Here is a 56,692-nt window from a genome sequence, read left to right as displayed (position 1 = left end):
ATGTCTGGCTCGGTGGTCGGGCGGTCATTAACCCTGGCGTCACGATAGGGGATAATGTGGTGGTGGCCTCCGGTGCCGTCGTGACGAAAGACGTTCCGGCTAACGTCGTCGTGGGCGGTAACCCGGCAAAAATCATCAAAACGCTGTGAGGGTCTGGGGAGCCAACTGTTATGGTCTTTTAGCGCCAGACTGTTACTTTTTTCAGCCTGATGGCTCCCCTAAAATTGGCGGTCACCCTGTATTGTCAACTCTCATGAAGGCAAAAAATGACCGAGATACAGCGCCTGCTCATCGCCACCATCGACGATCTTAACGTCCGCGAAAAGCGCGATAATCGCCCGCGCTTTAGCATTAGCTTTATCCGCAAACATCCTGGCCTGTTTGTCGCCATGTATGCCGCCTGGCTGGCGACGCTTATTGTGATGCTCAAGTCCGAAACGCTGGTGGACTCCGTCTGGCTGCTGGTGGTGCTGTTTGTCGTCTTTAATGCCTTTTTCTTTTTTGACGTGAACCCGCGCTACCGTTACGAAGATATCGATGTCCTCGATTTCCGGGTCTGCTACAACGGCGAATGGTACAACACGCGTTTCGTACCAGGGGAGCTTATCGACAGCATCATGCACTCTCCGGCAGTGGAAACCGTGCAAAAAGAGAAGCTGCAGAAAATGGTCTCGACTAAAGGCCAGCTCTCTTTCTACGATGTTTTTACCCTTTCCCGCCCTGCTGCTGCGTAATGAGCGCCTGAAGACGTCGGATCCCCGACGCAAACTGCGAAGCAGAGGTATTGCCGTAACCTAACACCAGACCGGTTTTCCCCTGCTTCGCCTCCAGGTAATACCCGCTCAACGCAGCGGGTGCCAGCTGAAACGCCCTCGCCTGCGCCACCAGCTTCTGGTCGTCAATCCCGTCTATCGCCAGCGTCAGATGCATGCCGCCTTCACCCGCCAGAATGCGGTGCGGGGTATGAAGCTCTGTGACCAGCACTTCCCGCAGCTGGCGGTAGCGTTTGCGATAGAGCCGACGCATGGCGGCGAGATGGCGGGCATAATGACCCTCTTCAATAAACAGCGCCAGGGTACGTTGCTCCGCGCGATGCCCTCCGCGCAATAGCGAGCCAATGGCCGGACGAGCCGCTGTCGCCAGCGCTGGCGGCAACACCATGAATCCCATTCTGAGCGACGGAAACAGCGTCTTACTGAACGTTCCCAGATAGACCACGGGAGCATTCGCCACCATTCCCAGCATCGCCGGTACGGGCTCACCGGCATAACGGAATTCGCTGTCGTAGTCGTCCTCAATAATCCAGGCGTTATGCTCTCTGGCCAGCGCCAGCAGGGCCAGACGCCGCCGGGCACTGAGCACGCTCCCGTAAGGAAACTGATGTGAGGGTGAGGTAAAAATTAACGCGGGAGAAGGCGCATTCAGTCCCTCCCAGCACATTCCCTCGTCATCCACCGGGATCCCCCTCATCGTCAGGCCGGATTTAACAAACGCGCTTTTTGCCCCACTGTAGCCGGGGTTTTCTACCCAGGCGATATCCCCCGGCTCGCTCAACAGCATCGTGCACAGGTTGACGCCCTCAAGCGCGCCTTCAGTGATCACTATCTGGCTGGCGTCACAGTCAATGCCGCGGGACAAGGCAAGGTGCCGGGCAATCGCTGCCCGCAGCGACGGCTCGCCGGCGGGGTCGCCGTAGCCTAACAGGGCGCTTCCCTCCTCCCGCATCACGCGGTCATACAACCGCCGCCATAGCGGCAGAGGGAAATAGTTAATGGCGGGTGTCCCCGGCGTAAAGGCAAGAACCGGGGTATCCCGCGGCACCGGTGCAGGCAGCAGGCTGACCCGTCTGGCAAGCGTGATGGCAGGGTCCGGCAATGACCTCGGGACAGCACGCTGAGCAAACAGTGTTACCCGCGTTCCCTGGCGATTACGCTGCAGATACCCTTCGAGGGTGAGCTGGTCCAGCGCCGCATTGACGGTATTGCGGGAAAGGGAGAGCTGCCGGGCCAGCGTGCGCGAACCGGAAAGCTGGCAGCCGGAGAGGAGCCTTCCGCTCAGAATGGCCTCCCGCAAAGCCAGATAGAGCGTACGCTGGAGCGTCTCCTCGCCACGTTTTTTCAGCGCTGCATTGAGCAAGGTATACAGTTCATCACCCGGAATATTCATCTCACCTCCTCGTGGCACTATCAAAACATAACCTGGTGGTTCTTTTTAAGGAACCAGCAATTCATTAGTCTGAAACTCTTTTCAACGTCACGGAGATGAAGATGAATACAATCAATCAGTTTGGGCAGCCTGTGGGCGAACCGCTTATCGACTGGCAACCCCGTCCACATCCGTCCCGGGTGGTACTTCAGGGTCGTTACTGCCGGCTTGAGCCGCTGCGGGTGGAGCATGCTAACGCGCTGTTCTGCGCGTATGCGCAGGCCGAAGATACCCGCAGCTGGACGTGGCTGCTGCGTGAGCCCGATGCCACCGCAGAGGCGTTCGCCGGATGGGTCGCGAGCGTGAGTGAGTTATCCGATCCCATGCACTTTACCGTCATCGATAACCAGACCCAATCTCCGGTCGGCACGCTGGCCCTGATGCGGATCGATCCTAAAAACGGCGTTGTGGAAGTGGGGCACGTTCACTTCTCTCCCCTGTTAAGCCGCACGCCTATGTCAACAGAAGCGCAATATCTGCTGATGCAGTATGTTTTCGATACCCTTGGTTACCGGCGTTATGAATGGAAATGCAATAGTCTGAACGAACCGTCCCGCAAAGCGGCCCTGCGTCTGGGTTTTCAGTTTGAGGGGCGTTTTCGCCAGGCGCTGGTGACAAAAGGACATAACCGGGACACCGACTGGTTTTCAATCCTCGACAAAGAGTGGCCGGCGCTGGCAAGCGCCTTTGAAGGCTGGCTTGCCACCGACAATTTTACTGCCGATGGCAAACAGAAAAGATCCCTGGAAAGCTGGCGAGAAACACGCGTCTAGCGTCTTTTTTTACGTCCCTGAACCGCCTTAAAACGCGGATTAGATTTGCAAATCACATATAAGCGTCCCTTGCGTTTGACTATCTGGCAATCCGGGTGACGCTGTTTTGCGCTACGTAATGAGTTAAGTACCTGCATGATTAGCCCCGCTTCGCATTGATAAAACCGCCATAACGCTTACGGAAGCGCGCTGCGCTGCCATCCGTGGAGAACGTTTTCTGCTTGCCGGTATAAAACGGGTGCGATTTTGACGAGACATCAAGGGTGACGTACGGATACGTTTCACCATCGAGCTCAATTTCGCGGTCGGTGCTAATGGTTGAGCCAATTTTAAAATATTCATTGGCGCTGGTGTCGTGGAAGACCACGGTACGATAAGCGGGATGGATATCTGGTTTCATCATAAACCTCTTATGTTTTGTTATAACATAACAAAATAATATCCAGGCCAGGCTGTAAAAACAACCCCTCTATCAGGGTGATATTTTCGGGTTTCCCTGACATAAAATGAAAACCATGCCATCCACGTGCTATAACTATATCATTTCGCGGTAAAAACTTTCTCTTCAGGCAGGGAACTCAGTGCTCAGGAGCGGGCATACGAGGAAGGAAACGACAGCATGAAAACCCGACATCTGGTCAGTCTGGTGACCGGCATACTTATCTTTTCTGTGCTGGTCCCCATTTGCCTGAGCATCTGGCTGGCTCATCGCCAGGCAGAAGATAAATTTGTCGATGCCCTGGATAACTATGCCTCACGCGTGCTGATACGCACCGACAGGGTCGTGGATCAGGCGAAAGAAGCGCTCGATCACCTGCAGGCCTTTGAGGGCGTGCCGTGTAGCCCGTTGCAGTTAAGGGAGATGCGACGGGTCGCTTTCTCGTGGCGATATATCCAGGAAGTGATTTATATCGACAGCCTCAAACCGCTCTGCTCCTCCCTGGAGCAAACCAGTCATGCGTCCCCTTTCCCGCCGCCGATGCGCATTACCGAAGATGGTTACAGTGCATGGCTGACCACCCAAAACGATCTTGGGTTTAATCACTACATGGCTGTGCTGGGTAAAGGACATTATCTGGTCATGGTCGATCCGGCTTCGCTGGTGGATGTGATCCCTTTCGGTGAGATAGCGATTGATGCCGCCCTGGTTGGAAGTGCAACACGCCGCATCTTCGCCAGCAGCAATACGCTCGATCCGCACATCCGGGACATGATCAAGGGTCAGGAGATGACCAGCGTACAGTACGACGGTTCGATGTATGTGATGAAGCCCGTCCCCGAACTGGGGTTTACCGTTGTCGCATGGGCGACGCTCAAACCGCTGGCTGAAACCTGGCACCGGCAGCTGCTGTTCTGGCTGCCCTTCGGCATCCTGATAAGCCTGCTTGCCGCGCTTTTTGTCCTGCGGATACTGCGTCGCATCCAGTCGCCACGCAATCGCCTGCTTGACGCCATTAACAGCCGCGATTTTGTGGTTCACTATCAGCCCATCGTGGCGCTGTGTAGCGGGAAAATTGTTGGCGCAGAAGCGCTGACGCGCTGGCCCCAGCCAGACGGAAGCAGTCTTTCTCCTGATATCTTTGTGCCGCTGGCCGAGCAAACGGGGCTCATTTCGCAGCTGACGCAGTTGGTCATCGAAAAAGTATTTGAAGACATGGGCCACTGGCTGCATCTGCACGGCGACCAGCACATCTCCATCAACCTCGCCCCCGCCGATTTAACCTCCGGCACGCTGCCGCCGCTGCTGAGCCACTTGCTGAATAAGTGGCAAGTCCATCCCAGACAGATCGCCCTTGAGTTAACCGAGCGTGGCTTTGCCGATCCTCAAATTAGCGCGCCGGCTATCGCCGCATTCCGCCGGGCGGGCCATCCTGTCTATATTGATGATTTTGGAACGGGCTACTCCAGCCTGAGCTATCTGCAGGACCTTGATGTCGACACGCTCAAGATTGATAAATCATTCGTGGATGCGCTGGAGTATAAAAACGTGACGCCGCACATTATTGAAATGGCGAAATCGCTGAAGCTGGCGATGGTCGCGGAGGGAGTCGAAACCGCAGGGCAACTCGCCTGGCTGCACCGACACGGCGTGCAGTATGGACAGGGGTGGTACTACAGCAAAGCGCTGCCCAAAACGGAATTTATTCTCTGGGCAGAACACAACCTCGAAACGCACGCTACTTAAGATAAGATTTGATCACCTGCAACACCACGCCAAGATCGGCTTCACGCTGCGCTTCTTCGGGCTCTTTTACCACGTGATCGGTTAAATGCCCTTCGATCACCTGCATCATCATGCCGTTAACCGCGCCACGGATCGCCGCCAGCTGCTGTAGCACCTCGGCGCATTCGTGATCGCTGTTCAGCATTTTCTCCAGAGCGTTACTCTGCCCCTGAATTTTCTTCAGGCGGGTCAATAACATTTTCTTGTCGCGAACGGTATGTGACATCGGACGATCCCTTCTCTTCTTTGGCATTCAAAGCATATCACGCTCTACTCCCCCTGAGTATTTTTCTACTGGGGGGTAGTATTAATCTACTGGGGGGGAGTACTATCTGAGCACGCTTTCCTCTCCGGAATTTCCCATGAACGAATTTGCTTCACTTCTGCAGCAGGGCAATGCCTGGCTGTTTGTTCCCAGCGCTATTCTGCTCGGCGCGCTACACGGCCTGGAGCCGGGCCACTCAAAAACGATGATGGCGGCCTTTATTGTGGCCATCCGCGGCACGCTGAAGCAGGCGGTGCTGCTCGGTCTGGCAGCCACACTTTCCCATACGGCAGTAGTCTGGGTTATTGCCATGGCCGGATTATGGTTTGGTCGGGGCTGGGATGCGCATACTTCAGAGCCGTGGTTTCAGTTGATCTCGGGAGTCTTGATCGTCCTGATCGCCCTGTGGATGGCGTGGCGGACCTGGAAAGAGAGCCAGCCGCACGATCATCATCATCACCACCATGACCATGACCATGACCATGACCACCAGCATGATCACCACCACGAACTTCCGCTGGTTGATGAGGAGTGGCAGGACGCTCACCAGCGCGCCCACGCGCAGGATATTAACCGGCGCTTCAGCGGCCAAAACGTCACCACCGGACAGATCGTGGTGTTTGGCCTGACCGGCGGGCTCATCCCCTGCCCGGCATCCATCACCGTTCTTCTCATCTGCCTGCAGCTCAAGCATTTTGCCCTTGGCGCGACGCTGGTGTTCAGCTTCAGTATTGGTCTGGCGATCACCCTGGTCGCTTCCGGCGCGATTGCCGCCTTAAGCCTCAAACATGCGACAAAACGCTGGCCCGGGTTTAGCGAACTTTCCCGAAAAGCGCCGTGGATCTCCGCTGCGCTGATTACTGTTGTAGGGATTTACATGAGCCTGCACGGCCTGAGCGGGATTCTGGGGTAAGCAGGCGGCCACGCCCTGTGGCCGCCTCTCACGGGTTAGTTAAGCGTCTGCCGCCAGTTGAAGGTATAACGCAGCTGGCGTTGCTGGAGGATAAATTCCGGCGAGACGCTGGGGCTCCAGGAGTCGTCGCCGCCCACGCCCATATGGAATGCATCAAGATTGAGCCAGCATCCGGGCTCTGCACGCAGCAGATGCTGATGGGTTGTCTCTCGCAGCTGCTGCTGGCTGTAGCGGCTCACCGAGAAATGGAAGCGGCCATCCAGCTGATGCGTTCCCAGCACCAGCTCGCGGGTATCACAGCGCAAGCCATTTTCCGTCGGGAAGATATACGGCGTATGCATGGCCTCCAGGGGCAATATCCAGCGCCCCTGCTGTGCCGCCAGCTTTCGGTCCGGATAGTTTTCATGCGGGCCCAGACCCAGCCAGCGAACGTTGTCCGGCGTTTCGGCGAGATGCACGCACAGGCCAACGCGCGCGGGTTCCGGGATATCGGACGCAATATCCACCTGAATATCGCCGTGCAACCTCCCCTGGCTGTCCACGCGCCACACCTTACGGCTCAGGAACAGCGCTTTTCCGCGATATTCCCAGGCATGCAGCGTCGTCACTACAGCCTCATTGGCACGCTGCTCGCCTTCACAATGCAACACCCGCGGGGTTAAATCGTACATTCCCGCCGCCTTCCAGCGCTCAACCCATGCATCAGGATCAATTCGCGTGGCCTCGCTTACGCCGATATCATTATCCAGCGGCGCGCGGGTAAAGTTATCCCTCAGCGGTGAACGCAGCGTTTCAACGCCATTGTTCAGCCACTGCGTCAGGTTTCCTGAAGCACGATCGAAAAGCCATCGCTGCTGCCGGTGCGTCAGGATCAGCATGGCGTCGCTTTGCGTCAGCACCGGCGGCTCACCCACCGGGTCAGACTGTGCGATAAACAGCGGCGTCGGGAGCTGCCACTGCGCCCAGGCACAGCGATGGTTGGCAGGTGACCACAGCATCGCCCGCGGCTGATAAACCTCAACGTTCAGCCAGACTTCACCCGGTTCAGCCTTTATCTCTGGCAGGGCGATCTCCAGACGCTGAGCGCCTTCAGGCGCCATCGCGAGCGTCACCTCGCCCGAAGCCAGCACCTCCCCGTCCCGGGCAACCGTCCATCTCAGCACCTCGTTATCGGTGTGACGGAACAGGTAGCCGCTTTGCACCTCTATCACCAGCGGAGAGGTGCTGACCCGCGTAAAGGTGAAGAATTGCTGTGCGCGTTGCGCCTCATACAGTGCCGGATGCGGTGTGCGATCGGGGAACACCAGCCCGTTCAGGCAGAACTGCCGGTCATTCGGTTTATCGCCAAAATCACCGCCGTAGGCCCAGAAGGCGTTGCCCTTTTCATCTTTCTTCGTCAAAGCCTGATCGACCCAGTCCCAGACAAACCCACCCTGCAGGCGAGGATGGCTGCGAAACGCCTGCCAGTATTTCGCGAACCCGCCGAAGCTGTTACCCATCGCATGTGCGTATTCGCAAAGGATCAGCGGCCGCGTTTCATCCGGCATGCCGATCCATTTCTTGATCGACCATTTCGGCACCGCCGGGAAAGGCTGATCCTGATCGACACGGGCGTACATCGGACAGACGATATCCGTCGCCGCTGTATTCGCCCCACCGCCTTCGTATTGTACCGGGCGCGTCGGGTCCGTGGATTTCACCCAGCGATACAGTGCGTCGTGGTTTGCGCCGTGCCCGGACTCATTGCCCAGCGACCAGATGATAATGGAGGGGTGATTACGATCGCGCTGCACCATGCGGGTCACACGCTCGCTCATGGCGGGCAGCCAGCGCGGATCGTCAGCAAGACGGCTCATCGGCACCATGCCGTGGGTTTCTATATTGGCTTCATCAACAACGTACAGGCCATAGCGATCGCACAGCCGGTACCACAAGGGGTGGTTCGGGTAGTGCGAGCAGCGCACGGCGTTGAAGTTGTGCTGTTTCATCAGTTCGATATCGCGACGCATCGTCGCTTCGTCCATCACCTGGCCGTTTTCCGGATGATGCTCGTGCCGGTTAACCCCGCGGATCAGCAGGGGTTTACCGTTGAGTTTCAACAGGCCGTTGCTGATTTCAACCCGGCGGAAGCCAACGTCGCAGGCTTCACTCTCCAGCACGTTGCCCTGCGCATCGCGAAGCGCGATCGTCAGGCGATAGAGTTCCGGCGTTTCCGCACTCCATAACGCGGGGGACACCACGGGGATTGCCGCCGTTAACCGCTCGGCCCAGTTTCCGCGTTCATCCACAATGGCAGAGCCAGGCTGTTGGGTGACACTTGCACAGCGCTCACCGTTGCGCCACAAGCTAATCGCCACGTCGCACGCCGCGAAGTCAGCGCCCGCCAGCGCGACCTCCACGTTCAGCACCGCGCGGTCCAGATCCGCGTTCAGGTCGGTAACAACATGGTAATCCGCAATGTGCGTCTCAGGCTTATGCAGCAAGGACACATCGCGGAAAATACCGCTCATGCGCCACATGTCCTGATCTTCCAGATAACTGCCGTCGCACCAGCGCAATACCATGACCGCGAGGCGGTTCTGCCCGGGGCGTAATGCCGTTGTCAGGTCAAATTCAGCGGGCAGTCGACTGTCCTGCGAATACCCTATCCACTGCCCGTTGCACCACAAATGAAACGCCGCGTTCACGCCGTCAAAAATAATGCGGGTTTGCCCGGCCTGTAAGACGTCCATGTCAAATGTGAGCGAGTAACAACCGGTAGGATTTTCTTGCGGAACAAAAGGCGGGTTAACCGGTATCGGATAAGTCACATTGGTGTAGACGGGCGTGTCAAACCCCTGCATCTGCCAGTTAGACGGCACGGGCATGGCCACAGCATCTGCGCAATCTTCGGTGACCCATGCCTGAGGAACCTGCTCGGGGGCAGCAAAGTAGCTGAACCGCCACATCCCGTTGAGGCAGCGCCTGCTGACAGATCCGGCGTCATCCCGGGCGGATTGTTCATCACGCCAGCTGTATAACGGAGTGTGTGCCGCCAGACGGTTCCACTGGGTAACTCCGGGGTTTTCCCAGTCACGTCGGGCGAGAATGGCACTGAGGGTCAGCGATGGAGTATGGGACATAGTAACCTCTTTGCGAAGCGCTCACAATTTTAGTTAACATGCCCTGGCATCCGATAACGGTAAAGCGATCGTTTGCGGGGTAGCGAGTCAGATCACAAAAGTCTTACTTGCGGGCCAGCTGCTCCGCCAGTAGTGCCAGGCTTCTGAGCTGTTGCGCCAGCGTCTCGTGCTCCGCTTGCAGGGGGGTGTGGCGCGCGCTGGAGTGGCGGGTCACCAGCGTCACCGGCAGCTGAACCTGCCAGCACGCTTCGTCCCCGGTGGGCGCCAGCAACCACTCCACGCTGCGTTCGCCTGCCTCGCGAAACGCCTGGCGAATGGTCGTCAACGGTGGGGAAAACCAGGCGCTGTCCGCCGTATCGTCGAACCCGACCACGGATATCTGACCCGGGATCGCGATCCCTTTTTCCGCGCAGGCGCGCATCACCCCGAGGGCCATTTGATCGTTGGCCACCAGAATCGCATCCGGTAATGCCGGCGCAGATAACAGCAAATGCCCCTTCTCATATCCGCTGGCCGCGCTCCAGTCACCGTAGGCCACGGCGGCGGCGTTAAGACCCGCCCTTGCCAGGGCCGCTTTCCAGCCCGCCAGACGTGCCCGTGCGGAGACCGAACTTTCCGGCCCGCTCAGCAGGGCAATGCGCTGATGCCCCAGCGAAAGCAGATGCTCAACGCCCAGACGTGCGCCCTCCGCGGCATTAAAGACGAGACTATTGACCTGCGCTGAAGGGGAGACATCGAGAAACAGCACCGGGACAGGCAATGCCAGCGCCCTGAGCTGTTCGGCATGCGGATCGTCAAGCGGAACATTCACCAGCAGCGCTTCCACGCGCTGCGCCAGCAACGCCTGAATCGCGGCCTGACACTGGTGCGGCTGTTCCACCATCGAAATGAGGACGCTCGCCCCCTGTTCTGCCGCCCGGGATTTCACCGCCGAGACAATTTGCGAAGGGGCGTGCAGGGCCAGATCGGTGGTGATGAGCCCCAGCGTGCGGGTGCGTTTCCCCGCCAGTTGCTGTGCCCGAAGGTTAGGCACGTAGTGCAGCTCCGCCATCGCCTGCTGCACCTTTTCCCGGGTGCGGGCAGACACATGTTCCGCGTCGTTAATGACGCGGGAAACGGTCTGATAAGAAACCCCCGCAAGGAGGGCGACATCATAGAGTGTGATTGCTTTCATGCATGCTGGCATCGCGTGTTTCGGAGGTCCTATTCTGGCACAGCGACGCCCTGAAAAACATGTGAGCGCTTCGCAAATTAAACAACCCGCTCCGGCTGGGGGATGTCCTCAATCCGCGGCTTCTGACGGAACCAGGGCAGACAGAGCTGGATAAGCGGGCCAATCGTCAGGGCATACAATACGGTTCCCACTCCAAACGTGCCGCCAAGCACGCAACCAATCAGCAGGACAGACACCTCAATGGAGGTACGCACGCTGCGAATAGACCATCCCATCCGGGCATGAATGCCGGTCATCAGGCCATCGCGCGGGCCCGGGCCGAAACCGGCTCCGATATACATGCTGGTCGCAATCGCGTTCATCACAATCCCGCCCACCAGCAGCGTGAGTCGAATGGGCAACGAAATCACCTCCGGGATGAATGCCATGCTGGCATCCGCCGCCAGACCAATACAAATCACATTACTGATTGTGCCGAGCCCCGGCATCTGACGCAGGGGGATCCACAGCAGCAGCACCGCGGCACCGGTTAAAATGATCACCGTCCCGATACTCATCCCCAGCTGCATCCCTACCCCAAGGTGAAAAACATCCCAGGGATCGACCCCTAAATCGGAACGAATAAACATCGCGGTGGAAAGACCATACAGCCCCAGACCGACATACAGTTGTAGCAGACGACGTACCATTTTTCGCTTCTCCAGTGAACCAGGCTTTCATCCTGACCTAAAATGGCACTATGATTAATGTCCAGTTTTCAAATAGTGGACTGCATATGTCATCACGCCGCTTCGGAAGCCAGTCTCTGATACGCCTGTTAGGCCACTGGCAGCAAACCTCTTCCCGCACCCCGCTCTGGCGTCAGCTGGCCGATGCATTGCGTCTGTTAATCCTTGATGGCCGGCTGGCACTGAATACGCGGCTGCCGGGCGAGCGCGAACTGGCCTCTGCGCTGGACGTAAGCCGAACGACCATCAGCAGCGCCCTCGCCCATCTGCGTGAAGAAGGTTACCTGGAAAGCCGTCACGGCAGCGGGTCACGCGTGATCCTCCCGGATACACGCGCCGTTCCCACCCTCTCAGCGGCGAGCGCCGCACAGGATCTCTCCACCGCCGCCCTCAGCGCCGGACCAGAGATCCACCAGGCGTATACCCATGCGCTCACGGCCATTACGCAGCACCTCGCGCTGACGGGCTACGACCAACTGGGGCTGCCGGCACTGCGGGAAGCCATTGCTGCGCGCTATACCGCGCGGGGTCTTCCCACCCGTGCGGATGAAGTGATGGTGGTGAATGGCGCCGTCAGCGGCTTTGCGCTGGTGCTGCGGATGATGACCGGACCGGGGGATCGCGTCGTGGTTGATCATCCCACCTATCCACTGGCGATTGCCGCCATCCAGGGGGCACAGTGTCGGCCCGTGGGGGTGTCGCTGCCGGAAACGGGCTGGGATACGGACGGCTTCGCGGCAACGCTTGCCCAGACAGCGCCGCGGCTGGCGTATCTGATGCCAGACTTTCATAACCCGACCGGGCGATGTATGGATAGCGCCACTCGTCAGGCCATCACCGATATTGCCGCACAAACCCGTACGGCACTGGTAGTGGATGAGACGATGGTGGATCTCTGGTTTGATTCGCCTCCCCCACCGCCGCTGGCCGCCTTTAACCCGCAGGCCACCGTCATCACGCTGGGCTCTGCCGGAAAAAGTTTCTGGGGCGGGCTGCGTCTCGGCTGGATCCGCGCCTCCTCGCGTACTATCGCCACGCTTGCCCAGACGCGGGACACGCTGGATTTAGGATCGCCGCTGCTGGAGCAGCTGGCGACGCTGTGGCTCATGAACAACAGCGAGACGTTTCTGCCCGCACGCCGGAAGATGCTGGCAGAGCGACGCGATCGCTGCGGTGACCTTTTGCGTGAACATTTCCCGGAGTGGGCATTTCATGAAGCGGAAGGCGGGCTTTCTTACTGGATAGAACTCCCGGGCATGCTGGCAACGCAGCTTGCTGCGCGAGCCGAGATTCTGGGGATTAACCTGGGGACCGGAACGCGATTTGGTTTATCGGGCGCGTTTGACCGCTACTTACGCATGCCCTTCTCGCTCGAACCGACAGAACTTGAGCAAGCATTGCTGCGGATCAAACCGCTATGGCTTGCTCTGAATAAAAACGTGCCGCCGGTGAAACGCAGCGTCATTTAATATTTAAAAGTTTGAAGCAGATCATAAAATAAAAACTGCTGACTGTAACAGATGCAGTCAGCAGTTTTCACCGTTTAGTCGTTAATGCTGAGCAGGAATAGGAAAACCTTTCAGTGAAATAACGAAGCTTTCACCGTCTTTCTTTATTTTTGCGCCCGTATCACACCAGTCAGACGCAATACGAAAGAACTCATCACTTCCGACATTCCAGCCAAGACGTACATGCTTCACGTAGCCTGAACGCAACAGATCGCAGGCCTCTTTGTAGTCACTGGCAGTTGACAGTTGTTGTTTCATTTTCTCTTCTTCAGCAGTTTACGTAGAGCTTTGATTTCTTTAGGAGTAAAAGGAGAAACACTCTCTTCTTCCGTATGCTGATTATCAATATCCTCTTCCGATACTCCCGCCTCTTCTACTGCTTCAAACGCCAGCAGCAGCAGTTTCTCTGTCGTCACGCTTAAATTCTCGTTATTGTGTTCCGCATAGTGGCGAAGTCTTTCTTTTAGCGCGTCATCGATCTTCACATTTAATACTGCAGTAGCCATGTTTGTCACTTCCCTTCGGAATAAGTACTTTATTTAATACACGAAGTTAACAACGTTATCCAGATATATATTTTTTTGAATTATGTTAGAAAAAAGACATACGATTCTAAAATGCCAGTCTATTATTACAGGTTTATGACAATAATATTTCAGCGCGATGAAATATATATTACATGCTATAAGCTTAGTCTTAATGGGGATTAACGTCTCAGAAAGAGACAAAAAACAGGGGAAGAACGCCGGGAGCCACAAATGGGTGGGCCCCTGACGGCTAACTATAACTCTTGTTTTCAGTGTTATAGGGTGCGGTCATGCGGGGAAAATAGCGTTACGGATTAGCTTAATGAGATTGCCGATGCGAAAGCATCGCCCGGCAATATTGAATTCAGGGGAGAAATAAACCGATCAGGATGCAGGAGGCGTTAACGGCTGAACGTCATTGCTATTCACCCAGCCGTGTGTCGTTTTTCCGCTACGGGCGACAAACTCTACCTCTGCCCAGCCAGCCTGGGTTTGTATTACCCCTACTACGTCTCCTTTAACGATCCAGGCTTTACGCCGGGTCGCGGCATCAGGCGTGGAGCTCAGATAAGCCCGCGGGCTGCTTACCTTCATCAGCGTTTGCCACTGTGCCTGCCGCGTCCTCTCCAGTTCCAGACCTGTCGCAATTTCAGGCATCAGCACATTCATACACCCTGCATGGTTTTGCCCATCAGGAATGGCTAATGTGACACCCGCGGTATTCGCGGCAATATGGCCCGCGAGCACAGATGAAGACCATGAAGTGATGGTGTCTGGCTGTTGCGCTGAAACATGGCCTGTCAGAAAGAAAGTGCAGGTACGTTTTACGCTGTCTTCAGCCGATTCAGAGTAATACCCGGTGATATTGCCCGTCGGTGAGACGGCGAGTAACAAACCTTCATATACGCCAGACTGTAGCGTCGTGGCATACGAAGAAAACGCGGCCATTAAGGCTGAAAAACCGCAAACTATGCGCATCATTTTAATTTTCATCTCCGCCCCTTCTCCAGACTTTCATAAGTTCTGCGAATTTTAACGTCATAATCACCGAAATCGCTTCCGTTATAGTTGAATGCCATATTATAAAAGTCCTTATTTACCATTGCCGACAGTAGTGAGCTGTTCTTATTGCACAAATGTAAAAAAGCATTTAATTGCTTACCGGCATTAGACTTCATATCTTTTAAAAATGTGCCGAGATCTTTATAACCGCACGACTCGTAATTAAACCCCATAATCTGGAACATCCCCCATGAACACGATTTTATCGCAGCTTCGGCATCAAGTGCATAAGCCTTCGCCAGGGTATTCCATGCAGAAAGCTGGTCGATATTGTTTTTTTGTCATTCCGGACCCGCTTTCTTTACATATTTATAAGACAAAAAAGGGTGGGTTTGATCGTACTTCCTTTTGGTATATTTACGGAAAATATGCCCTTCATACGCAATAATTGTTAGATTTAAAGCATTAAACCCAGATCGTCCGCCCGACTCCACAATAGAAAAAGCTTTGATGATATTCAGTTCTACCCGACGATTAAGATTTTCCCAGGCTTCAGTAAAGTCCTGCTCCGTCAGCGATACAGCCCCATCAATTCCAGGTGCCATCAGCTTGCTTCGCTCAAGGGTTTCATCTGCTACGTTGTAGCGCTCTTTTCTCAGATAATCGTTAACCAGCTGACGGACGCTATTTTCATTGGCAGAAGGTTGCCTAAAAAATGAAGACGTGAAAGACGATTGTTGGGACGCAAGGGGATATTTCATCGCAGCAGCAACTCATCCACGGAAAGTCTTCCCTTCTGGCTCAATAACCCCATCGGGATGCTGGAAACGCTAATGAATGGACTGAAACTGGCTGATGGTTCTGATCAATGTCGGGGAAATAATCCCATCTTCTGGGATGTCATACTGGATGATAGGCTTAATGAGATTAAACAGGTATTGCACGATAATCACGTCGCGCTGAAAGTTTCCTGCTTTACCTGGCGTCCCTACGGCACTTTTCAATAAAGGTGGCAAACGTCTGAGAGAATTATCCATTTCTGAGTACGCATAAATGAAAAAATATACGGTTAGTGGGAAACCGCACCTCATAATCGACAGCATAAAGCTGCTCACATCCAGCAGGCATTGAGACGCCACTTGCGCAGCACCAGGTAAACACTGAAAACAAGAATTATTGGGAGCACAAATGGGTGGGGGCCCTGCCAGCTACATCCCGGCACACACGTCGTCTGCCCTGGCTGCTTCCTTCCGGACCTGACCTGGTGAACAGAGTAGCGTTGCGGGAGAACCAACAGAGCCCCCATTGAGAGCGTTGATAACCAACGCGCTGGCGCATTATCCCTGTGCTAACGTCCAATTGCAAGCCGCCAGAAACCGGATGCTGGTTTCTTGCGCAAACAGGCGCAGCAATCATGACCATCTTCGTTTACCATGGTTGCCCAGAACATCCCCACAGGTGAAGGTATGGACGAACACGACTCCTTTCCACAGCGTGTATGGCAAATAGTGGCCTCTGTTCCGGAAGGCTATGTCACTACTTATGGTGATGTGGCGCGTCTGGCGGGTTCCCCTCGTGCGGCGCGACAGGTTGGCGGCGTCCTCAAACGGTTACCGGAAGGCAGTACGTTGCCCTGGCATCGGGTGGTGAATCGACACGGCGCCATCTCGCTCACCGGGCCAGATCTTCAGCGCCAGCGTCAGGCGTTACTGTCAGAGGGTGTGCAGGTTTCCGGGTCGGGGCAGATCGATTTGCAGAAATACCGCTGGGTGTACTGACCCCTCTCCCGCAGGAGAGGGGAAATACACTCATTACATCTGAGTGGGTGGGGTTGGCAGGGACGGCTGACCGGTCGCCGGGGCGACAGGCACTTCAGTCTGCTGCACAGGAACCAGGTTCAGGTCGATTTTTGTCCCACCGTTGTTGATCGCTTCCTGGACCGTATCGGTGATAAAGACCAGCTTACCGTTAATTGTTACCGCGGCACTCAGCAGAATACGGGCATTCGGCTGCACGTCCGATGGGTTATACGGTAACACGAAGCTAAACGGCGCCTGTTTGCCCTCAGTTCGGACGGCACGCTGAGCCACAACCTTCGATGGTGCGTCGGCCAGGGAAGCATCCGACAGGGTCACCGTTAACACCGCATCCGGCGGTAACGCCACTTTCTGTTTAATCCAGATAGTACCGGAAACGTTAGGCTGCTGAATGGATTGCTGCGAAAGGGTATTGATCCCGTTCGGATCTGCCGCTGGCACTGGCACCTGGGCGCTCTTACCGGCACAGGCGGACAACGCCACCGCAATAGCTACACCACTTAGCATGGGCACGAGTTTCATTGAAGTCTCCTTATCATCAATGCACCAGCGGGATCGATCCCATCCGATGTCGTTTCAATCACATAACGCATATAAGTGTGGCACAAATCACTGATTAATGCCTGAAATCGTCCCGATATTCAGATTAATCTACCCATCGGACCACTTTCATTTCTGCGTTATACTCAGCCTATCTTTCGCTACGGCGTTTATTGAGGACAACTATGAGTCAGGCACTGAACAATCTGCTGACATTACTGAACCTGGAAAAAATTGAGGAAGGACTCTTTCGCGGACAGAGCGAAGATCTAGGCTTACGCCAGGTCTTCGGTGGGCAAGTCGTAGGACAAGCGCTGTACGCTGCAAAGGAGACAGTCCCGGCAGACCGTCTGGTGCATTCATTCCACAGCTACTTCTTACGTCCTGGCGATAGCGCGAAACCGATTGTGTATGATGTTGAAGTCCTGAGAGATGGCAACAGTTTCAGCGCACGACGCGTCGCGGCCATCCAGAACGGAAAGCCCATCTTTTACATGACCGCCTCTTTCCAGGCACCGGAGCCTGGCTACGAACATCAGAAAGAGATGCCTCCGGCCCCGTCCCCCGACTCGCTGCAATCAGAGACCGATATCGCCCGTGCGCTGGCGCATCTGCTTCCGCCACAGGTTAAAGAGAAGTTTCTCTGCGATAAGCCGCTTGAGATCCGCCCCGTCGAGTTCCACAACCCGATGAAAGGTCACACCGCGGAACCGAAGCGCCAGGTCTGGATCCGCGCTAACGGTACCGTACCAGAGGACTTCCGCGTTCATCAGTATCTGCTGGGTTATGCGTCAGATTTCAACTTCCTGCCGGTGGCGCTGCAGCCACACGGCGTCGGCTTCCTCGAAAAAGGGATGCAGGTTGCGACGATTGATCACTCCATGTGGTTCCACCGTCCGTTCAATATGAACGAGTGGTTGCTCTACAGCGTGGAGAGCACGTCGGCATCAAGCGCGCGTGGGTTTGTGCGTGGAGAGTTTTATACGCAGGATGGCGTGCTGGTGGCTTCAACGGTGCAGGAAGGGGTAATGCGTAACAGAGGGTGATTTGGCCCTCTCCCACAGGGAGAGGGAACAAACACTAAAAACGGCAACCGAAGTTGCCGTTTTGCTTTTACCTTAGGCGTTATACGCATTCTCGCCGTGACTGTTGACGTCCAGACCTTCGCGTTCCTGCTCTTCCGGTACGCGCAGGCCGACCGTCATATCCGCCAGTTTGTAGCCAATGAAAGCGACAACGGCAGACCATACAACGGTGATCGCAATACTTTCCAGCTGTACCAGCACCTGATGAACCATGGTCACGCCTTCCGCATAGCCCACACCACCCAGTGATTTCGCCGCGAAGATACCGGTCATGATACAACCGATAATGCCGCACACGCCGTGCACACCAAACACATCGCAAGGGTCATCCACGCGCAGCAGACGTTTCAGCGCCGTCACGCCCCACAGACCCGCCAGACCCGACACCAGGCCGACCAGCAGCGCGCCGCCGACACCGACATACCCACACGCAGGGGTGATACCGACCAGACCGGCAATCGCACCCGAGCAGGCACCCAGCAGGGAAGGTTTACCGCGCACCGCCCACTCGCCGAAGACCCAGGAGAGGATCGCACCCGCCGTGGCCACAACGGTGTTCACAAAGGCCAGCGCAGCAATTTCGTTCGCGGCACTTGCTGAGCCTGCGTTAAAACCAAACCAGCCAAAGTAGAGGATCGCTGTACCGGTAAAGACCATCGGCAGGTTGTGCGGTTTGAACGCTTCTTTACCGAAGCCCACGCGTTTGCCAATCAGATAGGCACCCACCAGACCCGCTACCGCGGCGTTAATGTGCACAACGGTACCGCCAGCGAAGTCCAGCGCACCGTGCGTCGCCAGCAGACCGCCACCCCAGACCATGTGCGCAATCGGCACATAGGAGAGCGTCAGCCAGACCACCACAAAGATCAGGACGGCAGAGAAGCGAATACGCTCGGCGAGTGCGCCCACAATCAGCCCGACGGTAATGCAGGCGAACGAGCCCTGGAACGCCACGTGAATATACTGGTAGAAGCTGCCCATCAGCGCGGTCAGTTCAATATTTTTCAGCATCACCCAGTCGAAGTTACCGAAGAATGCGTTGCCGGTGCCGAAAGCGAGGGAGTACCCGTAAACCACCCACAGTACGCAGACCAGTGCGAAGGTCACGGCAACCTGCGTCAGCATGGAGAGAACGTTTTTGCCACGGATCAGGCCGCCGTAGAACAGCGCAATGCCCGGAATGGACATGAACAGCACCAGCGCGGTGCTGATCATCATAAAGGCGTTATCGGCTTTGTCTGCCACCGCAGGCGCAGCCAGCGCCAGGCCCGGCAGCAGCGCCAGCGAACCCAGACCCGTTTTAAGTGTTGCTATCTTCATTTTCTCGATCCCTATCACTGTGTGCCAGGCGTTAATTACAGTGCCGCTTCGTCAGATTCGCCGGTACGGATGCGAATGACGCGCTGCAGTTCGGCAACGAAAATTTTGCCGTCGCCAATTTTGCCGGTGTAGGCCGCTTTGCTAATGACATCAATGACTTCATCAAGCTGATCGTCAGCAATCGCGACATCAATTTTTACTTTTGGCAGAAAGTTAACGCTGTATTCCGCCCCGCGATAAAGCTCGGCATGACCCTTCTGACGACCAAAGCCTTTCACTTCGGTGACAGTCAGTCCCTGAATACCCATTGAAGACAGCGCTTCACGCACGTCTTCGAGTTTGAATGGTTTGATTACAACCGTAACCAGCTTCATAGATCCCCTCCAGTCAGAATTCGGTAATGGCCGCAGCTTACGCAGAAGCTATTGCAAGGGGTGTGCCAGAAATGAAAACCGGAGGGAACAGCGGTGTGATGAGCATTACACGGTCCTGATTAACGAACCGGCGAAAAAAAAACGCACCATGCCGGTGCAGGGTGCGTTTCAGTTTTGCACCAACAGGAATGACTGTTAGCGCATCGCCTCATTTTAGTGCATCAGGCGCTAAGCGACTCTTCATCGCGCACGCTGGCTGCCAGCTCTTCGCCCGCCAGCTGCAGCTGGTACATCTGCCAGTAACGCCCTTTGGCCTCCAGAAGTTCGCGGTGCGTACCGCGCTCAACGGCGTGTCCGCGATGCAGCACCAGGATCGTGTCCGCATCGACGATGGTGGACAGGCGGTGGGCAATCACCACCAGCGTGGTATGGTCGCGTACGGCAGCCAGTGCCTGCTGGATGGCCTGCTCGGTGCCGGAGTCAATGCTGGCCGTCGCTTCATCCAGAATCAGGATCTGCGGCGTTTCAATCAGCACGCGCGCCAGCGCCAGAAGCTGTTTTTGTCCAACAGAAAGATTGTTTCCCTGCTCGCCCAGTTTCGTCCTGATGCCGTCGCTAAACCCGCGTGCCAGCGCTGCCAGCTGCACTTTTTCCAGCACGTCCCAGACCTGCTCCTCAGTGTAGTCTCGCCCCAGGGTTACGTTGGCGTAGAAGGTATCGGCCAGGACGACCGGATCCTGCTGCACCATCGCAACGCCTTTGCGTAACACGGTGTGGCTGAGAGACGCCAGCGGGCGTCCGTCGAGGCGAATTTCACCGCGGCTGACCGGGTAATACCCCATTAACAGGCTGGCTAGCGTGCTCTTGCCGCTGCCGGTATGCCCCACCAGCGCCACGAACCCGCGTGACGGAACGGCAAGCGAGATATCCTGCAGCACCAGCTGGTCGTCGCGGTAGGCAAAGGAGACGTTATCAAAGGCAATCGCCCCGCTTTGCAGAGGACGATCATCGTTACCGTAAGTCTGACGCGGCCTGTCCATCAGCTCGAAGACACGCTCCCCTGCCACCACCGCCTGCTGGAGCATAGACTGCTGCGTCGTCAACTCGATCAAGGGTTCGTTCAGGCGGCCAAGGTAGCTGATAAAGGCGTATAACACGCCCACCTCAATGGTCCCTTGTGTGCTCAGGCCAAAAAGCATCAGCAGCCCGCAAAGCACCAGCGCGGAGAAAAGGCTCAGCAGCGGGCGCAACAGGAACCCATCAAGCCGCAGCGTCTGCATGCGCGCCATATAGTGCGAACGGCTGGCTTCCCCCATCCGCTCACCAAAACGTGCCTGCTGGCGGAACTGCTGGATGACGCTCATGCCGTTGATCACTTCGTTGAAGCCATCATTGATGTCGGCCAGGTAGGTGCGCACCCGACGCACAATCGGCGTGCTGTAGCGTTGATAGATAATCATCACGATCAGCACTGCCGGGAAGATAGTGATGGCCACCAGCGCCATACGCCAGTCGAGACTGAACATCGCCACCAGCATCGCACCAATCAGCGCTGCGCTTCGCAACACGGTTGCTACCACGGTCACGTACAGATCGCGGATCACCTCGGTGTCGTTGGTCACCCGCGAAATCACCTGCCCGACGGGCTGGATATCAAACTCGCTGAGCGGCTGGCGAAGCGCGGCGTCCATGACGTCCGTGCGCAACTGCTGTACGACGCCCACGGCGGCCCGGTTAAACAGCAGCGACTGGGCATAGTGGAGACCGGCGGCCGCCAGCTGCAAACCTACGTAGGCTACGCCCAGGCCCGCCACCAGCCCCAGTGGCAGGTAGCTTTTGGCAACCATATTGTCGATGAAGTAGCTGATGAGCAGCGGGCCGCTCACTTCAGCCACTGCAGCAATCCACAGTAAAAGCACGGCCACGGACAGCGGTTTACGCCACGGCGAGCCATAGGCCAGCAGACGTTTCAGCGTCGGCCACATTGTTCCGAGCTTACGCATTGTCGGCCTCCTCAGCGTGTTCTGGCGCATCGTCCAGCGCCGCTTCAAGCTGTTGATAGCGATACATATCTCGATACCAGCCTGGTTGCTCCGCGAGCGTTTCGTGCTGCCCGCGCTGGGCAATATGCCCATGTTGTAATACCAGAATTTCGCTGGCTTCCGTCAGCGCCGACAAACGGTGGGCGCTGATAATCACCGTGCGCCCGTCACCCCACTGGCGCAGGTTATGCAGGATCTGATGTTCGGTACGGCCATCCACGGCGGAAAGGGCATCATCCAGGATCAGGATTTCCGCATTCAGCAACAGCGCACGCGCAATCGAGATACGCTGTTTTTGTCCCCCGGACAGCATGACGCCCCGTTCCCCGACTTCCGTTTCGTAGCCCTGCGGCAGGCGCAGAATGTCATCATGTACGCTGGCTAACCTCGCCACATGCTCAATCTCTTCCTGCGTCGCCCTTGGGCGTCCAAGGGCAATGTTGTTTGCCACGGTGTCTGAAAACAGGAACGGCGTCTGGCTGACGACCGCCAGTCGGCCTCGCCACTCATCCAGCACCAGCCTGGTCAGGGGAATATCATGGAAGCGAATATCGCCCTGCGTAACGTCAAAATGGCGCTGGAGCAGTGAGAGCACGGTACTTTTGCCGGATCCTGTCGGGCCACAGATGCCCAGCATCTGGCCGGGCTGAAGGGTAAAGCTGACGTTCTCCAGTACCGGATGTTCCGTTTGCGGATAGACAAACTGGCGGATGTCGACTTTCATGACGCCGCGCCCTTCTGGTACCACTTCGCTACCGTCATTGACCACCGGCGCTTCGGCCAGCATGGCGCGAATGCGGCTATAGGCAGCGCTGCCGCGCTCCACGATGTTAAACATCCAGGCCAGCGCCAGCATCGGCCAGATCATCAGCCCCAGATACATGGCAAAGCTGGTCAGTTGTCCCAGGGTTAACGTCCCCTGAACCACTATCCAGCTTCCGCCGCCAATCGCCAGCAGGTTGGCCATGCCAATCGCGATATAGATGGTCGGGTCAAACCGGGCGTCAATACGCGCCACGCGCATGTTCTTCGCCCCCGTGTCGGCGGCATCGGCCGCGAACAGCGCCGATTGTCTGTCTTCCAGGCCAAACGCTTTGATCATCCGGATGCTGGTCATGCTCTCCTGGGTGCGGTCGTTTAGCGACGAAAACGCCGCCTGCGCCAGCTTGAAACGCTCGTGCAGTTGTTCGCCGTAGCGGTTGATCGCCAACGCCATGAGCGGCATCGGCAACAGGGCAAGCAGGGTTAACTGCCAGCTGATCTGTGTGGACATGACGATCAGCACCGCACAGCCCATCACCAGCGAGTCCACCAGCGTCAGCACCCCTTCCCCGGCGGCAAAGACCACGCGATCGACATCGTTAGTGGCGCGCGCGATAAGATCCCCGGTACGATGGCGCAGATAAAATTCGGGATGCTGCCGGCTCAGCTGGTGGTAAAAATCCTCACGCAGCTCTACGGCCAGCTGGTAGGACGCGCCAAACAGCAGCACGCGCCAGACGTAGCGCAGCAGATAAACAATGACGGCCGTCAGCACCAGCGTGCCAACCCACATCAGCACCCGTGCGGTGGTGTAATGCTGTTCGGTGACGCCATCCACGACGTATCCCACCACTTTCGGCGGGATCAACTGCAAAATGGCAATGATAATAAGCAGGCATACGGCGCCGAGGTAGCGTTGCCACTCCCGACGAAAGTACCAGCTTAGTTGGGCAAATAATCGCACGCGGTTTGTTCCTGAAGGTATTTTACGAAGTTATTCAATAGGTAACGCTGTGGTGTATTTAATCTGTTCCATGGCGAAGCTCGAGGTGACGTCCGATAATCCCGGTACGCTGTTCACCAGCCGTTTGTAGAAGTCATCATAGCGCTTCATGTCGGCCACCTGAACGCGCATCAGGTAATCGTACTCGCCGGCCATTCGCCAGAAACCGAGCACCTCCGGCATTTCCGAGACCTGCGTGACAAAGCGGCAATACCATTCGCTGCTGTGATGCTGCGTTTTTATCAGGACAAAAGCCGTCAACCCAAGCCCCAGTTTTTCGGGATCTAATAACGCGACGCGTCCCAGAAGAATACCGTCATCCTCAAGCTTCTTCAGGCGCTTCCAGCACGGCGTGGTGGTCAGATTAACGGCATCGGCCAGCGCCTGCAAAGAGAGGGTACAGTCACTCTGCAGTAACGACAGGAGCTTACGGTCAATTTTATCTAGCATACCCACCTCACAGAGAAAATTTTTCTCCCTTGATTCTATTTTAAAGGCCAGATAGCAACAATTTTTTCTGTGCTTTTCGCTATCCTAGGCACAAAATGACAAACGGATAACTACGATGAATAGCACCTGGGTTAAACATGCGATCAGCGAAATCAATGCCGACTATCAGCGCTCGGCGGATACGCACCTGATTCGCCTTTCCCTGCCGGGATTTGACGGCATACAGCTCTATCTGAAAGATGAAAGCACTCATCCTACCGGTAGCCTGAAGCATCGCCTGGCGCGCTCGCTGTTTTTATACGGTTTATGTAACGGCTGGATTAAAGAAGGCACCACCATTATTGAATCCTCATCCGGTTCAACGGCGGTGTCCGAAGCCTATTTTGCCCGCCTGTTGGGCCTGCCGTTTATCGCGGTAATGCCGTCCTGCACCGCAAAACGCAAAATCGAACAGATCGAATTTTACGGCGGTCGCTGCCACTTTGTGGAAAGCGCCTGCGAAATCTACGCCGCCTCTGAAATGCTGGCCCGTGAGCTCAACGGCCACTATATGGACCAGTTCACCTTCGCCGAGCGCGCGACGGACTGGCGCGGCAATAACAACATTGCCGACAGTATTTTCCGCCAGATGACCCACGAACCGCATCCGGTTCCCTCCTATATCGTCATGAGCGCCGGTACCGGCGGCACGTCAGCCACGATCGGACGCTACATTCGCTGTCAGGGCTACGATACCCAACTGATGGTGGTGGATCCGCAAAACTCCGTATTCCTCGACTACTGGCAAAACCGCGATGCCAGCCTGCGCAGCCCGGTGGGAAGCAAAATTGAAGGGATTGGCCGCCCGCGCGTGGAGCCGTCGTTCATCCCGGATGTGGTGGATGAAATGCTCCGCGTGCCGGATGCCGCAAGCGTGGCAACGGCGCACTGGCTGGAGACGCAGCTGGGCCGTAAAGTCGGCGCATCGACGGGAACAAATATGTGGGGCGCACTGCAGCTTGCCGCCCGTATGCGCGACGCGGGCCGCACGGGTTCTGTCGTCACGCTGTTGTGCGACAGCGGCGAGCGCTACCTTGAGACCTACTACAATGCGGAGTGGGTGCAGGCCAACATCGGCGATATCGCTCCGTGGAAAGCGCAGATTGCGCAGTTGCTGAAGTAAAAAAAAGCCAGACCGAAGTCTGGCTTGCTGGAAGGGTCTCACTATTCGGGGGAATATGGGAGGGTGTTATTGTCCAGCCAATGCATCAAAAAATGGGACACCGCTTCGTTGCGGCAATGTCCTATAACCGGCAGATGAGGAAGCGCCGCTTTTAGCTGCGCCATCGCATTCCCCATAATCAGACCGCGGCCGACGCTGCCCAGCATCTCCCGGTCGTTCATGGCATCGCCAAACGCCATGCAATCCTGAAGCGTTAAGCCCAGGTGGTCGCTCAGTACCGCCAGGGCTGAACCTTTGTTACAGCCCACAGGCAACACCTCCAGACAATCCACTGCCGAGAAGGTCAGATGCGCCCGGTTACCCAGCACCTCATTGAGCTGAACGCGTAAACGGCACAGATCGTCATGATCGCCACAGAAACAGATCTTGGTCACCGCATGGGCGGGGATCTTACGCAGATCGATAAGCTGGTATCTAAAACCGCTGTAGACATGCGCATGCAGTAACGCAGGAATATCACGCCCGGTAAACCAGCCCTGATCGTTAAAGACGTGGATGCTGGCCTGCGTGTCCCAGGTACTGTGCAGCACGATATCTGCCACTTCCGGGTCGAGATCCTGACGGTGCAGTACCTCCCCTTCTACAGAGTGAATTCGCGTCCCGTTGCCGGTGATCAGAAAGGCGTCGAGGGAAAAGGCGCCCAGCAGATGACGCATTTCCAGCACATGACGGCCAGTGGCAAAGGTCAGGGTGACGTTACGCTCGTGCAGGCGCTTTAGCGTGTTCAGGGTTTTCTCCCCTAAACGGTGATCCGGCATTAACAACGTACCGTCCATATCAAATGCAGCGAGCCGAGCCATGGTTACTCCCGAAATGTGATGCGGTTAACTTGTGCATCAGTATCGTGTGAGATATACGGAAGTAATAGTGAATAGATGATTATTATTGTTCCGGGTTTTTTATGCGCCAGCTCAACCGACTCAATCAGTATCACCGCCTCTGGCAGCCTTCAAAGGGTGCAACGCAGCAGGTCACCATCAGCGAACTGGCTGCCCGCTGTTTTTGCAGCGAACGACATGTCCGCACGCTGCTGCGTCAAGCCCAGGACGCGGGCTGGCTGAGCTGGCGAGCGCAGTCGGGTCGCGGCAAACGGGGAGAGCTGACGTTCCATGTCGCCCCGGAGTCACTGCGTAATGCGATGATGGAAGAGGCGCTGAAGCGCGGACAGCAGCACAACGTGCTGGAACTGGCCCAGCTTGCCCCCGAAGAACTGCGGTCTTTGCTGCACCCGTTTTTAGGCGGGCAGTGGCAAAACGACACGCCGACGCTGCGTATCCCCTATTACCGTACACTGGATCCGCTTCATCCCGGTTTTCTGCCCGGTCGCGCGGAGCAACATCTGGCAGGACAGATTTTTTCCGGGCTAACGCGTTTTCATGGCAACTCCAGTGAACCCACAGGCGATCTCGCCCATCACTGGGCGGTGTCGGAGGACGGTCTGCACTGGCATTTTTATATTCGCTCCACCCTGCACTGGCATAATGGCGATAAGGTCGAAACCGGGCAGCTTCAGCAAAGCCTGAACGCGCTTCTTGCCCTGCCTGCCCTGCGTAAACTGTTCCAGAGCGTCTTGCGTATTGACGTCACTCACCCTCAGTGTCTTACATTTACTCTGCACAAGCCGGATTACTGGCTGGCACACCGCCTGGCCACCTATTGCAGCCGCCTTGCCCATCCCGAACAGCCCATGACGGGCTGCGGCCCTTTCAGGCTCAGCGTGTATGAACCCGATCTGGTTCGCCTGGAGAGCCATGAACAGTACCATCTCAGCCACCCGCTGCTTAAGGCTATCGAATACTGGATCACCCCGACGCTATTTGACTCTGAGCTGGGTACTAGCTGCCGTCATCCTGTGCAGATAGCCATTGGCGAACCGGATGAACTTGAGAGTTTGCGTCTGGTCACTAACAGCACCAGTCTGGGCTTTTGTTATCTCACCCTGAAGCAAAGCCCACGCCTGAGTGAACTGCAGGCGCGACGACTCATTAATATCATTCATCTCTCAACGCTTCTGCATACGCTCCCGCTCAATGAAGGGCTGATTACCCCAACAGAGGAGTTACTGCCCGGCTGGGCAATTCCTCAGTGGCCGGATTTAACCCATGTCCCTCTGCCGGAGAGGTTAACCCTGCTGTACCATTTGCCCGTCGAGCTACACACGATGGCGCGTCAGCTAAAACAGTATCTTGCCCAGCAGGGCTGCGCGCTTACGGTTATCTTTTATGATGCGAAAACCTGGGACGGATGCCAGCAACTGGCGGACGCGGACATCATGATGGGCGACAGACTGATTGGTGAAGCGCCGGAATACACGCTTGAGCAGTGGCTGCGTTGTGATGCCCTCTGGCCACACCTGCTGAGCGCGCCGCAATATGCTCATCTGCAGGCGACGCTGGATGCGGTCCAGACCCAGGCCAATGAACAGGATCGGCATGCGGGCCTGAAGGCGATATTTAGCCGGCTGATGGAGAACGCGGTCATCACCCCGCTGTTTAATTACCAGTATCAAATCAGCGCCCCACCGGGGGTCAACGGCATACGCCTTAACACCCGCGGCTGGTTTGACTTTACCGAAGCCTGGCTGCCCGCCCCCAAATCGTGAAGAAGCTGGTCGCCGTCGTGGTCAGACGGTAACATAACGTTTTTACGTAACTGTCGAGATGATTTATGAAACGTGCCGTCGTCGTGTTCAGCGGAGGACAAGACTCTACTACCTGCCTGGTCCAGGCCCTTCATCAGTACGATGAAGTTCACTGTGTCACTTTCGATTATGGTCAGCGCCATCGCGCTGAAATCGACGTTGCCCGTGAACTGGCCCTCAAACTGGGCGCACGCGCGCACAAGGTGCTGGACGTTACGCTGTTAAACGAACTGGCCGTCAGCAGCCTCACCCGGGACAGTATTCCCGTCCCGGACTACGAACCTGACGCCAGCGGTATTCCGAACACCTTCGTTCCTGGCCGAAATATCCTCTTCCTGACCCTGACGGCAATCTACGCCTACCAGGTACAAGCCGAAGCGGTGATAACCGGCGTATGCGAGACCGACTTCTCCGGCTATCCGGACTGTCGCGATGAGTTCGTGAAAGCGTTAAACCACGCCGTCAATCTGGGCATGGCGAAAGAGACGCGCTTTGAAACGCCGCTGATGTGGCTGGATAAAGCCGAAACCTGGGCGCTGGCGGACTACTGGGGCAAGCTGGACCTGGTTCGCAGTGAAACCCTCACCTGCTACAACGGCATCAAAGGTGACGGTTGCGGCCAGTGCGCCGCCTGCAACCTGCGCGCTAACGGGTTGAATCACTATCTTGCCGATAAAGCCGGCGTGATGGCCGCAATGCAGAAAAAGACCGGGCTTAAATAGGGCTATTTGACCGTGCTGTCGAACAGTTTGACACCGGCAGCACGGGTCACTTTCATCAGGGTTGTCAGCGTTGGGTTGCCATTGTCAGACAAGGTTCGGTATAGCTGCTGACGGGACAAGCCTGCTTTGGCAGCAATTTCACCTATGCCACCGCGGGATTCGATAACGCGTCTTAACGCGATTAAATATGCAGGGATTCCCTGATCTTCATAAATCTCATCTAACGCCACCTGCAGGTATAGCTGAGCGTAGGAAGGGTTTTCACGAAGCATTTTTACAACGGCTTCATCATGGCTGACGGAACTAGAAAATTCTTGTTGGCTTTTGCTCATCGGATTTATCCTTTTGATGATCATTCCAGTAATCTATTGCCAGCTTAACATCCGTCTTTTGACTCTTTTTGTCACCGCCGATCAGCAACAACAGGATCTTCCGATGGTGAAGCGCAAAATAGATTCGATAGCCGGGACCACAATCAATTTTCAATTCCCAGATCCCCTCTCTGAGGTATCGGTAATCGCCGAAATTCCCTTTCTCAGCACGGTCAATTCGCAGAAGGATCCGAAACGCTAACTCCGGATCCTTTCGCTTCATCTTCGCTACCCACTCCTCAAACGGCACTTTTCCGTCGCGGGTCCGGTAACGTTCAACAACGTAGTCCCTGTCCATTATTCTATCCCTGAAAAAACTTTTTGTCTTTTATAAAAGACAAAATTCCTACGCGATCATCAACTCCAGCTTTTCCCGCAACTCCCCTTCAAGCGGCAGCGCTTTCTGCGTTTTCAGATCGATACAGACGAAGGTAATTAGCGCATCAGCCACCACCTGCCCTTCAGGATCCAGCGTGACAACCTGACTGAGGACACCACTCTTCCCGTTTAGCTGTTGTACCTGGCTGGTCACGGTGAGCACATCACCCAGTACGGCCGGACGGCGGTAGTTGATGTTGATGTTGACGACCACGAACGCGATGTTATGCGCGCTCAGCCACTGAAAGCTTTCGCTGTTTTCCAGCCCGTCCCAGCGTGCTTCTTCAAGAAACTCAAGATAGCGTGCATTGTTCACATGCTGGTAAACGTCGAGGTGAAAACCGCGTACTTTGATTTTTGTCTGCATAGCGCAATAGCCTTTCGTTGTTATAGGATCAGAGGTCATCACTGGTATGACCTCTTTATCCTGGCAAATTATCGCCGCAGTGCAAGTAATTGTGAGATTACAGCGTCAGGTGTGAGAGGTTGCGTTCAACCAGCGCGCTTCCCATCCCCGGAACCTGTTTGAGATCGTCGACGGTTTTGAAAGGTCCGTACTCTTCGCGGTAGCTGACGATAGCCTGCGCTTTTTTCAGGCCGACACCGTTCATCGCGCGGGCCAGATCTTCCGCCGATGCCGAATTGATACTCACCCGCGTACCGTCATCGTCCCCATTTTTACCGGCATCCGTCGCTTTGGTTTGCCCCTGCACTGGCGCAGCGGCGTCGGTCTTACTCTGTACCGTCTGTGGTTTAGCAGCAGGCGTCGCCGCCTGCGCGCCAGCGCTCATCCCGGTGGTGGCAATAGCCAGCGTAATTAATAGTGCTTTGATTCCACGTTTCATGCTGTATCTCCTTGTTTGTTGACAGCCCCGTCACGATAGCCATCGATGAAAACAGGCACAAACGGCAGATTGCAGAAATGGAAAAGGCCGCGAAAGCGGCCTTTAGTTTTTGCAGAGCGTTACGAAAATCTGCGAGCAGATACGTAATTATTGCTGCTGAGTCATCACATCGCCCAGCTTGATTTTGGCATCTTTACGCAGGTTGCTCATCATCGCTTCGAAAGCAATCTGGGCATTGTTCTGGGTAATGCCCTGAACCATCGCTTTCTTCTGCGCTTCTGGCAGAGTGCCGGCTTTCACTTCATCGAGCGCCAGCAGAACGACATTACCCTGCATATCAGTCGTGGAGCCGAAGCTCGGTTTATCCTTCGCAGGCAGGCTCAGGCCAAATGCAGCCTGGCTGACAGGATCCTGGCTCGTACGGCTCAGCGTTTTCGCCTCACCGAAGCTCAGGCCAGCCGCTTTCAACGCGTCCTCTTTACCCGCTTTCAGATCAACCAGAATCTTTTCAGCATCCAGTTTCGCCTGCTGTTCCGCTTTATTGTGCTTAACCTGGGCGACAACCTGATCCTTCACTTCCGCCAGCGGTTTGACCGCTTCTGGCTTGTGCTCGCTGACGCGCAGAACGAACGCACGATCGCCATCAACGGTAATGATGTCAGAGTTACTGCCTGGCGTGCCGTTCTCGCCGACCAGCCCACCGTTAAAGATGGCATCTGAAACTGGTTTGAAGTTCAGCTCTTCCGGCAGGTTATCACGGCCAAACCAGCCCGTTTCAACCGCTTTCACGCCAGCCGCCTGCTCTGCACCCGCCAGAGATTCGTTGTCGTTGCTGGCCGCATCGCTCACTTTCTGCTGCAGTGCGTAGTAGGCATCCAGCGCTTTTTCCTGCTTCACTTTCGCCGCGATGTCATCACGAACTTCAGCCAGTGGTTTGGTTTTCGCAGGGATGATGTCGTCCAGACGAACCACCAGGAAACCAACGGAAGATTTAACAACACCAGACAACTGGCCTTTATCTTTCAGACCGGCATTTTTCAGTTCATCAGGGGTCGTTGCCTCTTCCAGCCAGCCCATATCCCCACCGTTTTTCGCGGAGATAATATCGGTGGATTTCGCTTTCGCAATGGTCGCGAAATCTGCGCCTTTATTCAGTTCATCCAGTACCGCTTTGGCATCAGCCTCAGTTTTGGTCTGAATCACACTGTAGCGGTTGCGCTGCGGCTGAGTGAACTGATCCTGATGCTGATCGTAGTAAGACTGGATCTCCGCGTCAGACGCGCTTTCCTGCAATGCAGCCGCATCCAGCTTGATGTAGCTCACGCGGAACTGCTCCGGAGAAACAAAGGAATTCTTGTTCTGCTCGTACCAGGCGTTAACGTCAGCGTCGCTTACCTGCTGTTTCGCCGCCAGGGCATTTACGTCAATGGTCGCTTCACGCACAACGCGTTGCTGCGCAACCAGCGCGGCCAGTTCGTCCGTTTCACCTTTGAGCATGAAATCAGTACCCACAACAGCATTGATGAGCTGCTGGGTAGTCAGTTGGTTACGCAGCGCCTGCGCGTATTGATCGGCGGTCATGCCCATCTGGTTGACGATGCTGTTGTAACGCGCGTTATCAAATTTGCCGTTAGACTGGAAGGCTTGCGTGGAGAAAATGGCTTTTTTCACCTGCTCGTCGCTGATGCCGAGGCCCAGTTTTTTGGCATACTGGTCCAGCAGCGCTTCGTCGATAAGACGGTTCAGCGTCTGTTGGCGCAGGGTCTTCATATACCCTTCGTTCGCCGCCAGCTCAGAGAATTGGTCGCCCAGCTGTTGCTGCATACGGTTACGTTCACCGGCAAAAGCATTCTCGAACTGACCACGACTGATCTCCTGGCCATTCACTTTTGCGGCATAGTTCGCGCCACCGCCAATAAGGTAACTGCTCACGCCGGTCAATATGAACGACACGATAATGATACCGAAAATAATCTTGAGCACGAGACTGTTAGCAGCCGTGCGTAAGCTGTCCATCATGGTGTAACAACACTCCGCTGTAGGTGACTGATTACCTGACGCTGACGGTAAATCCTGCCCGTCGCGCGTGAAGGCCTATTGTGACAAGAAAACGGGGCGATTGTCAGCCCACAACTCGCATAAACTCGTACAAATCAGGTCTGGACAAACAAAAAAGGCACATCAAACGATGCGCCCTTGTACTATCCGGCTTCCCTGAAACGGGAAAGCAATCAGTTTACTGCGTCTTTCAGCGCTTTACCTGCACGGAAACCCGGCACTTTAGCAGCAGCGATGGTGATCTCTTTACCGGTCTGAGGGTTGCGGCCAGTACGGGCAGCACGCTCTTTAACAGCAAAAGTACCGAAGCCTACCAGTGCAACGTCGTCCCCAGCCTGCAGAGATTCAGTAACAGAAGCAATTAATGCATCTAACGCACGTCCAGCTGCAGCTTTAGAAATATCAGCACCAGCAGCAATTTTGTCAATCAGTTGAGATTTATTCACTGTTCTCTTCCTCTCTTTATAATTTATATCGCGTCTGAATCCTTCACAACGCGACCGCGCAGCAGTTATATCAGGCCTGCCATGACCTTACAACACCCGTTGTTGATGGCTGACCTAATCAGCAATCTAAATTAGCTATACAAAAAAAGGCTGGCAAGTGCGAAATCACTTACCAGCCTTGTTTTTATTGACGCTCTTTGCGCGAGGTCACTATTTTGCGGTTACAACCTGCATTCCGGAAGGTTCATTCTGCAATGCGAGACTAAGAACTTCCTCAATTCGCTTAACAGGATGGATCTGCAGATCGGCAATCACGTTGTCCGGAATCTCTTCCAGATCGCGTTTGTTTTCGTACGGGATCAATACGGTTTTGATCCCACCGCGATGTGCCGCCAGCAGTTTTTCTTTTAACCCACCGATTGGCAGAACCTGACCACGCAGGGTGATTTCACCAGTCATCGCCACATCGGCGCGCACCGGGTTGCCGGTCAGACAGGAAACCAGCGCGGTACACATGGCAATACCCGCGCTTGGGCCATCTTTCGGCGTTGCCCCTTCAGGAACGTGGACGTGGATGTCGCGTTTTTCATAGAAATCCGGGTTGATGCCCAGTTTTTCCGCGCGCGCGCGCACCACGGTCAGCGCCGCCTGTATGGACTCCTGCATCACTTCACCCAGAGAACCGGTGTAGGTCAGTTTGCCTTTGCCCGGGACACAAGCGGTTTCGATGGTCAGCAGATCGCCGCCCACTTCCGTCCATGCCAGACCGGTCACCTGGCCCACACGGTTTTCGTTGTCCGCGCGACCGTAGTCGAAACGCTGAACGCCGAGATAGGCATGCAGATTATCGCCGTTAATCACAATGTGTTTCAGGCTCTTATCCAGCAGCAGCTGTTTCACCGCTTTACGACACAGTTTAGAGATTTCACGCTCAAGGCTACGCACGCCCGCTTCACGGGTGTAATAACGGATAATGCCAATAATCGCGCTGTCCTCTACGGTCAGCTCGTTGGCTTTCAGCGCGTTACGCTCTATCTGTTTCGGCAGCAGGTGCTGCTTAGCAATGTTCAGCTTCTCATCTTCGGTATAACCGGAGAGACGAATCACTTCCATACGGTCCAGCAGCGGGGCCGGAATATTCATGGAGTTCGACGTCGCGACAAACATGACGTCGCTCAGGTCGTAGTCCACTTCCAGGTAGTGATCGCTGAACGCCACGTTCTGTTCTGGATCAAGCACTTCCAGCAGCGCCGAGGCCGGATCGCCACGCATGTCCGAGGACATTTTGTCGATCTCATCGAGCAGGAACAGCGGGTTTTTAACGCCCACTTTCGCCATTTTCTGGATCAGTTTACCCGGCATAGAACCGATGTAGGTACGGCGGTGACCGCGGATTTCCGCTTCATCGCGTACGCCACCCAGCGCCATACGGATATACTTACGGCCGGTCGCTTTGGCGATGGACTGGCCCAGAGAGGTTTTACCCACCCCCGGCGGTCCTACCAGGCACAGAATAGGGCCTTTAATTTTGTTCACACGGCTCTGTACCGCAAGGTACTCAAGAATGCGGTCTTTCACACGTTCCAGGCCGTAGTGGTCGGTATCCAGGATTTCCTGTGCCTGACGCAGGTCTTTTTTGACCTTGCTGCGGGCGTTCCACGGAACCTGTACCATCCACTCAATGTAGCCGCGCACCACGGTCGCTTCCGCCGACATCGGAGACATCATTTTCAGCTTCTGCAGTTCTGCTTCCGCTTTCTCTTTCGCCTCTTTCGGCATCTTCGCCGCATCGATCTTGCGCTTCAGCGCTTCGTTTTCGTCCGGCGCGTCGTCCATCTCGCCGAGCTCTTTCTGAATGGCTTTCATTTGCTCATTCAGATAGTACTCACGTTGAGATTTCTCCATCTGCTTTTTCACGCGGTTGCGAATACGCTTCTCAACCTGCAGCAGATCGATTTCAGACTCCATCATCGCCATCAGGTATTCCAGACGTTCGTTAACGTCGGACATTTCCAGCACGGACTGCTTGTCAGCCAGCTTCAGCGGCATATGGGCTGCGATGGTGTCCGCCAGACGCGCAGGATCGTCGATGCTGTTCAGCGACGTCAGCACTTCTGGTGGGATTTTCTTGTTCAGCTTGATGTAGCCTTCAAACTGGCTAATCGCGGTGCGCACCAGCACTTCCTGCTCGCGCTCATCCAGTTCAGGCGAATCAAGGTACTCTGCCTTCGCGGAGAAGTGTTCGCCATCGTCTGACAGAGTGGTAATACGCGCACGCTGCAGACCTTCTACCAGCACCTTCACGGTGCCGTCAGGCAGCTTCAGCATCTGCAAAATAGAGGCCACGGTCCCGACGGTGAAAAGATCGTTTACACCCGGCTCATCCGTTGATGCTTCTTTCTGCGCCACCAGCATGATTTTTTTATCATGATCCATAGCGGCTTCGAGGCAACGGATAGATTTTTCCCGCCCTACAAATAAGGGTATGACCATGTGCGGATAAACCACCACATCGCGCAACGGCAATACGGGGATTTCAATGCGTTCAGAACGCTCAGGATTCATAGAGCTCTCTCTTAGTTAGTGTCCGCCAGGTAAGCTGGTCATGTCACTGTGCTTCACATAACCATTAACATGTATCCAGTATATGGGGATGTTTCCCACACATTCAACGCTATGAATAAGGAAAAAGTAAAGGGGAGATAAAATCCCCCCTTTTTGATTAACTGCTTGTATGATTTGGTGAATTATTCGCCAGACGCCTGCTGTGCTTCCGGTTTACCGTAAATCAGCAGTGGCTTGGTTTGACCGCTAATCACGGACTCGTCAATCACCACTTTTTCCACGTCTTCCATTGAAGGCAGATCGTACATGGTGTCGAGCAGAGCCGCTTCAACGATAGAACGCAGGCCACGCGCGCCGGTTTTACGGCTCATTGCTTTTTTGGCAATCGCATCCAGCGCTTCGTCACGGAATTCCAGGTCAACGCCTTCCAGATTGAACAGCGCCTGATACTGCTTGGTCAGCGCATTTTTCGGCTCTTTCAGGATCTGGATCAGCGCCTCTTCACTCAGTTCATTCAGGGTTGCCACCACCGGCAGACGACCGATGAACTCAGGGATCAGACCGAACTTGATCAGATCTTCTGGTTCAACCTGTGCCAGGAGCTCGCCTTCGTTCGGTTTTTCGGACGTTGATTTCACCGTTGCGCCAAAACCAATGCCGGAGCCGGTTTCAACACGGTGGGAGATGACTTTATCCAGACCGGCAAACGCACCGCCACAGATGAACAGGATTTTGGAGGTATCAACCTGCAGGAACTCCTGCTGAGGGTGTTTACGTCCCCCCTGCGGCGGAACGGCAGCAACCGTCCCTTCAATCAGCTTCAGCAGTGCCTGCTGTACGCCTTCACCTGATACATCACGGGTGATGGAAGGGTTGTCTGATTTACGGGAGATCTTGTCGATCTCATCGATGTAAACGATCCCGCGCTGGGCTTTCTGTACGTCGTAATCGCACTTCTGCAGCAGTTTCTGGATGATGTTTTCAACGTCCTCACCCACATAACCGGCTTCGGTCAGGGTGGTGGCATCCGCCATGGTGAACGGAACATCCAGCAGACGCGCCAGGGTTTCAGCCAGCAGCGTTTTACCGGACCCGGTTGGGCCGATCAGCAGAATGTTACTTTTACCCAGTTCTACGCCATTGCTGGTATCGCCGTTGCGCAGACGTTTGTAGTGGTTGTATACCGCTACCGCCAGTACTTTCTTGGCCTGCTCCTGACCGATGACATAGTCGTCAAGGTGATGACGAATTTCATGCGGCGTTGGCAGCGCGCTGCGTTCGCGGTGTGGCGCGACTTCTTTAATCTCTTCGCGAATGATGTCGTTACATAAATCGACACATTCGTCGCAGATATACACGGACGGCCCGGCAATCAGTTTACGCACTTCATGCTGGCTTTTGCCGCAAAAAGAGCAGTACAGCAGTTTGCCCGAACCATCTTTGCGTTTATCTGTCATGAGTCCAAACCTCTTTTTAAGTTCTTTGTGCCGCACATGACGACGCAAATGCCATTCTAAGACGCAAGCTGCTCTCAGGCAGAGTGCCGCCCTACCTTAGTATAGCGGCACACTCGCGTCGCGGGCATCAATTACGATGGGTCAACACGGAGTCGACTAAGCCGTACTCAACTGCTTCTGAAGCAGAGAGGAAGCGATCGCGCTCGGTATCGCGCTCGATCTGCTCGAGGGGTTGACCCGTATGCTGCGCCATAAGTTCATTCATGCGCGCTTTTACTTTCAGGATTTCGCGGGCGTGGATTTCAATATCCGTCGCCTGCCCCTGGTAACCGCCCAGCGGCTGGTGAATCATCACGCGGGAATTCGGCAAGCAGAAACGCTTACCCTTAGCCCCTGCTGTTAACAGGAACGCGCCCATAGATGCAGCCTGACCCATACAGATAGTGCTTACATCAGGCTTGATGAATTGCATGGTGTCATAAATGGACATACCTGCTGTAATCACGCCACCCGGGGAGTTAATGTACAGGTAAATGTCTTTTTCCGGGTTTTCCGCTTCCAGAAACAGCATCTGCGCCACGATCAGGTTAGCCATGTGGTCTTCCACCTGGCCTGTCAGAAAGATAACGCGTTCCTTGAGCAGACGGGAATAGATATCAAAAGAACGCTCACCACGTGAGGTCTGTTCAATAACCATTGGCACCAGAGCCATATGGGGTGCAAAGTTATCTCGTTCGCCACTGTATGACATTTCCGTCTCCTGGATCAAAATTGAAAACACCTGCTGTACTGATTGTAACCTTACGGACGGATTATCAGCCAGTCTCATTCATCATGATTACGTACTTATGGGGTTCACAGTGCCCTATTTCAAGCATAACAACCTTTTGTTGTTACGCTAACACCGAAAGGGCGTTTTAGCACTCTTCCTGGGCTAAGCTGCGATAAAAAAAACCCGCTGCCGCAAGGCAACGGGTTTTCTGTTTAAACTTTAAACCGTCAGGGCGAAATTACGCCTGCTGGTTCATCAGTTCGTTGAAAGAGGTCGCTTTTTCGGTCACTTTCGCTTTCGCCAGTACCGCTTCAACAGCCTGCTCTTCCAGGGCAACGTTGCGCATGTTGTCCATCAGCTCTTTGTTCTTACCGTAGAACTCGATCACTTCTGATGGATCTTCGTATGCAGAAGCCATCTCTTCGATCAGGCCTTTCACACGCTCTTCGTCAGCTTTCAGCTCGTGGGTACGAATCACTTCGCCCAGCAGCAGGCCAACAACAACGCGGCGTTTTGCCTGCTCTTCGAACAGTTCGCGTGGCAGTTCCATCGCTTGCTGCTGGTTGCCACCGAAACGCTGTGCAGCCTGACGGCGCAGCACGTCGATTTCGCTGTCGATCAGGGCCGCTGGCACGTCGATTTCGTTCGCTTTCACCAGACCTTCGATCGCCTGAGATTTAACACGGTTACGCACCGCGCCATTCAGCTCGCGCTCCATGTTTTTACGCACTTCGGTACGCAGGCCCGCGACAGAACCATCTTCCACGCCGAAACGCTTGATGAATTCTTCAGTCAGTTCTGGCAGTTCGCGCTCTTCAACTTTCTTCAGGTTGATAACGAACTTAGCCGCTTTACCTTTCAGGTTTTCAGCGTGGTACTCTTCCGGGAAGGTCACGTCGATGGTGAACTCTTCGCCCGCTTTGTGGCCTTTGATACCGTCTTCGAAGCCTGGGATCATACGACCCTGGCCCATCGCCAGTACGAAGTCAGACGCTTTGCCGCCTTCGAACTCTTCGCCGTCTACAGAACCGGTGAAGTCGATGGTCACACGGTCTTCCGCGTCAACAGCGCCTTCTTTCTCTTTCCAGTTCGCCTGCTGCTTACGCAGGGTGTCCAGCATGCCGTCAACGTCTTCGTCAGTCACGGATACAATCGGTTTTTCAACTTCGATAGTTTCCAGACCTTTCAGCTCGACTTCCGGATACACTTCGAACTCTACAGAGTAGGTGAAGTCTTCGCCCAGTTTGTATTCGCCTGGAACGTAGTTCGGCGCGCCGGCCGGATTGATTTTTTCTTTGATGATCGCATCAATAAAGTTACGGCTCATCAGCTCACCCAGCACATCCTGACGCACAGAAGCGCCATAACGCTGAGCAACAACATTCATTGGTACTTTGCCCTTACGGAAGCCGTCAATACGTACTTTTTTTGCTACGTTGACCAGCTCGCTTTTCACAGCAGTTTCGATGCTGTCAGCAGCGATAGTAATCGTTACACGGCGGCCAAGGCCTTGAGTGGTTTCAACTGAAACTTGCATCTTGTTACCTCAAAAAAATCACAGTGCTCGGTCAACTCTGAATCTGTCTGTTATACCGGGATGCTCTCTTAGTGCAGATTCACATTCCCTGTCGCCAGAATCATCCCGAAGACATTCATTAAGACGCGGCATTATAGCGGCATCACTTAGGTGAGTCGAGAACGGTTGGGGCATGTTGCTGCGGCTTTTTTCACACTTTAAGGCTATTTTTAGCCTTAAAAACGCACCATCCGCTCAAAACTCAGACAAAACAAAACGGCCCGGAGGCCGTTTTGAGGAAATCTGTAAGCAACATACTGGAAAAACTCCAGCGGTTGCAAATCCGATTTATCAGGCGATGGTGCCTGCTCCCCGGCAAGGCGGGGAGGCAAAAACCGTATCCTGCAAGCCTTCCCACTCCTTAATGGTGTAGGTATGCAACGCCAGGGCATGTACGGTTGTGGAGAGTTCTTCCGTCAAGGTGCTGTAGATCAAGCGGTGTCGGTTCAGGAAACGTTCTCCCGTGAAGCGATCGCTAACCAGAACCACTTTGAAGTGGCTTTCAGAACCTGCCGGTACGTTATGACGATAGCTCTCGTCGACGACTTCGAGGAACACAGGGTTGAACGCTGCCCTTAATTTATCTTCTATCTGCTCACGTATCATCATGAAATTACTCCTCCGACAACGCCAGGATGTCACCCATCCCTTTAAATATTAGCCGCTTTTACCGTTTCCATTACACCTTGACAACAAATATTTAGCTTTCGTCTTATTTTCTCATCCAAACGAATGAAGTTTACTGTGTGGCTCATACGTTTTGTCATTCCGCGAGGGAGAAAAAGGGTGAGCTGGTCAGTTTTCAGACAAGGCGATGAATTTACATGCGTTGACCACTTCCCCTGGCCGTTGGCGATGTTATGATGGCGGCAATTTTTTCTCTCTCTATGCTTACGATTCGTGAGAACCTTAAAATGTTAAAAAAACTCTTCTTCCCGTTGGTAGCCCTTTTTATGCTGGCAGGCTGCGCTACCCCGCCAACCACTATTGATGTTTCACCTAAAATCACCCTGCCTCAGCAGGACCCAAGCCTGATGGGCGTCACCGTGAGCATTAACGGTGCCGATCAGCGTCAGGATCAGGCTCTGGCGAAGGTGACCCGCGACAACCAGCTGGTGACATTGACCGCGTCCCGCGACCTGCGTTTCCTGCTGCAGGAAGTGCTGGAAAAACAGATGACCTCTCGCGGTTATATGGTTGGCCCAAGCGGCGCGGTGGATCTGCAGATCATCGTGAACAACCTGTACGCTGATGTCTCCCAGGGTAACGTGCGCTACAACATCGCCACTAAAGCGGATATCGCCATCATCGCGACCGCGAAGAATGGCAACAAGATGACCAAAAATTACCGTGCGAGCTACTCTGTAGAAGGCGCGTTCCAGGCGTCTAATAAAAATATTGCTGATGCGGTTAACAGCGTGCTGACGGACACTATCTCCGACATGGCGCAGGACACCAGCATTCACGACTTCATCAAACAGAACGCGCGTTAATCCTGCTGGCTGACCCGGTGTGTTACCGGGTCAGTTGCTAAGAACATGTCCAGTCAATACTTACGTATTTTCCAGCAACCGAAATCAGCCATTCTGCTGATCCTCGGCTTTGCCTCGGGTTTACCCCTCGCGCTCACTTCCGGCACGCTTCAGGCATGGATGACGGTCGAGAATATCGATCTTAAAACCATCGGGTTCTTCTCGCTGGTGGGCCAGGCCTATGTCTTTAAGTTCCTGTGGTCTCCGGTCATGGATCGCTACACGCCGCCCTTCCTGGGGCGTCGTCGTGGCTGGCTGGTGATGACCCAGGTCCTGCTGCTGCTGGCCATTGCGGGGATGGGTTTTCTTGAACCCACCTCGCAGTTACGCTGGATGGCCGCGCTCGCGGTGGTGATTGCTTTCTGCTCCGCTTCCCAGGATATCGTGTTCGACGCCTGGAAGACGGACGTCTTACCGGCGGAAGAGCGCGGTGCTGGTGCGGCCATCAGCGTGCTGGGCTATCGCCTCGGGATGCTGGTCTCCGGCGGGCTGGCTCTCTGGCTGGCCGACCGTTATCTCGGCTGGCAGGGCATGTACTGGCTAATGGCTGCCCTGCTTATCCCGTGCATTATCGCGACGCTGTTTGCGCCCGAACCAAGCGATGTTATCCCGGTTCCCCGTACGCTGGAGCAGGCCGTCGCCGAACCACTGCGTGATTTCTTTGGCCGTAACAACGCCTGGCTGATCCTGCTGCTTATCGTCCTTTATAAGCTTGGCGATGCCTTTGCGATGAGCCTGACTACCACCTTCCTTATCCGGGGCGTCGGTTTTGATGCCGGCGAGGTGGGTGTGGTGAATAAAACGCTGGGGTTGTTCGCGACCATCGTCGGCGCGCTCTACGGTGGTGTATTAATGCAGCGCCTGACGCTGTTCCGCGCACTGTTGATTTTCGGCATCCTGCAAGGGGCGTCTAACGCAGGTTACTGGCTGCTGTCGATCACCGACAAACATATGGTCAGCATGGCTACCGCGGTATTCTTTGAAAACCTCTGTGGCGGGATGGGGACCGCGGCATTTGTCGCCCTACTGATGACGCTCTGCAACAAGTCGTTTTCTGCCACGCAGTTCGCACTGCTCTCAGCACTCTCTGCCGTTGGCCGCGTCTACGTGGGGCCGATTGCCGGCTGGTTTGTTGAAGCCCATGGCTGGCCGACGTTTTATCTCTTCTCTGTGGTTGCTGCGGTGCCGGGGATTTTATTACTGCTTGTCTGCCGTCAGACGCTGGAATATACCCAGCGAACAGAACACTTTATGCCGCGCACCGAATATCATCGCGCCTACCGTTTTGCGTTACGTCTGTTAATGACGGGCTGTGTTGCCCTGGCTCTCTGGCTGGTCGTGCTCATTATTAATGCCAGCACGTCGCTGGTGCTCCCTCTGGAAGCCCTTCTGCTGGACGCTGGCGCCCTGCTGGCCGTCGTCGGGATCCTGACGGGAGGCGTGCTCGATTTCATGGCGCTGCGTAAAACGCGCATGACCTGAAGAAAAATGCGAAAGGTTATTTTCCGTTGTAATCACTAAGCGAAATTATAACGGTGAAATAGCCAGCAACCGCTAAAAAAATATTTGTTGTTTTGTGCGGGATAGGATTTGGAAATTATTGGCTTCGGTTCCAAAACACTATTTTTCATTAAACGATTCAGCATTGGAAAGTTTGATTTTTCGTTTTTTAGATGTCTTTTTATTGATAATTAATTGTTAATTTTTTGTTTATTTTTAACAATGGTTATACCAATTGCCCCTTTTAGGGTATGCTTGGGGGTCCTTTCGTTATAAAGCCCATGCCATGCGGCTTCGGTCATAAAAACCGACATAATTTGCAACACTTGTGACACGTGCGGCAGAACCCGGTAACACCTTCCTGACACAGGCCTAATGATGTTTACAGTAATGTAACCTTCCCGTAAAATGCCCGCACACTTTAAACGCCACCAGACTCCCGTGGAATTGAGGTCGTTAAATGAGACTCAGGAAATACAATAAAAGTTTGGGATGGTTGTCATTATTCGCAGGCACTGTATTACTCAGTGGCTGTGATTCTGCACTACTAGACCCCAAAGGACAGATTGGACTGGAACAACGTTCACTGATATTGACGGCTTTTGGCCTGATGTTGATTGTGGTTATTCCAGCCATTTTGATGGCTGTTGGTTTCGCCTGGAAGTATCGTGCGAGCAATAAAGATGCGAAGTATAGCCCGAACTGGTCACACTCCAATAAAGTGGAAGCTGTGGTCTGGACGGTACCTATCCTTATCATCCTGTTCCTTGCCGTGCTGACCTGGAAAACCACTCACGCACTTGAGCCAAGCAAACCGCTGGTTCACGATGAAAAACCTATTACCATCGAAGTGGTCTCCATGGACTGGAAATGGTTCTTCATCTATCCAGAGCAGGGCATTGCTACCGTGAATGAAATCGCCTTCCCGGCGAACACTCCGGTTCAGTTCAAAGTGACCTCCAACTCCGTAATGAACTCCTTCTTCATCCCACGTCTGGGTAGCCAGATTTACGCGATGGCCGGTATGCAGACTAACCTGCACCTGATCGCGAATGAAGCAGGCACCTATGATGGTATCTCCGCCAGCTATAGCGGCCCGGGCTTCTCAGGTATGAAGTTCAAAGCTATCGCAACGCCGGACCGTGCCGCTTTCGACCAGTGGGTTGCGAAAGCGAAGCAGTCTCCAAACACCATGTCTGACATGGCGGCGTTCGAAAAAGTGGCTGCACCTAGCGAATACAACAAGGTGGAGTACTTCTCTAACGTGAAACCTGATTTGTTCAAAGACGTTATTGGCAAATTTATGGATCACGGCAAGAGCATGGACATGACCCAGCCTGAAGGCGAGCACAGCGCGCACGAAGGTATGGAAGGCATGGACATGAGCCACGCGGAAACCGCTCACTAAGGGGCCGAGGAAGAAAATGTTCGGAAAATTGACACTGGATGCAGTGCCCTACCATGAACCGATTATCATGGTTACGGTGGCTGCGATTATCATCGGTGGTGCGGCCTTACTGGCCTTAATCACTTACTTCGGTAAGTGGAGCTACCTGTGGAACGAGTGGCTGACTTCGGTTGACCACAAAAAACTCGGTATCATGTACTGCATCGTCGGTATCGTCATGTTAATTCGTGGCTTTGCGGATGCGATCATGATGCGTAGCCAGCAGGCACTCGCGTCTGCGGGTGAAGCCGGCTTCCTGCCGCCGCACCACTACGATCAGATCTTTACCGCCCACGGCGTTATCATGATCTTCTTCGTGGCGATGCCGCTGGTTATCGGTCTGATGAACGTGGTCGTTCCGCTGCAAATCGGCGCGCGCGACGTTGCGTTCCCGTTCCTGAACAACCTGAGCTTCTGGTTCACGGTTGTCGGCGTAATCCTGGTTAACCTGTCACTGGGTGTGGGCGAATTCGCGCAGACCGGCTGGCTGGCTTACCCGCCGCTGTCAGGAATCGAGTACAGTCCGGGCGTAGGTGTCGACTACTGGATTTGGGCGCTTCAGCTCTCCGGTGTTGGTACAACCCTGACCGGTATCAACTTCTTCGTGACCATTATCAAGATGCGTGCCCCGGGCATGACCATGTTCAAGATGCCGGTATTTACCTGGGCATCGCTGTGCGCCAACATCCTGATTATCGCGTCCTTCCCAATTCTGACCGTCACCATCGCGCTGCTGACCCTGGACCGCTACCTGGGCACCCATTTCTTCACGAATGATATGGGTGGCAACATGATGATGTACATCAACCTGATTTGGGCCTGGGGTCACCCGGAAGTGTACATCCTGGTTCTGCCTGTCTTCGGTGTGTTCTCCGAAATCGCAGCAACCTTCTCGCGAAAACGTCTGTTTGGTTACACCTCGCTGGTGTGGGCAACCGTCTGTATTACCGTTCTGTCGTTCATCGTTTGGCTGCACCACTTCTTCACCATGGGTGCGGGCGCGAACGTAAACGCCTTCTTCGGTATTACCACCATGATTATCGCCATCCCGACCGGGGTGAAGATCTTCAACTGGCTGTTCACCATGTATCAGGGCCGTATCGTGTTCCACTCAGCCATGCTGTGGACCATTGGCTTCATCGTGACCTTCTCCGTAGGTGGGATGACCGGCGTACTGCTGGCGGTACCAGGTGCTGACTTCGTTCTGCACAACAGTCTGTTCCTGATTGCGCACTTCCATAACGTTATCATCGGTGGCGTGGTCTTCGGCTGCTTCGCTGGCGTAACCTACTGGTGGCCAAAAGCGTTCGGCTTCACGCTGAACGAGAAATGGGGTAAACGCGCGTTCTGGTTCTGGATCATCGGTTTCTTCGTGGCATTTATGCCGCTGTACGTGCTGGGCTTCATGGGTATGACCCGTCGTCTGAGCCAGCAGATTGATCCGCAGTTCCACCCAATGCTGATGGTTGCAGCGGGCGGTGCGGTGCTGATTGCCTGTGGTATCGCGTCTCAGCTGATTCAGTTCTACGTGTCTATTCGCGACCGCGACCAGAACCGTGACCTGACCGGTGACCCATGGGGTGGCCGTACGCTGGAGTGGGCAACCTCTTCTCCACCGCCTTTCTATAACTTTGCCGTTGTGCCGCAGGTTCATGAACGCGACGCATTCTGGGAAATGAAAGAAAAAGGTGAAGCGTACAAGCAACCTGCTCATTACGAAGAGATCCACATGCCGAAAAACAGCGGTGCGGGCATTGTGATTGCCGCTTTCGCAACGGTATTTGGTTTCGCAATGATCTGGCACATCTGGTGGATGGCGATTGTTGGCTTCGCTGGCATCGTAATCAGCTGGATTGTGAAGAGCTTTGACGAGGACGTGGACTACTACGTACCAGTCCGTGAAGTTGAAAAGCTGGAAAATCAGCATTTCGACGAGATTTCTAAAGCGGGGCTGAAAAATGGCAACTGATACTCTGGCGCACTCGACTGCCCACGCGCATGAACATGCGCACCACGATACAGGACCGACCAAAGTCTTCGGTTTCTGGATCTACCTGATGAGCGACTGCATTCTGTTCTGCTGTCTGTTCGCGACCTATGCCGTTCTGGTGAACGGCACTGCGGGCGGCCCGACCGGTAAGGACATCTTTGAACTGCCGTTCGTTCTGGTTGAAACCGCACTGCTGTTATTCAGCTCCATCACCTACGGCATGGCGGCTATCGCCATGTACAAAAACAACAAGAGCCAGGTTGTCTCCTGGCTGGCGTTGACCTGGTTGTTTGGTGCTGGATTTATCGGGATGGAAATCTATGAATTCCATCACCTGATCCTGGAAGGCTTTGGTCCGGATCGCAGTGGCTTCCTGTCAGCGTTCTTCGCGCTGGTCGGTACCCACGGTCTGCACGTGACCTCCGGTCTGATCTGGATGGCAGTACTGATGTTCCAGATCTCCCGTCGCGGCCTGACCAGTACTAACCGTACCCGTATCCTGTGCCTGAGCCTGTTCTGGCACTTCCTGGACGTGGTGTGGATCTGTGTGTTCTCTGTAGTGTATCTGATGGGGGCGATGTAATGAGTCATTCAAACGATCATGGCGCTTCCCACGGTAGCGTAAAAACCTACATGACAGGTTTTATCCTGTCGATCATCCTGACGGTGATCCCGTTCTGGATGGTGATGAGCGGTTCTGCCTCCAAGCCGGTTATTCTGGGTGCAATCCTGGTGACCGCGGTGGTTCAGATTCTGGTGCATCTGGTTTGCTTCCTGCACATGAACACCAAGTCCGATGAAGGCTGGAACATGACGGCCTTCATCTTTACCGTGATTATCATCGCTATCCTGGTAGTCGGTTCCATCTGGATTATGTGGAACCTCAACTACAACATGATGGTTCACTAAGAGCGGCGAGTATGTTTAAGCAATACCTGCAAGTAACGAAACCAGGCATCATCTTTGGCAACCTGATCTCCGTGATCGGAGGGTTCCTGCTGGCCTCTAAAGGCAGCATTGATTACACCCTCTTTATTTACACGCTGGTCGGTGTGTCACTGGTTGTTGCGTCCGGTTGTGTATTTAACAACTACATCGACATGGATATCGACAAGAAGATGGAAAGGACCAAAAATCGGGTGCTGGTGAAAGGCCTGATCGCCCCTTCCGTCTCGCTGGTGTACGCCACCTTGCTGGGTATTGCTGGCTTTATGCTGCTGTGGTTTGGTGCTAACCCGCTGGCCTGCTGGCTGGGGGTGATGGGGTTCGTGGTGTATGTGGGCATTTACAGCCTGTATATGAAACGTCACTCCGTGTACGGCACGCTGATTGGTTCTCTCTCCGGCGCTGCGCCGCCGGTGATTGGCTACTGCGCGGTCACGAACGAGTTCGACAGCGGTGCGGCTATCCTGCTGGCTATCTTTAGCCTGTGGCAGATGCCGCACTCCTATGCCATCGCGATTTTCCGCTTTAAGGATTATCAGGCAGCGAACATCCCGGTTCTGCCGGTCGTGAAAGGCATCTCTGTAGCCAAGAACCACATTACGCTCTACATCATCGCCTTTGCTGTCGCAACGCTGATGCTCTCTCTGGGTGGCTACGCTGGATACAAATATCTGGCGGTAGCGGCTGCAGTGAGCGTCTGGTGGCTCGGTATGGCGCTGCGCGGTTACAAAGTGGAAGATGACAAAGTCTGGGCACGCAAACTGTTTGTGTTCTCGATTGTCGCCATTACCTCGCTTTCCGTGATGATGTCCGTAGATTTTATGGTGCCAGATTCACACAACCTGCTGACTTACGTCTGGTAAGCCACAACAGGTGAATAAAGGGGTGCTTCGGCACCCTTTTTTATTCACTGAATCTATTAATAACGCATGTAATATTTGTTAAATAACCCTTTATTTACCCCGCCCCTTCCCCGCACTACACTATGGCCTGCTTTTGAACTGAGGTGGTAATGAACGATTATAAAATGACGCCAGGCGAGCTTCGCGCGACCTGGGGCTTAGGGACTGTCTTCTCGCTACGGATGCTTGGCATGTTTATGGTCCTGCCTGTTCTGACCACGTACGGTATGGCCCTGCAGGGCGCCAGCGAGGCGCTGATTGGCCTGGCGATTGGCATTTACGGCCTGGCACAGGCGGTATTCCAGATCCCGTTTGGCCTGCTCTCTGACCGGATGGGCCGCAAGCCGCTGATCGTCGGCGGACTGCTGGTCTTTGTTCTCGGCAGCATCATTGCCGCCCTCTCCCACTCCATCTGGGGAATTATTCTTGGCCGCGCCCTGCAGGGTTCCGGCGCAATTGCCGCCGCGGTAATGGCGCTGCTGTCAGACTTAACCCGCGAGCAGAACCGAACCAAAGCGATGGCGTTTATCGGCGTGAGCTTTGGCGTCACCTTTGCAATTGCGATGGTGCTGGGCCCCATTATTACCCATGCGCTTGGTCTGCACGCCCTGTTCTGGATGATTGCCGTGCTGGCGACGGTCGGGATTGCCTTAACCCTGTGGGTGGTGCCGGACAGCAAAAATCACGTCCTGAACCGTGAATCGGGGATGGTAAAAGGCTGCTTCAGCAAGGTGATTGTTGAACCCCGCCTGCTCAAGCTCAATTTTGGCATTATGTGTTTGCACATCCTGCTGATGTCGACCTTTGTCGCCCTGCCCGGCCAGCTTGCCGCTGCAGGTTTCCCGGCGGCTGAGCACTGGAAAATTTATCTGGTCACGATGCTGATTTCGTTTGTCTCCGTCGTGCCGTTTATCATCTACGCCGAAGTGAAGCGCAAAATGAAGCGCGTCTTCGTGGGCTGTGTGGCGGTCCTGCTGATTGCCGAGATCGTGCTCTGGGGCGCCGGCCCGCACTTCTGGGAGCTGATAGCCGGCGTGCAGCTCTTCTTCCTCGCCTTTAACCTGATGGAAGCGTTGCTCCCGTCGCTGATCAGCAAAGAGTCTCCCGCCGGCTACAAAGGTACGGCGATGGGCATTTACTCCACCAGCCAGTTTCTCGGCGTGGCGATCGGCGGTTCGCTTGGTGGCTGGGTTGACGGGCTGTTTGATTCACAAACCGTATTTCTCGCCGGTGCGCTACTGGCGACGGTCTGGCTGTTGGTCGCCAGCACCATGAAAGAGCCGCGCTACGTGAGCAGCCTGCGGGTAGAAATTCCGGATGACGTTGCGATTAACGATGCGCTGAAGCTGCGTCTCGAAGCCAAAGAGGGGGTGACAGAGGTGCTTATTGTCGCGGAAGAACGCAGCGCTTACGTCAAAATAGACAGTAAAGTGACCAACCGTTTTGAAGTCGAGCAGGCGCTCAGCGCCTGAAAAAAAACCCGGTTTAACCGGGCTCTCTTTATCAATCGCGGAAGTTTTTAAACTGGAACGGTTGTCCCAGATCGCCGCCACGCACCAGCGCCATCACGGACTGCAGGTCATCGCGTGACTTTCCGGTAACACGAATTTCTTCGCCCTGGATCTGCGCCTGCACCTTCAGCTTGCTGTCTTTGATAAGCTTAACGATCTTCTTCTGGACCGCGCTCTCAATGCCCTGCTTCAGTTTGGCTTCCACAAACCAGGTTTTACCGCTATGGACAAAGTCTTCCGGCACATCCAGAGACGTCCCTTCAATGCCGCGTTTTAACAGCTTAGCGCGCAGAATATCGAGCAGCTGGTTCACCTGGAAATCAGACTCGCTCAGCACCTTAATGGTCTTATTTGCATCGTTCAGCTCAAACGACGCCTCTACGCCACGAAAATCGAAACGTGACTCAACTTCGCGGGTTGCGTTCTCAACGCCGTTGCGAACTTCCTGGATATCAACTTCGGAAACAATATCGAAAGATGGCATCTTTTCTTCTCCCTTCACTTTTGTTGCGTTGCATAATACCCGCTACGAGACATAACTCAACAGAAGCTTAGCTGTATAATTAAGCTGTAACACCTGGCGCAGTTGCAGGTGAGGAGGAACAATGAAAATTACAGTGCTCGGATGCGGAGCCCTTGGTCAGCTATGGCTGACTGCGTTGTGCAAGCATGGACATGAGGTTCAGGGCTGGCTGCGCGTGCCCCAGCCCTATTGCAGTGTAAACCTGATTGGTGAAGACGGAAGCATCTTTAACGAATCCCTCACTGCGAACGATCCTGATTTCCTGGCGCAAAGCGACCTTTTACTGGTGACGCTCAAAGCGTGGCAGGTCTCGGACGCGGTCAAAACCCTGGCCGCGCAGCTCCCCCCCACGTCCCCCATCCTGCTGCTGCATAACGGCATGGGGACCCTGGATGAACTGAAAAGCGTCCCGCAGCCCCTGCTGATGGCGACAACCACTCACGCTGCACGCCGCGACGGTAACATTATTGTCCATGTCGCCAGCGGCGTGACGCACATCGGGCCTGCCAGACCGCAGGATGGAGACTACAGTTACCTGGCTGATGTCCTGCAGAAGGTGTTACCTGACGTTGCCTGGCATAACCACATTCGTCCTCAACTCTGGCGCAAGCTGGCCGTCAACTGCGTGATTAACCCGCTGACGGCGCTGTGGAACTGCCCAAACGGGGAGCTGAAAAATCATCCAGATGAGGTTGCGCTGCTGTGTGCGGAAGTCGCGGCGGTTGTTGAGCGGGAAGGCTTGCATACCTCGGCAGACGATTTACGCTGTTATGTCGAACAGGTCATTGAGAGTACCGCAGAAAACATCTCCTCGATGCTGCAGGATGTTCGGGCATTACGCCACACAGAGATCGACTATATCACGGGATATCTGCTAAAACGCGCCCGCGCGCACGGCATCGCGGTGCCGGAAAACGCCCGTCTGTATGACCTGGTTAAACGTAAGGAGAGTGAATATGAGCGCGTCAGCACTGATCTGTCTCGCCCCTGGTAGCGAAGAGATGGAAGCGGTCACTACCATTGATTTGATGGTGCGCGGCGGCATTAAGGTCACCACCGCCAGCGTCGCCAGCGACGGTAATCTGGCAATCACCTGCTCGCGCGGGGTGAAGATCCTCGCGGATGCCCCGCTTGTGCAGGTGGCTGACGGGGAGTATGACATTATCGTGCTGCCCGGTGGCCTGAAGGGTGCGGAGTGTTTTCGTGACAGCCCGTTGCTGGTCGAGACCGTGCGTCAGTTCCATCTTTCGGGCCGCATCGTGGCCGCCATTTGTGCTGCGGCCGGAACGGTGCTGGTACCCCATGACATCTTCCCCATCGGCAACATGACCGGCTTCCCGGGGCTTAAGGATACGATCCCGGAAGAGCATTGGGTGGATAAACGCGTGGTCTGGGATCCGCGCGTCAACCTGCTGACCAGCCAGGGGCCAGGCACCGCGATTGATTTTGGCTTAAAGATTATCGACCTGCTGGTCGGGCGCGAAAAAGCGTACGAAGTGGCATCATCGCTGGTGATGCCGGCGGGGATTTATAATTACTATGAAGAGTAGTGCATAAAAAAGCCGGGTGGCGGCTACGCCTTACCCGGCCTACAAATGCACGGTATCGTAGGCCCGGTAAGCGAAGCGCTACCGGGCGAGAAACTACGGACGATACACCTTCACATTGGCAAAGCCCTGCTCGCGCAGATACAGCGCCTGCAGACGGCTCATCACCCCGCGCTCACACCACAGCAGGTACGTTTTGCTCTGGTCGAGGTCGCCAAACTTCGTGCTCAGCTTGTAGAACGGCAGCGAAACCACTTCCACACCGTCTACCTGCAGCGGCTTGTCATCCTGCTCATCAATAGAGCGGATATCCAGAATCGCATCGTTCGCACCGAAACCGCTCACGGTTTCCACTTCAACCACGTCCTGTTCGGTCTGCTGGGCAATTTCGCGGATATCAATGTTGGACGCTTCCGCCACCACTTTATCCAGAATGCTGAAATCGAAGTTCTCTTCTTCCGCTTCGATCTTCGCTTTCACCGCTTTAACGGTCGGGCTTTTTGAGATCACACCGCAGTATTCCGGCATGGTGCGGGCAAAATCTTCGGTACCAATTTCACGCGCCAGGTCGATGATGTGCTCTTTGTCGTGGGAGATCAGCGGGCGCAGGATCAGGGTATCAGACACATTGTCGATAAGGCGCAGGTTGGTCAGCGTCTGGCTGGAGACCTGGCCCAGTGCTTCCCCGGTGACCAGCGCCTGCACGCCGTAGCGCTCCGCCACTTTGGATGCCGCACGCACCATCATACGCTTCAGGATGACACCCATCTGGCCATCGTCCACTTTCTCAAGAATTTCGCCGACCACAGGTTCGAAGTTGATCGCCACAAAACGCACGCGGTGGGAGCTGCCGAAGCGGTTCCACAGATAATGCGCAACCTGACGAACCCCGATTTCGTGCGCCGCACCGCCCAGGTTGAAGAAGCAGTAGTGCACGCGGCAGCCGCGGCGCATCAGCATATAGCTGGAGACGCCGGAGTCGAAGCCGCCGGAGATCAGGGACAGGACATCTTCCTGAGTCCCGATCGGGAAACCGCCAATACCTTCATAGCGCCCTTTCACCAACAGCAGGCGATCGTTTTCGATCTCCAGATTCACGGTCACGTCCGGGTTGGTCAGACGCACGCGCGCAGACTCAACGTGCTGGTTCAGACCGCCGCCGACGTAACGTTCCACTTCAATGGAGCTGAATTCGTGTTTACCGCGACGCTTCACGCGCACACAGAAGGTTTTGCCTTCAATCTGGTCGCGATACTGAACCAGCGCTTTCTCGAAGATATCGTGCATGTCGCTGAACGGGACATCTTCCACTTCCAGAATATGGTGGATCCCCGGGATACGGGTCAGGGCGTCACGAATGTCCTGACGTTTGTTTTCGTCTTTCGCACGGACTTCAACGTGGTCCCAGTGGCGCACCACGGCGAGGGTTTCGTCGTAGTGCTTTAATACGTTACGAATGTTCCCGGTGAGAATTTTAATAAAGCGCAAACGCACAGATTGGCTTTTGATGGTGATTTCAGGGAACAATTTAATGATAAACTTCATGGCGGCAATGTTTCTTAGGCAAGCGTATTAAGGCTTGTAATGGAAAAGAGTACAGCAGCCCACACCCGTGGCTGCATCCAGGCGCGCAAGTATACCACCATCGCGCCGCTCCTGTGCACATTGCGCGTTATTTGATAATTGCCCTGAGTCCGTTACCATGTCGGGGCTGAGAATATAAGAGTCAATTCATTATGCCGAAGAAGAACGACGCACCGGCCAGTTTCGAAACTGCGCTGAGTGAACTGGAGCAGATTGTCACCCGCCTTGAGAGCGGCGATCTCCCGCTGGAAGAGGCGCTCAACGAATTCGAGCGCGGCGTGCAGCTGGCACGCCAGGGGCAGGTCAAGCTGCAGCAGGCTGAACAGCGCGTACAGATCCTGCTGTCCGACAGCGAAGACGCGAAAACCACGCCTTTTACACCGGACGCCGAGTAAATGGATTTTGCCAACGAGCTTCAGGCGCGTGTCGTGCGCGCCAACGACGCCCTGCGCCGTTTCATTGCGCCCCAGCCTTTTCAGAACACTCCACTGGTTGAAGCCATGCACTATGGCGCACTCTTGGGGGGAAAGCGCCTGCGCCCGTTTCTGGTGTACGCCACAGGCAATATGTTTGGTATCAGCGATAACACGCTGGACGCCCCGGCCGCCGCCGTGGAGTGCATCCATGCCTACTCGCTGATCCACGATGATTTACCGGCCATGGATGATGACGATTTGCGTCGGGGTCAACCTACCTGCCACATCAAATTTGGCGAGGCGAATGCCATTCTGGCGGGTGATGCCCTGCAAACGCTGGCATTCTCGATCCTGAGCGATGCTCCTATGGCGGAAGTGGCTGACCGCGACCGCCTGGCGATGATCTCCGAACTGGCAATGGCCAGCGGCGTGGCCGGCATGTGCGGCGGACAGGCCCTCGATCTGGACGCGGAGGGACGTCAGGTTAATCTGGAACAGCTGGAGCGTATTCATCGCCATAAAACCGGGGCATTGATTCGTTCAGCCGTACGCCTGGGCGCGCTGAGCGCGGGTGAGCGAGGGCGCAAAGCCCTGCCGATTCTGGACAGATACGCCGAAAGTATCGGTCTGGCATTCCAGGTTCAGGATGACATTCTGGATGTGGTGGGCGATACTGCAACATTGGGAAAACGTCAGGGTGCGGATCAGCAGCTTGGCAAAAGTACCTACCCCGCCCTGCTGGGTCTTGAGCAAGCCCAGCGTAAAGCCCGGGATCTGATTGACGATGCCCGCCAGTCGCTGAATCTGCTGGCCGCGCAATCACTGGATACTTCGGCACTGGAAGCGCTAGCGGACTATATAATCCAGCGTGATAAATAAACACACTATCTCGATGAGCCTTTGATGAGTTTTGATATTGCCAAATACCCGACACTGGCGTTAGTTGACTCCACCCAGGAGTTACGTCTGTTGCCGAAAGAGAGCCTGCCGAAGCTGTGCGACGAGCTGCGTCGTTACCTGCTCGACAGCGTAAGCCGCTCCAGCGGCCATTTCGCCTCCGGGCTTGGCACGGTTGAGCTGACCGTGGCGCTTCACTATGTCTATAACACGCCGTTCGATCAGCTTATCTGGGACGTGGGCCACCAGGCCTATCCGCACAAAATTCTGACCGGACGTCGCGATAAGATTGGCACCATTCGTCAGAAAGGGGGCCTGCATCCGTTCCCGTGGCGCGGTGAGAGCGAGTACGACGTACTGAGCGTCGGTCACTCCTCCACCTCCATTTCAGCGGGCATCGGGATTGCCGTGGCCGCTGAAAAAGAGAACAAGCAGCGCCGCACCGTCTGCGTGATCGGCGACGGCGCCATCACCGCCGGGATGGCCTTTGAGGCCATGAACCACGCGGGCGACATCAAGCCGGACATGCTGGTGATTTTGAACGACAACGAAATGTCGATTTCCGAAAACGTCGGCGCGCTGAACAACCATCTGGCACAGCTGCTCTCCGGCAAGCTTTACTCAACGCTGCGTGAAGGCGGCAAGAAAGTCTTCTCCGGCGTACCGCCGATCAAAGAGCTGCTCAAACGTACCGAAGAGCACATCAAAGGCATGGTCGTGCCGGGCACGCTGTTTGAAGAGCTGGGCTTTAACTATATAGGTCCGGTTGACGGTCATGACGTGCTGGGGCTGGTGTCCACGCTCAAAAACATGCGCGACCTGAAAGGCCCGCAGTTCCTGCATATCATGACCAAGAAAGGGCGTGGTTACGAACCGGCGGAAAAAGATCCGATCACCTTCCACGCGGTACCGAAATTTGACCCGTCCAGCGGCTGTCTGCCGAAAAGCAGCGGCGGTATGCCGAGCTATTCAAAAATCTTCGGCGACTGGCTGTGCGAAACCGCCGCGAAAGACAATAAGCTGATGGCGATCACCCCGGCCATGCGTGAAGGTTCCGGCATGGTGGAGTTCTCTAAAAAATACCCTGACCAGTACTTTGACGTGGCCATTGCCGAGCAACATGCGGTCACCTTTGCGGCGGGTCTGGCGATTGGCGGCTACAAACCGGTTGTCGCGATCTACTCCACCTTCCTGCAGCGCGCTTACGATCAGGTTATTCATGACGTGGCGATTCAGAAACTGCCGGTACTGTTTGCAATCGATCGTGCCGGCATAGTCGGTGCTGACGGCCAGACGCACCAGGGCGCATTTGATCTCTCCTTCCTGCGCTGCATCCCGGAGATGGTGATCATGACGCCAAGCGACGAGAACGAATGTCGTCAGATGCTGTTTACCGGCTACCACTATCAGGACGGGCCGAGCGCGGTTCGCTACCCGCGCGGTAATGCGGTGGGGGTTGAGCTGCAGCCGCTGGAGAAACTGGCGATCGGTAAAGGACTGGTAAAACGTCGTGGCGAGAAAGTGGCGATCCTGAACTTCGGCACGCTGATGCCAGAGGCCGCAAAGGTGGCGGAATCGCTGAATGCCACGCTGGTGGATATGCGTTTTGTGAAGCCGCTCGACGAATCCCTGATCCTCAGCATGGCTGAAACGCATGACGTGCTGGTCACCCTGGAAGAAAACGCCATCATGGGTGGCGCAGGCAGCGGCGTGAACGAGGTGCTGATGGCGAACCGTAAAGCCGTTCCGGTGCTCAACCTCGGTCTGCCGGACTACTTCATCCCACAAGGCACTCAGGACGAAGCCCGCGCGGCGATTGGCCTGGATGCTGCCGGTATCGAAGCCAAAATACGCAGCTGGCTGGCCTGATCCCTCCCCTTTTCCGCTCCTGCTATGCTTAAACGTATTGTTTAAACAGCAGGAGCGGAACCATGCAATACACGACATTAGGAAAAACAGATCTCAGGGTTTCCCGACTTTGTCTGGGATGCATGACCTTTGGTGAGCCCGACCGGGGGAACCACGCCTGGACGCTGCCGGAAGAGAGCAGCCGTCCGATTATCAAACGCGCCATTGAGGGCGGCATTAACTTCTTTGACACCGCTAACAGCTACTCCGACGGCAGCAGTGAGGAGATTGTTGGCCGTGCCCTGCGTGATTTTGCACGCCGGGATGAAATCGTCGTCGCCACCAAGGTGTACTACCCGGTGGGCGATCTGGCGCAAGGCCTTTCTCGCACCCAGATCCTGCGCTCTATTGATGACAGCCTCAGACGCCTGAACATGGATTACGTCGACCTGCTGCAAATTCACCGTTGGGATTACAACACGCCGATCGAAGAGACGCTTGAAGCGCTCAACGACGTGGTGAAAGCCGGTAAAGCGCGCTACATCGGCGCATCGTCTATGCACGCATCGCAGTTTGCCCAGGCGCTGGATCTCCAGGCACAGCACGGCTGGGCGCGCTTTGTCACCATGCAGGATCACTACAATTTGATCTATCGTGAAGAAGAGCGCGAGATGTTGCCGCTATGCTACCAGGAGGGAGTAGCGGTCATCCCCTGGAGCCCCCTGGCGCGCGGACGTCTGACCCGTCCGTGGGGGGAAACCACGGCCCGGCTGGTATCCGATGAGGTGGGGAAAAATCTGTACGGCGGAACAGAAGCCAGCGATGCGCTGATTGCCGAACGTTTGGCCGGGATCGCCGACGATACCGGTGCAACCCGCGCCCAGGTGGCCCTGGCGTGGCTTCTGGGCAAGCGTGGTGTCGCGGCCCCCATTATCGGCACGTCCCGGGAAGAGCAGCTGGACGAACTGTTAAATGCGGTGGATATCACGCTCACGCCAGAGCAGATTGCCGAGCTGGAGACGCCGTATAAGCAGCATCCGGTGGTGGGGTATAAATAAGCCCTCTCTTTTGTAGGCCGGGTAAGGCGTAGCCTCCACCCGGCAACACAGAGCGCACAACATCACGCGAAGTGGTCGTACCCTTTCCAGTCCAGCGTCACGGGC

Annotated in this window: 55 protein-coding genes, 1 other RNA gene and 2 pseudogenes (2 of these 58 running past the window's edge); 25 read left to right on the top strand and 33 right to left on the bottom strand. The window is 55.1% G+C overall.

What is annotated here, in order from left to right:
- On the top strand, positions 1-149 hold the 3' portion of the coding sequence (gene maa / locus EKN83_RS04995) for a maltose O-acetyltransferase (protein ID WP_047957900.1). The gene continues 403 nt to the left of window position 1, outside the view; only the last 149 of its 552 coding nucleotides appear in the window; its start codon lies beyond the left edge, outside the window; the stop codon is at positions 147-149.
- Between the two features lie 117 nt (positions 150-266).
- Positions 267-734 (top strand): YlaC family protein, encoded by a 468-nt coding sequence (locus EKN83_RS04990; protein ID WP_126800446.1) that lies wholly within the window; start codon positions 267-269, stop codon positions 732-734.
- Here EKN83_RS04990 and EKN83_RS04985 read toward each other — a convergent pair.
- Positions 706-2,166 carry a PLP-dependent aminotransferase family protein gene (locus EKN83_RS04985; protein WP_126800445.1) on the bottom strand — a complete coding sequence of 487 codons (1,461 nt, stop codon included), beginning with the start codon at positions 2,164-2,166 and terminating at the stop codon, positions 706-708. The two genes, EKN83_RS04990 and EKN83_RS04985, sit on opposite strands and share 29 nt — an antisense overlap.
- Before the next feature lie 101 nt (positions 2,167-2,267).
- Between EKN83_RS04985 and EKN83_RS04980 the strand changes: the two genes are divergently transcribed.
- Positions 2,268-2,978, top strand: a complete 711-nt coding sequence (locus tag EKN83_RS04980; RefSeq protein WP_126800444.1) for a GNAT family N-acetyltransferase — start codon at positions 2,268-2,270, stop codon at positions 2,976-2,978.
- Here the strand turns inward: EKN83_RS04980 and ykgO are convergent.
- Together ykgO and EKN83_RS04970 are read right to left on the bottom strand one after the other, a co-directional pair.
- The gene (ykgO, locus tag EKN83_RS04975) at positions 2,975-3,115 is read right to left on the bottom strand and encodes a type B 50S ribosomal protein L36 (RefSeq protein WP_003859006.1); all 141 of its coding nucleotides are present in this window, start codon (positions 3,113-3,115) and stop codon (positions 2,975-2,977) included. The two genes, EKN83_RS04980 and ykgO, sit on opposite strands and share 4 nt — an antisense overlap.
- 2 nt (positions 3,116-3,117) lie before the next feature.
- The gene (locus tag EKN83_RS04970) at positions 3,118-3,378 is read right to left on the bottom strand and encodes a type B 50S ribosomal protein L31 (protein WP_045285245.1); all 261 of its coding nucleotides are present in this window, start codon (positions 3,376-3,378) and stop codon (positions 3,118-3,120) included.
- A gap of 219 nt (positions 3,379-3,597) precedes the next feature.
- On the opposite strand from EKN83_RS04970, the gene EKN83_RS04965 reads away from it, so the two are divergent.
- On the top strand, positions 3,598-5,163 hold the full coding sequence (locus EKN83_RS04965) for an EAL domain-containing protein (RefSeq protein WP_095449307.1): 1,566 nt from the start codon (positions 3,598-3,600) through the stop codon (positions 5,161-5,163).
- On the opposite strand, the gene EKN83_RS04960 is transcribed toward EKN83_RS04965, so the two are convergent.
- Complete coding sequence (locus EKN83_RS04960) at positions 5,156-5,428, bottom strand: metal/formaldehyde-sensitive transcriptional repressor (RefSeq protein WP_024906840.1); 273 nt, start codon at positions 5,426-5,428, stop codon at positions 5,156-5,158. The two genes, EKN83_RS04965 and EKN83_RS04960, sit on opposite strands and share 8 nt — an antisense overlap.
- Before the next feature lie 136 nt (positions 5,429-5,564).
- Between EKN83_RS04960 and EKN83_RS04955 the strand changes: the two genes are divergently transcribed.
- A complete protein-coding gene (locus EKN83_RS04955; RefSeq protein ID WP_126800443.1) occupies positions 5,565-6,380 on the top strand; it encodes a nickel/cobalt efflux protein RcnA in 816 nt (271 codons plus the stop codon).
- A 35-nt stretch (positions 6,381-6,415) separates the two neighbouring features.
- On the opposite strand, the gene EKN83_RS04950 is transcribed toward EKN83_RS04955, so the two are convergent.
- From EKN83_RS04950 to EKN83_RS04940, 3 genes are all read right to left on the bottom strand, one after another.
- Positions 6,416-9,502 carry a beta-galactosidase gene (locus EKN83_RS04950; protein ID WP_126800442.1) on the bottom strand — a complete coding sequence of 1,029 codons (3,087 nt, stop codon included), beginning with the start codon at positions 9,500-9,502 and terminating at the stop codon, positions 6,416-6,418.
- A 103-nt stretch (positions 9,503-9,605) separates the two neighbouring features.
- Positions 9,606-10,676: a LacI family DNA-binding transcriptional regulator gene (locus tag EKN83_RS04945; RefSeq protein WP_126800441.1), complete on the bottom strand. Its 1,071-nt coding sequence runs from the start codon at positions 10,674-10,676 to the stop codon at positions 9,606-9,608.
- A 77-nt stretch (positions 10,677-10,753) separates the two neighbouring features.
- Positions 10,754-11,365, bottom strand: coding sequence for a YczE/YyaS/YitT family protein (locus EKN83_RS04940; RefSeq protein ID WP_025756161.1), 612 nt, complete (start codon positions 11,363-11,365; stop codon positions 10,754-10,756).
- 86 nt (positions 11,366-11,451) lie between these two features.
- Between EKN83_RS04940 and EKN83_RS04935 the strand changes: the two genes are divergently transcribed.
- Positions 11,452-12,873, top strand: a complete 1,422-nt coding sequence (locus EKN83_RS04935; RefSeq protein WP_126800440.1) for a PLP-dependent aminotransferase family protein — start codon at positions 11,452-11,454, stop codon at positions 12,871-12,873.
- An 81-nt stretch (positions 12,874-12,954) separates the two neighbouring features.
- Here EKN83_RS04935 and EKN83_RS04930 read toward each other — a convergent pair whose 3' ends face one another.
- The 5 genes and pseudogenes from EKN83_RS04930 to ffs all read right to left on the bottom strand — a co-directional run bounded on the left by EKN83_RS04930 (position 12,955) and on the right by ffs (position 15,737).
- Positions 12,955-13,170 (bottom strand): hypothetical protein, encoded by a 216-nt coding sequence (locus EKN83_RS04930; RefSeq protein WP_023334722.1) that lies wholly within the window; start codon positions 13,168-13,170, stop codon positions 12,955-12,957.
- The gene (locus EKN83_RS04925; RefSeq protein ID WP_025756163.1) at positions 13,167-13,418 is read right to left on the bottom strand and encodes a hypothetical protein; all 252 of its coding nucleotides are present in this window, start codon (positions 13,416-13,418) and stop codon (positions 13,167-13,169) included. Before EKN83_RS04925 ends, EKN83_RS04930 begins: the two co-directional genes overlap by 4 nt.
- A gap of 405 nt (positions 13,419-13,823) precedes the next feature.
- Complete coding sequence (locus tag EKN83_RS23480) at positions 13,824-14,432, bottom strand: hypothetical protein (RefSeq protein ID WP_126800439.1); 609 nt, start codon at positions 14,430-14,432, stop codon at positions 13,824-13,826.
- Positions 14,429-15,046 (bottom strand): annotated as a pseudogene (locus tag EKN83_RS23475) (N-acetylmuramidase domain-containing protein). Before EKN83_RS23475 ends, EKN83_RS23480 begins: the two are co-directional and overlap by 4 nt.
- Before the next feature lie 594 nt (positions 15,047-15,640).
- An RNA gene (gene ffs, locus EKN83_RS04910) (signal recognition particle sRNA small type) lies at positions 15,641-15,737 on the bottom strand.
- Between the two features lie 84 nt (positions 15,738-15,821).
- Between ffs and EKN83_RS04905 the strand changes: the two are divergent.
- Positions 15,822-16,219, top strand: a pseudogene (locus EKN83_RS04905) (MGMT family protein).
- A gap of 33 nt (positions 16,220-16,252) precedes the next feature.
- Here the strand turns inward: EKN83_RS04905 and EKN83_RS04900 are convergent.
- Positions 16,253-16,780: a YbaY family lipoprotein gene (locus tag EKN83_RS04900; RefSeq protein WP_025756165.1), complete on the bottom strand. Its 528-nt coding sequence runs from the start codon at positions 16,778-16,780 to the stop codon at positions 16,253-16,255.
- Positions 16,781-16,983: 203 nt separating this feature from the next.
- Here EKN83_RS04900 and tesB point away from each other — a divergent pair, with 203 nt between their 5' ends.
- Complete coding sequence (gene tesB / locus EKN83_RS04895) at positions 16,984-17,844, top strand: acyl-CoA thioesterase II (protein ID WP_045285231.1); 861 nt, start codon at positions 16,984-16,986, stop codon at positions 17,842-17,844.
- A gap of 72 nt (positions 17,845-17,916) precedes the next feature.
- Here the strand turns inward: tesB and amtB are convergent, their stop codons facing one another.
- The 5 genes from amtB to EKN83_RS04870 form a co-directional block, all read right to left on the bottom strand.
- Positions 17,917-19,203, bottom strand: coding sequence for an ammonium transporter AmtB (gene amtB / locus EKN83_RS04890; protein WP_025756166.1), 1,287 nt, complete (start codon positions 19,201-19,203; stop codon positions 17,917-17,919).
- A 35-nt stretch (positions 19,204-19,238) separates the two neighbouring features.
- Entirely contained in the window at positions 19,239-19,577 is a 339-nt protein-coding gene (glnK, locus tag EKN83_RS04885) for a P-II family nitrogen regulator (protein WP_008503304.1), read from the bottom strand.
- A 221-nt stretch (positions 19,578-19,798) separates the two neighbouring features.
- Positions 19,799-21,580 (bottom strand): SmdB family multidrug efflux ABC transporter permease/ATP-binding protein, encoded by a 1,782-nt coding sequence (locus EKN83_RS04880; RefSeq protein ID WP_126800438.1) that lies wholly within the window; start codon positions 21,578-21,580, stop codon positions 19,799-19,801.
- Positions 21,573-23,345, bottom strand: coding sequence for a SmdA family multidrug ABC transporter permease/ATP-binding protein (locus EKN83_RS04875; RefSeq protein WP_126800437.1), 1,773 nt, complete (start codon positions 23,343-23,345; stop codon positions 21,573-21,575). The genes EKN83_RS04880 and EKN83_RS04875 overlap by 8 nt, the downstream gene beginning before the upstream one ends.
- A 30-nt stretch (positions 23,346-23,375) precedes the next feature.
- Positions 23,376-23,834, bottom strand: coding sequence for an Lrp/AsnC family transcriptional regulator (locus EKN83_RS04870; RefSeq protein ID WP_008503307.1), 459 nt, complete (start codon positions 23,832-23,834; stop codon positions 23,376-23,378).
- A 115-nt stretch (positions 23,835-23,949) separates the two neighbouring features.
- On the opposite strand from EKN83_RS04870, the gene EKN83_RS04865 reads away from it, so the two are divergent.
- Positions 23,950-24,996 (top strand): PLP-dependent cysteine synthase family protein, encoded by a 1,047-nt coding sequence (locus EKN83_RS04865; protein WP_126800436.1) that lies wholly within the window; start codon positions 23,950-23,952, stop codon positions 24,994-24,996.
- A gap of 41 nt (positions 24,997-25,037) precedes the next feature.
- Here the strand turns inward: EKN83_RS04865 and cof are convergent, their stop codons facing one another.
- Positions 25,038-25,856 (bottom strand): HMP-PP phosphatase, encoded by an 819-nt coding sequence (gene cof, locus EKN83_RS04860; protein ID WP_095449297.1) that lies wholly within the window; start codon positions 25,854-25,856, stop codon positions 25,038-25,040.
- Positions 25,857-25,957: 101 nt separating this feature from the next.
- Between cof and EKN83_RS04855 the strand changes: the two genes are divergently transcribed.
- Together EKN83_RS04855 and queC are read left to right on the top strand one after the other, a co-directional pair.
- A complete protein-coding gene (locus tag EKN83_RS04855; protein ID WP_045285226.1) occupies positions 25,958-27,658 on the top strand; it encodes an SgrR family transcriptional regulator in 1,701 nt (566 codons plus the stop codon).
- Between the two features lie 65 nt (positions 27,659-27,723).
- The gene (gene queC / locus EKN83_RS04850) at positions 27,724-28,419 is read left to right on the top strand and encodes a 7-cyano-7-deazaguanine synthase QueC (protein ID WP_047957885.1); all 696 of its coding nucleotides are present in this window, start codon (positions 27,724-27,726) and stop codon (positions 28,417-28,419) included.
- 2 nt (positions 28,420-28,421) lie between these two features.
- On the opposite strand, the gene EKN83_RS04845 is transcribed toward queC, so the two are convergent.
- From EKN83_RS04845 to bolA, 11 genes are all read right to left on the bottom strand, one after another.
- Positions 28,422-28,751, bottom strand: coding sequence for an addiction module antidote protein (locus EKN83_RS04845; protein WP_126800435.1), 330 nt, complete (start codon positions 28,749-28,751; stop codon positions 28,422-28,424).
- Positions 28,723-29,088, bottom strand: a complete 366-nt coding sequence (locus EKN83_RS04840) for a type II toxin-antitoxin system RelE/ParE family toxin (protein ID WP_025756174.1) — start codon at positions 29,086-29,088, stop codon at positions 28,723-28,725. Before EKN83_RS04840 ends, EKN83_RS04845 begins: the two co-directional genes overlap by 29 nt.
- A gap of 48 nt (positions 29,089-29,136) precedes the next feature.
- Complete coding sequence (locus EKN83_RS04835) at positions 29,137-29,535, bottom strand: YbgC/FadM family acyl-CoA thioesterase (RefSeq protein ID WP_126800434.1); 399 nt, start codon at positions 29,533-29,535, stop codon at positions 29,137-29,139.
- A gap of 97 nt (positions 29,536-29,632) precedes the next feature.
- Positions 29,633-30,013 (bottom strand): helix-hairpin-helix domain-containing protein, encoded by a 381-nt coding sequence (locus tag EKN83_RS04825; RefSeq protein ID WP_025756176.1) that lies wholly within the window; start codon positions 30,011-30,013, stop codon positions 29,633-29,635.
- 147 nt (positions 30,014-30,160) lie between these two features.
- Positions 30,161-32,032 (bottom strand): peptidylprolyl isomerase, encoded by a 1,872-nt coding sequence (ppiD, locus tag EKN83_RS04815; RefSeq protein ID WP_094918594.1) that lies wholly within the window; start codon positions 32,030-32,032, stop codon positions 30,161-30,163.
- A 212-nt stretch (positions 32,033-32,244) separates the two neighbouring features.
- Positions 32,245-32,517: a nucleoid-associated protein HU-beta gene (gene hupB, locus EKN83_RS04810; protein WP_002444653.1), complete on the bottom strand. Its 273-nt coding sequence runs from the start codon at positions 32,515-32,517 to the stop codon at positions 32,245-32,247.
- A 210-nt stretch (positions 32,518-32,727) separates the two neighbouring features.
- Positions 32,728-35,082, bottom strand: coding sequence for an endopeptidase La (gene lon / locus EKN83_RS04805; protein WP_023334706.1), 2,355 nt, complete (start codon positions 35,080-35,082; stop codon positions 32,728-32,730).
- 182 nt (positions 35,083-35,264) lie between these two features.
- The gene (gene clpX / locus EKN83_RS04800) at positions 35,265-36,539 is read right to left on the bottom strand and encodes an ATP-dependent protease ATP-binding subunit ClpX (protein ID WP_008503316.1); all 1,275 of its coding nucleotides are present in this window, start codon (positions 36,537-36,539) and stop codon (positions 35,265-35,267) included.
- A 127-nt stretch (positions 36,540-36,666) separates the two neighbouring features.
- Positions 36,667-37,290 carry an ATP-dependent Clp endopeptidase proteolytic subunit ClpP gene (gene clpP / locus EKN83_RS04795; protein ID WP_008503317.1) on the bottom strand — a complete coding sequence of 208 codons (624 nt, stop codon included), beginning with the start codon at positions 37,288-37,290 and terminating at the stop codon, positions 36,667-36,669.
- Positions 37,291-37,549: 259 nt separating this feature from the next.
- On the bottom strand, positions 37,550-38,848 hold the full coding sequence (tig, locus tag EKN83_RS04790; RefSeq protein WP_126800433.1) for a trigger factor: 1,299 nt from the start codon (positions 38,846-38,848) through the stop codon (positions 37,550-37,552).
- A 330-nt stretch (positions 38,849-39,178) separates the two neighbouring features.
- Positions 39,179-39,496, bottom strand: coding sequence for a transcriptional regulator BolA (bolA, locus tag EKN83_RS04780; RefSeq protein WP_013095855.1), 318 nt, complete (start codon positions 39,494-39,496; stop codon positions 39,179-39,181).
- 305 nt (positions 39,497-39,801) lie between these two features.
- Between bolA and EKN83_RS04775 the strand changes: the two genes are divergently transcribed.
- The 8 genes from EKN83_RS04775 to EKN83_RS04740 all read left to right on the top strand — a co-directional run bounded on the left by EKN83_RS04775 (position 39,802) and on the right by EKN83_RS04740 (position 48,675).
- On the top strand, positions 39,802-40,380 hold the full coding sequence (locus tag EKN83_RS04775; RefSeq protein ID WP_025756179.1) for a lipoprotein: 579 nt from the start codon (positions 39,802-39,804) through the stop codon (positions 40,378-40,380).
- A 45-nt stretch (positions 40,381-40,425) separates the two neighbouring features.
- Positions 40,426-41,901 (top strand): muropeptide MFS transporter AmpG, encoded by a 1,476-nt coding sequence (ampG, locus tag EKN83_RS04770; RefSeq protein WP_126800431.1) that lies wholly within the window; start codon positions 40,426-40,428, stop codon positions 41,899-41,901.
- A gap of 478 nt (positions 41,902-42,379) precedes the next feature.
- Entirely contained in the window at positions 42,380-43,327 is a 948-nt protein-coding gene (cyoA, locus tag EKN83_RS04765) for a cytochrome o ubiquinol oxidase subunit II (RefSeq protein ID WP_013095851.1), read from the top strand.
- 16 nt (positions 43,328-43,343) lie between these two features.
- Positions 43,344-45,335 carry a cytochrome o ubiquinol oxidase subunit I gene (gene cyoB, locus EKN83_RS04760; protein WP_025756181.1) on the top strand — a complete coding sequence of 664 codons (1,992 nt, stop codon included), beginning with the start codon at positions 43,344-43,346 and terminating at the stop codon, positions 45,333-45,335.
- Positions 45,325-45,939 carry a cytochrome o ubiquinol oxidase subunit III gene (locus tag EKN83_RS04755; RefSeq protein ID WP_025756182.1) on the top strand — a complete coding sequence of 205 codons (615 nt, stop codon included), beginning with the start codon at positions 45,325-45,327 and terminating at the stop codon, positions 45,937-45,939. The genes cyoB and EKN83_RS04755 overlap by 11 nt, the downstream gene beginning before the upstream one ends.
- Complete coding sequence (locus EKN83_RS04750) at positions 45,939-46,265, top strand: cytochrome o ubiquinol oxidase subunit IV (RefSeq protein ID WP_025756183.1); 327 nt, start codon at positions 45,939-45,941, stop codon at positions 46,263-46,265. Before EKN83_RS04755 ends, EKN83_RS04750 begins: the two co-directional genes overlap by 1 nt.
- An 11-nt stretch (positions 46,266-46,276) precedes the next feature.
- Positions 46,277-47,164 carry a heme o synthase gene (gene cyoE / locus EKN83_RS04745; protein WP_025756184.1) on the top strand — a complete coding sequence of 296 codons (888 nt, stop codon included), beginning with the start codon at positions 46,277-46,279 and terminating at the stop codon, positions 47,162-47,164.
- A gap of 149 nt (positions 47,165-47,313) precedes the next feature.
- Positions 47,314-48,675: an MFS transporter gene (locus EKN83_RS04740; protein ID WP_126800430.1), complete on the top strand. Its 1,362-nt coding sequence runs from the start codon at positions 47,314-47,316 to the stop codon at positions 48,673-48,675.
- 31 nt (positions 48,676-48,706) lie between these two features.
- Here EKN83_RS04740 and EKN83_RS04735 read toward each other — a convergent pair whose 3' ends face one another.
- Positions 48,707-49,198 (bottom strand): YajQ family cyclic di-GMP-binding protein, encoded by a 492-nt coding sequence (locus EKN83_RS04735; RefSeq protein WP_025756186.1) that lies wholly within the window; start codon positions 49,196-49,198, stop codon positions 48,707-48,709.
- Positions 49,199-49,319: 121 nt separating this feature from the next.
- Here EKN83_RS04735 and panE point away from each other — a divergent pair, with 121 nt between their 5' ends.
- Complete coding sequence (gene panE, locus EKN83_RS04730) at positions 49,320-50,231, top strand: 2-dehydropantoate 2-reductase (protein ID WP_025756187.1); 912 nt, start codon at positions 49,320-49,322, stop codon at positions 50,229-50,231.
- Positions 50,194-50,787: a protein deglycase YajL gene (gene yajL, locus EKN83_RS04725; protein WP_126800429.1), complete on the top strand. Its 594-nt coding sequence runs from the start codon at positions 50,194-50,196 to the stop codon at positions 50,785-50,787. Before panE ends, yajL begins: the two co-directional genes overlap by 38 nt.
- A gap of 93 nt (positions 50,788-50,880) precedes the next feature.
- Here the strand turns inward: yajL and thiI are convergent, their stop codons facing one another.
- The gene (thiI, locus tag EKN83_RS04720; RefSeq protein ID WP_047957877.1) at positions 50,881-52,329 is read right to left on the bottom strand and encodes a tRNA uracil 4-sulfurtransferase ThiI; all 1,449 of its coding nucleotides are present in this window, start codon (positions 52,327-52,329) and stop codon (positions 50,881-50,883) included.
- A gap of 191 nt (positions 52,330-52,520) precedes the next feature.
- On the opposite strand from thiI, the gene xseB reads away from it, so the two are divergent.
- The 4 genes from xseB (at position 52,521) to EKN83_RS04700 (ending at position 56,587) form a co-directional block, all read left to right on the top strand.
- Positions 52,521-52,763: an exodeoxyribonuclease VII small subunit gene (xseB, locus tag EKN83_RS04715; protein WP_008503331.1), complete on the top strand. Its 243-nt coding sequence runs from the start codon at positions 52,521-52,523 to the stop codon at positions 52,761-52,763.
- Positions 52,764-53,663, top strand: a complete 900-nt coding sequence (ispA, locus tag EKN83_RS04710) for a (2E,6E)-farnesyl diphosphate synthase (protein WP_126800428.1) — start codon at positions 52,764-52,766, stop codon at positions 53,661-53,663.
- A 24-nt stretch (positions 53,664-53,687) separates the two neighbouring features.
- Positions 53,688-55,550: a 1-deoxy-D-xylulose-5-phosphate synthase gene (gene dxs / locus EKN83_RS04705; RefSeq protein WP_025756192.1), complete on the top strand. Its 1,863-nt coding sequence runs from the start codon at positions 53,688-53,690 to the stop codon at positions 55,548-55,550.
- Between the two features lie 62 nt (positions 55,551-55,612).
- On the top strand, positions 55,613-56,587 hold the full coding sequence (locus tag EKN83_RS04700) for an aldo/keto reductase (RefSeq protein ID WP_126800427.1): 975 nt from the start codon (positions 55,613-55,615) through the stop codon (positions 56,585-56,587).
- Between the two features lie 62 nt (positions 56,588-56,649).
- Here the strand turns inward: EKN83_RS04700 and thiL are convergent, their stop codons facing one another.
- Positions 56,650-56,692 carry the end of a thiamine-phosphate kinase gene (gene thiL, locus EKN83_RS04695; protein ID WP_025756194.1) on the bottom strand. It continues 929 nt past the right edge of the window, so the window shows 43 of its 972 coding nt (coding positions 930-972); its start codon lies beyond the right edge, outside the window — the gene reads right to left on this strand; it ends in the stop codon at positions 56,650-56,652.

This window comes from Enterobacter sp. WCHEn090032, from assembly GCF_003986875.1.
GTDB classification, from domain to species: domain Bacteria; phylum Pseudomonadota; class Gammaproteobacteria; order Enterobacterales; family Enterobacteriaceae; genus Enterobacter; species Enterobacter sichuanensis.
This window is presented reverse-complemented; position numbering and strand designations above follow the sequence as displayed.

Bases quoted from the DNA above. Each gene is read 5' to 3' on its own strand.
- clpP (WP_008503317.1), bottom strand. From the start codon at position 37,290: ATGTCATACAGTGGCGAACGAGATAACTTTGCACCCCATATGGCTCTG.
- EKN83_RS04740 (WP_126800430.1), top strand. From the start codon at position 47,314: ATGAACGATTATAAAATGACGCCAGGCGAGCTTCGCGCGACCTGGGGC.
- panE (WP_025756187.1), top strand. From the start codon at position 49,320: ATGAAAATTACAGTGCTCGGATGCGGAGCCCTTGGTCAGCTATGGCTG.
- amtB (WP_025756166.1), bottom strand. From the start codon at position 19,203: ATGAAGATAGCAACACTTAAAACGGGTCTGGGTTCGCTGGCGCTGCTG.
- cyoE (WP_025756184.1), top strand. From the start codon at position 46,277: ATGTTTAAGCAATACCTGCAAGTAACGAAACCAGGCATCATCTTTGGC.
- EKN83_RS04755 (WP_025756182.1), top strand. From the start codon at position 45,325: ATGGCAACTGATACTCTGGCGCACTCGACTGCCCACGCGCATGAACAT.
- EKN83_RS04845 (WP_126800435.1), bottom strand. From the start codon at position 28,751: ATGAGCAAAAGCCAACAAGAATTTTCTAGTTCCGTCAGCCATGATGAA.
- EKN83_RS04940 (WP_025756161.1), bottom strand. From the start codon at position 11,365: ATGGTACGTCGTCTGCTACAACTGTATGTCGGTCTGGGGCTGTATGGT.
- yajL (WP_126800429.1), top strand. From the start codon at position 50,194: ATGAGCGCGTCAGCACTGATCTGTCTCGCCCCTGGTAGCGAAGAGATG.
- EKN83_RS04900 (WP_025756165.1), bottom strand. From the start codon at position 16,780: ATGAAACTCGTGCCCATGCTAAGTGGTGTAGCTATTGCGGTGGCGTTG.
- EKN83_RS04930 (WP_023334722.1), bottom strand. From the start codon at position 13,170: ATGAAACAACAACTGTCAACTGCCAGTGACTACAAAGAGGCCTGCGAT.
- lon (WP_023334706.1), bottom strand. From the start codon at position 35,082: ATGAATCCTGAGCGTTCTGAACGCATTGAAATCCCCGTATTGCCGTTG.
- EKN83_RS04880 (WP_126800438.1), bottom strand. From the start codon at position 21,580: ATGCGTAAGCTCGGAACAATGTGGCCGACGCTGAAACGTCTGCTGGCC.
- EKN83_RS04825 (WP_025756176.1), bottom strand. From the start codon at position 30,013: ATGAAACGTGGAATCAAAGCACTATTAATTACGCTGGCTATTGCCACC.
- EKN83_RS04985 (WP_126800445.1), bottom strand. From the start codon at position 2,166: ATGAATATTCCGGGTGATGAACTGTATACCTTGCTCAATGCAGCGCTG.
- EKN83_RS04970 (WP_045285245.1), bottom strand. From the start codon at position 3,378: ATGAAACCAGATATCCATCCCGCTTATCGTACCGTGGTCTTCCACGAC.
- EKN83_RS04945 (WP_126800441.1), bottom strand. From the start codon at position 10,676: ATGAAAGCAATCACACTCTATGATGTCGCCCTCCTTGCGGGGGTTTCT.
- EKN83_RS04935 (WP_126800440.1), top strand. From the start codon at position 11,452: ATGTCATCACGCCGCTTCGGAAGCCAGTCTCTGATACGCCTGTTAGGC.
- ampG (WP_126800431.1), top strand. From the start codon at position 40,426: ATGTCCAGTCAATACTTACGTATTTTCCAGCAACCGAAATCAGCCATT.
- dxs (WP_025756192.1), top strand. From the start codon at position 53,688: ATGAGTTTTGATATTGCCAAATACCCGACACTGGCGTTAGTTGACTCC.
- EKN83_RS04775 (WP_025756179.1), top strand. From the start codon at position 39,802: ATGTTAAAAAAACTCTTCTTCCCGTTGGTAGCCCTTTTTATGCTGGCA.
- xseB (WP_008503331.1), top strand. From the start codon at position 52,521: ATGCCGAAGAAGAACGACGCACCGGCCAGTTTCGAAACTGCGCTGAGT.
- EKN83_RS04855 (WP_045285226.1), top strand. From the start codon at position 25,958: ATGCGCCAGCTCAACCGACTCAATCAGTATCACCGCCTCTGGCAGCCT.
- EKN83_RS04960 (WP_024906840.1), bottom strand. From the start codon at position 5,428: ATGTCACATACCGTTCGCGACAAGAAAATGTTATTGACCCGCCTGAAG.
- bolA (WP_013095855.1), bottom strand. From the start codon at position 39,496: ATGATGATACGTGAGCAGATAGAAGATAAATTAAGGGCAGCGTTCAAC.
- EKN83_RS04870 (WP_008503307.1), bottom strand. From the start codon at position 23,834: ATGCTAGATAAAATTGACCGTAAGCTCCTGTCGTTACTGCAGAGTGAC.
- glnK (WP_008503304.1), bottom strand. From the start codon at position 19,577: ATGAAGCTGGTTACGGTTGTAATCAAACCATTCAAACTCGAAGACGTG.
- cof (WP_095449297.1), bottom strand. From the start codon at position 25,856: ATGGCTCGGCTCGCTGCATTTGATATGGACGGTACGTTGTTAATGCCG.
- cyoA (WP_013095851.1), top strand. From the start codon at position 42,380: ATGAGACTCAGGAAATACAATAAAAGTTTGGGATGGTTGTCATTATTC.
- EKN83_RS04925 (WP_025756163.1), bottom strand. From the start codon at position 13,418: ATGGCTACTGCAGTATTAAATGTGAAGATCGATGACGCGCTAAAAGAA.
- EKN83_RS04965 (WP_095449307.1), top strand. From the start codon at position 3,598: ATGAAAACCCGACATCTGGTCAGTCTGGTGACCGGCATACTTATCTTT.
- EKN83_RS04980 (WP_126800444.1), top strand. From the start codon at position 2,268: ATGAATACAATCAATCAGTTTGGGCAGCCTGTGGGCGAACCGCTTATC.
- EKN83_RS04735 (WP_025756186.1), bottom strand. From the start codon at position 49,198: ATGCCATCTTTCGATATTGTTTCCGAAGTTGATATCCAGGAAGTTCGC.
- clpX (WP_008503316.1), bottom strand. From the start codon at position 36,539: ATGACAGATAAACGCAAAGATGGTTCGGGCAAACTGCTGTACTGCTCT.
- EKN83_RS04990 (WP_126800446.1), top strand. From the start codon at position 267: ATGACCGAGATACAGCGCCTGCTCATCGCCACCATCGACGATCTTAAC.
- ppiD (WP_094918594.1), bottom strand. From the start codon at position 32,032: ATGATGGACAGCTTACGCACGGCTGCTAACAGTCTCGTGCTCAAGATT.
- ispA (WP_126800428.1), top strand. From the start codon at position 52,764: ATGGATTTTGCCAACGAGCTTCAGGCGCGTGTCGTGCGCGCCAACGAC.
- cyoB (WP_025756181.1), top strand. From the start codon at position 43,344: ATGTTCGGAAAATTGACACTGGATGCAGTGCCCTACCATGAACCGATT.
- EKN83_RS04700 (WP_126800427.1), top strand. From the start codon at position 55,613: ATGCAATACACGACATTAGGAAAAACAGATCTCAGGGTTTCCCGACTT.
- EKN83_RS04950 (WP_126800442.1), bottom strand. From the start codon at position 9,502: ATGTCCCATACTCCATCGCTGACCCTCAGTGCCATTCTCGCCCGACGT.
- thiI (WP_047957877.1), bottom strand. From the start codon at position 52,329: ATGAAGTTTATCATTAAATTGTTCCCTGAAATCACCATCAAAAGCCAA.
- ykgO (WP_003859006.1), bottom strand. From the start codon at position 3,115: ATGCAGGTACTTAACTCATTACGTAGCGCAAAACAGCGTCACCCGGAT.
- EKN83_RS23480 (WP_126800439.1), bottom strand. From the start codon at position 14,432: ATGAAAATTAAAATGATGCGCATAGTTTGCGGTTTTTCAGCCTTAATG.
- EKN83_RS04750 (WP_025756183.1), top strand. From the start codon at position 45,939: ATGAGTCATTCAAACGATCATGGCGCTTCCCACGGTAGCGTAAAAACC.
- tig (WP_126800433.1), bottom strand. From the start codon at position 38,848: ATGCAAGTTTCAGTTGAAACCACTCAAGGCCTTGGCCGCCGTGTAACG.
- tesB (WP_045285231.1), top strand. From the start codon at position 16,984: ATGAGTCAGGCACTGAACAATCTGCTGACATTACTGAACCTGGAAAAA.
- queC (WP_047957885.1), top strand. From the start codon at position 27,724: ATGAAACGTGCCGTCGTCGTGTTCAGCGGAGGACAAGACTCTACTACC.
- EKN83_RS04840 (WP_025756174.1), bottom strand. From the start codon at position 29,088: ATGGACAGGGACTACGTTGTTGAACGTTACCGGACCCGCGACGGAAAA.
- EKN83_RS04955 (WP_126800443.1), top strand. From the start codon at position 5,565: ATGAACGAATTTGCTTCACTTCTGCAGCAGGGCAATGCCTGGCTGTTT.
- EKN83_RS04865 (WP_126800436.1), top strand. From the start codon at position 23,950: ATGAATAGCACCTGGGTTAAACATGCGATCAGCGAAATCAATGCCGAC.
- EKN83_RS04835 (WP_126800434.1), bottom strand. From the start codon at position 29,535: ATGCAGACAAAAATCAAAGTACGCGGTTTTCACCTCGACGTTTACCAG.